The sequence below is a fragment of the Geminocystis sp. genome (assembly GCF_041753295.1).
Taxonomy (GTDB): Bacteria; Cyanobacteriota; Cyanobacteriia; order Cyanobacteriales; family Cyanobacteriaceae; genus Geminocystis.
Genome location: NZ_JBGSUU010000104.1, coordinates 57672 through 102751 on the forward strand (window position 1 = coordinate 57672; position 45080 = coordinate 102751).

The 45080-nt window shown below is 31.5% G+C and carries 36 protein-coding genes (1 of these 36 only partly in view); 17 read left to right on the forward strand and 19 right to left on the reverse strand.

What is annotated here, in order from left to right; all coding sequences use genetic code 11:
* Positions 1 to 2559, forward strand: the end of a protein-coding gene (locus tag ACEW8E_RS11865) for a choice-of-anchor I family protein (RefSeq protein ID WP_373480555.1). 4200 nt of this gene lie to the left of the window's left edge; only the last 2559 of its 6759 coding nucleotides appear in the window; its start codon lies beyond the left edge, outside the window; it ends in the stop codon at positions 2557 to 2559.
* Positions 2560 to 2573: 14 nt separating this feature from the next.
* On the opposite strand, the gene ACEW8E_RS11870 is transcribed toward ACEW8E_RS11865, so the two are convergent.
* The gene (locus tag ACEW8E_RS11870) at positions 2574 to 4991 is read right to left on the reverse strand and encodes a glycosyltransferase (protein WP_373480556.1); all 2418 of its coding nucleotides are present in this window, start codon (positions 4989 to 4991) and stop codon (positions 2574 to 2576) included.
* Positions 4992 to 5172: 181 nt separating this feature from the next.
* Here ACEW8E_RS11870 and ACEW8E_RS11875 point away from each other — a divergent pair, with 181 nt between their 5' ends.
* Together ACEW8E_RS11875 and ACEW8E_RS11880 are read left to right on the forward strand one after the other, a co-directional pair.
* Entirely contained in the window at positions 5173 to 6840 is a 1668-nt protein-coding gene (locus tag ACEW8E_RS11875) for a glycoside hydrolase family 3 N-terminal domain-containing protein (protein ID WP_373480557.1), read from the forward strand.
* Between the two features lie 149 nt (positions 6841 to 6989).
* Complete coding sequence (locus tag ACEW8E_RS11880; RefSeq protein ID WP_373480558.1) at positions 6990 to 7223, forward strand: DUF4327 family protein; 234 nt, start codon at positions 6990 to 6992, stop codon at positions 7221 to 7223.
* Between the two features lie 50 nt (positions 7224 to 7273).
* On the opposite strand, the gene cobD is transcribed toward ACEW8E_RS11880, so the two are convergent.
* Together cobD and ACEW8E_RS11890 are read right to left on the reverse strand one after the other, a co-directional pair.
* Entirely contained in the window at positions 7274 to 8320 is a 1047-nt protein-coding gene (gene cobD / locus ACEW8E_RS11885) for a threonine-phosphate decarboxylase CobD (protein WP_373480559.1), read from the reverse strand.
* 68 nt (positions 8321 to 8388) lie between these two features.
* Positions 8389 to 8673 carry an HU family DNA-binding protein gene (locus ACEW8E_RS11890; protein WP_373480560.1) on the reverse strand — a complete coding sequence of 95 codons (285 nt, stop codon included), beginning with the start codon at positions 8671 to 8673 and terminating at the stop codon, positions 8389 to 8391.
* A gap of 384 nt (positions 8674 to 9057) precedes the next feature.
* On the opposite strand from ACEW8E_RS11890, the gene rpsB reads away from it, so the two are divergent.
* The 4 genes from rpsB to pth all read left to right on the forward strand — a co-directional run bounded on the left by rpsB (position 9058) and on the right by pth (position 12330).
* On the forward strand, positions 9058 to 9858 hold the full coding sequence (rpsB, locus tag ACEW8E_RS11895) for a 30S ribosomal protein S2 (protein WP_373480561.1): 801 nt from the start codon (positions 9058 to 9060) through the stop codon (positions 9856 to 9858).
* Positions 9859 to 9995: 137 nt separating this feature from the next.
* Positions 9996 to 10655, forward strand: coding sequence for a translation elongation factor Ts (gene tsf / locus ACEW8E_RS11900; protein ID WP_373480562.1), 660 nt, complete (start codon positions 9996 to 9998; stop codon positions 10653 to 10655).
* 121 nt (positions 10656 to 10776) lie between these two features.
* Positions 10777 to 11670: a hypothetical protein gene (locus ACEW8E_RS11905; protein ID WP_373480563.1), complete on the forward strand. Its 894-nt coding sequence runs from the start codon at positions 10777 to 10779 to the stop codon at positions 11668 to 11670.
* A 30-nt stretch (positions 11671 to 11700) separates the two neighbouring features.
* Positions 11701 to 12330 (forward strand): aminoacyl-tRNA hydrolase, encoded by a 630-nt coding sequence (gene pth, locus ACEW8E_RS11910; protein WP_373480564.1) that lies wholly within the window; start codon positions 11701 to 11703, stop codon positions 12328 to 12330.
* A 113-nt stretch (positions 12331 to 12443) separates the two neighbouring features.
* Here the strand turns inward: pth and ACEW8E_RS11915 are convergent, their stop codons facing one another.
* Positions 12444 to 12995 (reverse strand): thioredoxin family protein, encoded by a 552-nt coding sequence (locus ACEW8E_RS11915; RefSeq protein ID WP_373480565.1) that lies wholly within the window; start codon positions 12993 to 12995, stop codon positions 12444 to 12446.
* Positions 12996 to 13263: 268 nt separating this feature from the next.
* On the opposite strand from ACEW8E_RS11915, the gene ACEW8E_RS11920 reads away from it, so the two are divergent.
* Positions 13264 to 13668 carry an NIL domain-containing protein gene (locus ACEW8E_RS11920; protein ID WP_373480566.1) on the forward strand — a complete coding sequence of 135 codons (405 nt, stop codon included), beginning with the start codon at positions 13264 to 13266 and terminating at the stop codon, positions 13666 to 13668.
* A 291-nt stretch (positions 13669 to 13959) separates the two neighbouring features.
* Positions 13960 to 14733 (forward strand): pentapeptide repeat-containing protein, encoded by a 774-nt coding sequence (locus tag ACEW8E_RS11925; RefSeq protein WP_373480567.1) that lies wholly within the window; start codon positions 13960 to 13962, stop codon positions 14731 to 14733.
* Between the two features lie 3 nt (positions 14734 to 14736).
* On the opposite strand, the gene ACEW8E_RS11930 is transcribed toward ACEW8E_RS11925, so the two are convergent.
* The 6 genes from ACEW8E_RS11930 to ACEW8E_RS11955 all read right to left on the reverse strand — a co-directional run bounded on the left by ACEW8E_RS11930 (position 14737) and on the right by ACEW8E_RS11955 (position 20208).
* Positions 14737 to 16578: a peptidoglycan D,D-transpeptidase FtsI family protein gene (locus ACEW8E_RS11930; protein WP_373480568.1), complete on the reverse strand. Its 1842-nt coding sequence runs from the start codon at positions 16576 to 16578 to the stop codon at positions 14737 to 14739.
* A gap of 6 nt (positions 16579 to 16584) precedes the next feature.
* The gene (locus tag ACEW8E_RS11935; protein ID WP_373480569.1) at positions 16585 to 17115 is read right to left on the reverse strand and encodes a hypothetical protein; all 531 of its coding nucleotides are present in this window, start codon (positions 17113 to 17115) and stop codon (positions 16585 to 16587) included.
* A gap of 66 nt (positions 17116 to 17181) precedes the next feature.
* Entirely contained in the window at positions 17182 to 17754 is a 573-nt protein-coding gene (hemJ, locus tag ACEW8E_RS11940; protein ID WP_373480570.1) for a protoporphyrinogen oxidase HemJ, read from the reverse strand.
* A 228-nt stretch (positions 17755 to 17982) separates the two neighbouring features.
* The gene (locus tag ACEW8E_RS11945) at positions 17983 to 18666 is read right to left on the reverse strand and encodes a precorrin-8X methylmutase (RefSeq protein WP_373480571.1); all 684 of its coding nucleotides are present in this window, start codon (positions 18664 to 18666) and stop codon (positions 17983 to 17985) included.
* 140 nt (positions 18667 to 18806) lie between these two features.
* Positions 18807 to 19580, reverse strand: a complete 774-nt coding sequence (locus tag ACEW8E_RS11950) for a DUF1868 domain-containing protein (RefSeq protein ID WP_373480572.1) — start codon at positions 19578 to 19580, stop codon at positions 18807 to 18809.
* A 127-nt stretch (positions 19581 to 19707) separates the two neighbouring features.
* Positions 19708 to 20208 carry a cupin domain-containing protein gene (locus ACEW8E_RS11955; RefSeq protein WP_373480573.1) on the reverse strand — a complete coding sequence of 167 codons (501 nt, stop codon included), beginning with the start codon at positions 20206 to 20208 and terminating at the stop codon, positions 19708 to 19710.
* A gap of 209 nt (positions 20209 to 20417) precedes the next feature.
* Here ACEW8E_RS11955 and holA point away from each other — a divergent pair, with 209 nt between their 5' ends.
* The 4 genes from holA to ACEW8E_RS11975 all read left to right on the forward strand — a co-directional run bounded on the left by holA (position 20418) and on the right by ACEW8E_RS11975 (position 25910).
* Positions 20418 to 21392: a DNA polymerase III subunit delta gene (holA, locus tag ACEW8E_RS11960; protein ID WP_373480574.1), complete on the forward strand. Its 975-nt coding sequence runs from the start codon at positions 20418 to 20420 to the stop codon at positions 21390 to 21392.
* Entirely contained in the window at positions 21385 to 22488 is a 1104-nt protein-coding gene (locus ACEW8E_RS11965) for a metallophosphoesterase (protein WP_373480575.1), read from the forward strand. The genes holA and ACEW8E_RS11965 overlap by 8 nt, the downstream gene beginning before the upstream one ends.
* Before the next feature lie 196 nt (positions 22489 to 22684).
* Entirely contained in the window at positions 22685 to 24259 is a 1575-nt protein-coding gene (locus tag ACEW8E_RS11970) for a calcium-binding protein (RefSeq protein ID WP_373480576.1), read from the forward strand.
* Between the two features lie 133 nt (positions 24260 to 24392).
* A complete protein-coding gene (locus ACEW8E_RS11975) occupies positions 24393 to 25910 on the forward strand; it encodes a phosphomannomutase/phosphoglucomutase (RefSeq protein WP_373480577.1) in 1518 nt (505 codons plus the stop codon).
* A 58-nt stretch (positions 25911 to 25968) separates the two neighbouring features.
* Here the strand turns inward: ACEW8E_RS11975 and ACEW8E_RS11980 are convergent, their stop codons facing one another.
* The 4 genes from ACEW8E_RS11980 to ACEW8E_RS11995 form a co-directional block, all read right to left on the reverse strand.
* The gene (locus ACEW8E_RS11980) at positions 25969 to 28080 is read right to left on the reverse strand and encodes an EAL domain-containing protein (protein WP_373480578.1); all 2112 of its coding nucleotides are present in this window, start codon (positions 28078 to 28080) and stop codon (positions 25969 to 25971) included.
* 8 nt (positions 28081 to 28088) lie between these two features.
* On the reverse strand, positions 28089 to 30692 hold the full coding sequence (locus ACEW8E_RS11985; RefSeq protein WP_373480579.1) for an EAL domain-containing protein: 2604 nt from the start codon (positions 30690 to 30692) through the stop codon (positions 28089 to 28091).
* Between the two features lie 49 nt (positions 30693 to 30741).
* A complete protein-coding gene (locus ACEW8E_RS11990) occupies positions 30742 to 33210 on the reverse strand; it encodes an EAL domain-containing protein (protein ID WP_373480580.1) in 2469 nt (822 codons plus the stop codon).
* A gap of 242 nt (positions 33211 to 33452) precedes the next feature.
* Positions 33453 to 34439, reverse strand: a complete 987-nt coding sequence (locus tag ACEW8E_RS11995) for a fructosamine kinase family protein (protein ID WP_373480581.1) — start codon at positions 34437 to 34439, stop codon at positions 33453 to 33455.
* Between the two features lie 129 nt (positions 34440 to 34568).
* On the opposite strand from ACEW8E_RS11995, the gene ACEW8E_RS12000 reads away from it, so the two are divergent.
* A complete protein-coding gene (locus tag ACEW8E_RS12000) occupies positions 34569 to 35693 on the forward strand; it encodes a succinylglutamate desuccinylase/aspartoacylase family protein (protein WP_373480582.1) in 1125 nt (374 codons plus the stop codon).
* The gene (era, locus tag ACEW8E_RS12005; protein WP_373480583.1) at positions 35686 to 36618 is read left to right on the forward strand and encodes a GTPase Era; all 933 of its coding nucleotides are present in this window, start codon (positions 35686 to 35688) and stop codon (positions 36616 to 36618) included. Before ACEW8E_RS12000 ends, era begins: the two co-directional genes overlap by 8 nt.
* 493 nt (positions 36619 to 37111) lie before the next feature.
* Here era and ACEW8E_RS12010 read toward each other — a convergent pair whose 3' ends face one another.
* Together ACEW8E_RS12010 and ACEW8E_RS12015 are read right to left on the reverse strand one after the other, a co-directional pair.
* Positions 37112 to 37753 (reverse strand): LON peptidase substrate-binding domain-containing protein, encoded by a 642-nt coding sequence (locus tag ACEW8E_RS12010; protein ID WP_373480584.1) that lies wholly within the window; start codon positions 37751 to 37753, stop codon positions 37112 to 37114.
* Between the two features lie 53 nt (positions 37754 to 37806).
* Entirely contained in the window at positions 37807 to 38946 is a 1140-nt protein-coding gene (locus ACEW8E_RS12015) for a quinone-dependent dihydroorotate dehydrogenase (protein ID WP_373480585.1), read from the reverse strand.
* Positions 38947 to 39345: 399 nt separating this feature from the next.
* Here ACEW8E_RS12015 and ACEW8E_RS12020 point away from each other — a divergent pair, with 399 nt between their 5' ends.
* The gene (locus ACEW8E_RS12020; RefSeq protein WP_373480586.1) at positions 39346 to 39627 is read left to right on the forward strand and encodes a hypothetical protein; all 282 of its coding nucleotides are present in this window, start codon (positions 39346 to 39348) and stop codon (positions 39625 to 39627) included.
* Between the two features lie 473 nt (positions 39628 to 40100).
* Here the strand turns inward: ACEW8E_RS12020 and menB are convergent, their stop codons facing one another.
* A complete protein-coding gene (menB, locus tag ACEW8E_RS12025; RefSeq protein ID WP_373480587.1) occupies positions 40101 to 40934 on the reverse strand; it encodes a 1,4-dihydroxy-2-naphthoyl-CoA synthase in 834 nt (277 codons plus the stop codon).
* Between the two features lie 229 nt (positions 40935 to 41163).
* On the opposite strand from menB, the gene cobA reads away from it, so the two are divergent.
* A complete protein-coding gene (gene cobA / locus ACEW8E_RS12030) occupies positions 41164 to 41934 on the forward strand; it encodes a uroporphyrinogen-III C-methyltransferase (protein ID WP_373480588.1) in 771 nt (256 codons plus the stop codon).
* A 32-nt stretch (positions 41935 to 41966) separates the two neighbouring features.
* Here the strand turns inward: cobA and ACEW8E_RS12035 are convergent, their stop codons facing one another.
* Together ACEW8E_RS12035 and ACEW8E_RS12040 are read right to left on the reverse strand one after the other, a co-directional pair.
* Positions 41967 to 42845 carry a hypothetical protein gene (locus ACEW8E_RS12035; protein WP_373480589.1) on the reverse strand — a complete coding sequence of 293 codons (879 nt, stop codon included), beginning with the start codon at positions 42843 to 42845 and terminating at the stop codon, positions 41967 to 41969.
* 344 nt (positions 42846 to 43189) lie between these two features.
* The coding region (locus ACEW8E_RS12040; protein ID WP_373480590.1) for a beta strand repeat-containing protein at positions 43190 to 45080 on the reverse strand (1891 nt) is incomplete at its 5' end.

Here is a 45080-nt window from a genome sequence, read left to right on the forward strand (position 1 = left end):
GATGTTTCTAATTTATTTGATGAAACCCCCGGAACATTATTCTTATTTGATGTTCAAGCTCACTCTCTTCGTGATGGAGTCATTACAACGGAAGGATTAGTCGAAGGTGGACAATTAGCATTTCTCGAAAATACCAATAAAAACTTTACCTTACAACTACTTCACGCATCGGATCAAGAAGCTGGTATTCCAGCCTTACAAGATGCCATCGGTTTTTCTGCGGTAATGAATGCCTTAGATGCACAATATATCAATACCTTAAAATTAACCTCTGGTGATTTATTCATTGCAGGACCTTTCTTTAATGCTAGTCTTGATATTTACGGACAACAAGGCATTGCAGATATATTAATTCAAAATGAATTAGGTTGGGATGCTGCTGCCGTTGGTAATCATGAATTTGATGCAGGACCTAGTACGTTTTATAATATATTAGCTCCCAATACAGAAATTCAAGGAGTAGGCATTGATCCTAATACGGGTTATCAAGGTGCATTATTCCCTTATTTAGCTACTAACTTAGATTATTCCACTGATAGCTCTAACTTAAAAAATTTAGTAGTAGAATCTGGAAAAGCACCCTTACCAAACAGCTTAACTCAAAGTACTGTTATCGATGTCAACGGCGAACAAATCGGGGTAATTGGTGCAGTTGTACCTTACTTACCACAAATTGCCAATATCGGTGGTATCACCATGTTAACCAATCCCACCAGTCGAGAGATTGAAGTTAACGCCCAACTTTTAGCAGATAATATTCAACCTTTTGTGGATGAGTTAGTTAGTCAAGGTATCAATAAAATTGTCTTGATGACTCACTTACAGCAGTTTGAAATTGAACAGGCTTTAGCAACTAAACTCACTGATGTTGATATTATCATGGGTGGTGGTTCTCATCGTGTCATGGCAAATACAGATGATCCTCTCCGTCAAGATGAAACCCAAACTCCTCCCGAATTATTGCAACCCTATCCTCAAGTATTTCAAGATGCTGAAGGTAATGACGTTTATTTGATTAATACCGCTCCTAATTATCGTTATTTAGGACAGTTAATCGTAGAATTTGATCCCGATGGTCAAATCATTGAAATTGGCGATGATAGCGGTACTTTTGCTACGGATATTGCTGGTGTTGATCGACTTTATGAAGAAAATATTACTACTTTTGAGCAAGTAAAAGCCGTTGCTGATGCTGAGTTAGTGGAAATTGTTGACAACGTAGGAAACTTTATTAATTCTTCAGACGGTAATATTTTTGGTAATACAGAAGTTTATCTTAACGGATTGCGTAGCAGTGTTAGAACCGAAGAAACCAACTTAGGTAACTTAACCGCCGATGCTAACCTTTGGTATGCTCAACAATACGGTTTAGAAATCGATATTTCCGTGAAAAATGGTGGCGGTATCAGAGATCAAATTGGGGTATCTTTCATTGATGGTGGCACAAACGAGTTAATTCAATTACCTCCCCAAGCTAATCCAGCAGTAGGCAAAGAAGAAGGAGATATTTCTGAATTAGATGTAGCCAACTCCTTACGTTTCGACAATAAACTATCTGTTGCTGATATTTCTGCTCAAGGCATCAAAGATTTAGCAGAGCATTTTGTGGCACAATGGGCGCAAGGTGTCACCCCCGGACAATTCGGTCAAATTGGTGGTTTTAGCTTTAGTTTTGATCCTGATAATACAGCTATTTCATTCACCCGTGATGATGATGGATTGGCAACAGGTGTTGAAGTGGCTGGAGAAAGAATCCAAAACCTAGTTTTAAACCGTGAAGATGGTACAAAAGAAGTAATATTCTCTAATGGGGAATTTAAAGTTAATCCTGATACTAGCTATAAAATGGTGATTCTGGACTTTTTAGCTGGTGGAGGTGACGGTTATCCTTCTTTCTATTTTGAAAATGTTGTCAAACTCGCAGACTTAGATAATCCTAATTTACCTGATAATGCTCAAGGTTTAGCAGTGGCTGGTGAGCAAGATGCTCTAGGGGAGTATTTAGCAGCATTTTATCCTGATGCTAATCAAGGGTTTAATGAAGGGGATACACCTATTTCTGAAGACACCCGTATTCAAAATCTCAATTTCCGCAATGATACCACTTTAGAAGGAACTGATCCTCTTTTAAACGATCAAATTTATCGCTTCCGTACAGGAAATGGTACTTATCTTTATGTAGGGGAAGAAGAAAGACAAAGTGTTTTACAAGGTAACTTCGGATTTGTGGAAGAAGGAGCAGCTTTTAAAGTGTCTTTTGAAGCAGATGACGAGTTAATCCCTATTTATCGTTTCCGTAATCAAGATGTTAGTGGTGCTTACTTATATGTTGGTGAACAAGAACGTCAAAGCCTATTAACAGAAAATAACTTTGGTTTTGTACAAGAAGGATTAGCTTTTTATACCTATGGTGCAGATGCTCAAAAAGGAGAAGATATTTACCGTTTCTCTACGGTATCGGGCGGTTACATTTTTGTCGGACAAGAAGAACGTCAAAGTATCCAACAAAATTTCTCTAGCTTTACTCAAGAGGGAATTGCTTTTGAAGTAGTTGTATAATTAATAATTAACAATTAACAATTAACAATTAATCCTAATTTTTCTAAACGTTTAATATATCTTTGTCCTGCACTTATGGGAGAATAATCGGTAGCTATTTTATTTTGTCCTGCTAAGGCAATTTGCTTTGTGTGAGAAGAATCTTCTACCATTTTTTGCATAATCCAAGCAGCATGATCTAAGTCTGGTTTTGCCCATTTTTGCCCTTGAGAAAAAGGATATTCATCGGATTTTAAAGAAACTAATTTATAATCTACGGGAAAACCTGTTTGCTGATTAATAAAATCACAATTACCAGAATAATTAGTCGCAATTACTGGTTTACCTAATAACATTGCTTCTGCTAAAGTATAGCCAAAACCTTCAGAACAATGTAGGGATACATAACAATCACAACAATTCATTAAAGCTATAACTTCACTATGACTCAAATATTCATTAATAATAATAATATCTTCTTCTCCGTCAATTATTTCTAACAATTTTTGATAGTTTTTATTATTAGGATCATAACCTCTACTTTTAATTACTAAAGCCGTAGAAATATCTGATTTTTGATGACGAAAAGCCCTTCTATATGCAGTGATAACTGCTTCAGGATTTTTACGACTTGAAAAGGAACTAAAATCAAAGTTAAAATGAAATAGAAATCGATCTTTTGGTAGATTAAAATATTCACGATTTACAGCTTTAAAATTTTCTAAAAATACTGCTGGTTGCATATGTATAATAGGAAGAGAAAGTTTACTTTGTAAAGCAATTTGTACAAATTTAGATTCTGCCCAAACTTCATCAATATCATCATAATTACTTACCCATTCTTGAGGAAATCTACTTAATTCCCACCCAGGAATATTAATAATAAAATCGGGTTTATTACTATAGTTTTTTACTAGGTTTTTTACTATTCTTAATTGATCAGCATTGACTTTATAAATATGTATAGGAGAATTAATTTTTGCAACTAATAAATCTTCTATTTGATTATCATTTTGACGACTCTCGATATTATCAATATGATAACCTTCAACATTTATATTAGCTGTTTGTAAACTCTTTATAACCATTCTGCCTCCTTGTCCAACACCAGTTTCAGTTTTTAAATAACCGATAACATTAATAGGAAAATTAGAGTTATTTTGTAAAAAAGAAAGAGATTTATAATGACTAAGTTTATGAGAAATATTATCTAAAATAGGCTCTAAAAAATAATATTCAAATTGATTCTCTTCTGCTGTTTCCAGAAACCAAAAAGTATATCTCTTTCTATCTTCATTATGATTAAAAATATTAAAACTTGTTTGTAAATCTAAACGATTTTTCCAGAAAAAAACCATCAAATTAGTTAAAGGAAAGTCAGATGAATTTTGATGAAAATTATAATTAAATTGATTCAAATAATCAGAGAAAGAAATAAAAGGATTTTCATACCAAATGTTATTTAATTTTCGATATATTTGCCTAATAATAGTAGGAATAAAAACATTATTAGTAAACTTATTATAAATATATTTAGGTATTATATTGTTAGAAAAACTATAATATTTAAGTTTAGAGATATAATCATCTATTAGTTCTTGTAAATCTTGTGATAAATTACTATTAAAAGCATTACTATGTTTTGATAATCTTTGATTATTATTAATATCTATACCGCTAAAATGAAAAAATACTAAAGGTTTTCCATCAACAAGCCAACTTTGATCTTTTTTTTCTAATTTTCTTTGTAATAAATTCCAATAAGCAACGTTAACATTGGTATCTTTTAAAATTTTTACATTATCATAAAATGCTGGTAATAAATCAACAAATTTTTGATCAACAAAGATACCATTATGTTGTTCATTTAGACAATAAAAACGTAGTTTTCTTCCCCACCAATGTAGAAAATTAATAACTTGATTACTATTATTTACAGCAATAAATCCTAAGTTATAAATACCTGATTGCATTACGCCAATATCTCCCGGATAAGCGTCTTCTTCCGATGGTTGTGTAATGTGAGGAGTTATGACAAAATCTGAGCCATTATCCAAAGCAAAAAATACTGATTCAAGAGGAGCAAATAATTCAATATCAGGATCTAAATAAACAACTTGTTCAAAATTATATTCTTCAAGTAATAACTGCATTATAAAAGGTTTTAGTGCAGTATTAAACTCCATAATATCATAACGAAAAGCAAAATCATAAAAATGAGGAATATTTAATTTTTCAGCTTCTATTATTGTTATATTATCTATATCAAGAGGAAATAGAGAATCTTGCTTATCTCCTAAACATAAAAATAGTTCTGATTCAGGATGATATTTTTGAAGTGTATTAAATAATATTCTTACATAAGGAAAATAATTATTAGAGCAAATACTTACTATTGCTCTCCTTTTTTTAGGGAATGATTTTTTAATGGATATAATATAATTATTACTCATTTTAAATTGATAATAATAATGAATTAAAGCTAATTTTACTTTATGATTATTGGAGTCTAAAATTTAATCAATAACAAGTTTATTTAGCTTCATTTTTAGACTAAAATAAAATTATAAAATATTATACTATAGTTTTCATAGCATAATCTTTATTAACTAATAAATTCAAGAGAATCAATTAATGGATAAGGCAATGGTTTCTTCCCATTTATCATTAAGAAAAAAAATTGGACAATTGATAGTTGTACGCACAACAGGTTATATTTTTGATCATCAAATTCGTTACCCTACATGGGAAGCTACCCAATCTCAACTCAAAATTTGGTTAGCAGAATTAAATCTAGGAGGAGTTATCTTATTAGGTGGTAGTTGTGGGGAAATAGCTTATCGCACTAAACAGTTACAATCATGGGCAAAAACTCCTCTTTTCGTTGCTGCTGATATTGAAGAAGGTGTAGGACAAAGATTTACAGGTGCATCTTGGTTTCCCCCTCCCATGGCACTATCAAAAATTGCCGAGTTTAACCTTATGGATGCAAAAAAATACGCCGAAAAAATGGGTAACATTACCGCTAGAGAAGCCTTAGCCATAGGAATTAATTGGATTTTAGCACCGATAACTGACGTTAATAATAATCCTGATAACCCTGTCATTAATGTTAGATCTTTTGGCGACAATCCTCAAGTAGTGGGAGATTTAGCGGAGGCTTTTATTGATGGTTGTAAACCTTATCCTATTTTAACCACAGCAAAACATTTTCCTGGCCATGGTGACACTTCTACGGATTCTCATTTAGATTTACCAAAAATTAATCATAATTTACACCGCTTACAAGAAATTGAATTGTTACCTTTTCAACAGGCGATTAATAAAGGTGTTGATAGTATCATGACGGCACATATGTTAGTAGAGGCTTTAGATTGTGTTAATCCCGCCACTTTATCTTATTCAGTCTTGACGGAATTATTACGAAAAAAAATGGGTTTTCAAGGATTAATTGTTACCGATGCTTTAATTATGGGAGGAGTCTCAAAATATGCTTCTCAAGAAGAAATTGTCGTTAAAGCTATTCAAGCAGGTGCAGATATTTTATTAATGCCAGAAAATCCCCTCACGGCGGTTAATGCCATCGAAAAAGCTATTGATGATGGTATTTTATCGGAGGAAAGAATTGATGAAAGTTTAGCAAGGATTTATCAAGCTAAAGCTAAGTTATTTTCTGCTTCCTTTAACTCTGAGGAAAATTTCGTCTCTATGACTCCGAATTTGGAAGGTAAAAAAATAATTTCTTTCCCAAAGGATGATAATCAACCAATGGATGTTATTTCTACTTCAGAGGCGATCGCTACAGTAAATGAAATTTTAGAACAAAGTATGAGTCAAGATGGTAAATTACCCCTTCAAGCCACCGATCAAGCCATAAATTTAGTAGTAGTCCATGATTTATTGAACTGTGATTTTCTTGATCGTCAAACTCCGTCGGTTACTATTCCTGAAAGTTACGGTTATCAAACTCAACTTTTTGATCATCGTAATTTATCCTTAGCACAATATAAAGATCAACCTATTTTATTACAGGCTTTTATTCGAGGCAATCCTTTTTTGGGTAATGGAGGTTTAACAGATTCAGGGAAGGCTTTTTATGAAGAACTATTAACAACTAATTATATTAAAGGTATTATCATTTACGGTAGTCCTTATATTTTAGATTGGTTTTTACAACGTCTTAACCCTGATATTCCTTGGTTATTTAGCTATGGTCAAATGAAAGAAGCTCAAAATTTAGCTTGTGGTCAATTATTTGGAGTGTCAACAGACCTTAACATTGAAAAAGATAATTTTTTGTAACGAAATTAACAGAAACTCTTGAAATAAAAGGGGTTTTCCTGAGAAAAGGAAGAAAAAAGTATCTAAATATACATTAACAAAGTCTTTACGATGTCAATGAGTTAGACTATATTAAAGATTAACCAAACTAAGTTTATGGGGAAAAGCAGATGAAAACGTTAGAAAAAACTGCGAACGATTATTCCATTAATATGATTAAAGACGAAGTACGCCATTTAGTCGAAAAAGGAACGGTAAGTCGTCACCAACCTATCTATATTTTATGTCAATATATTCCTGCCCGAGAGTGGGTTTGTGTTGAATGTGAATTGGAAAAATGTGATTATCTTCTCAGAGATCAAATTGGTGATTTAATGTCCTCTGAAAATTGGGATAATGATTAATACTCAATCATAATTTCCTAATTGATCATTTTTATTTGTGATTCATGTTATCAAATATTGTCATAAATTTTTCTTAGTCCATTAACCAATCGCTCATTTTGTTCGTCTTTTTTGACGGCAACACGAAAATACCTTTCTCCTAATTCGGGGAAACTCATGCAATCACGAATAAAAATCTGTTCCTGTTTTAGTAATTCTAACTGTAATCGTAAACCTGAAATTCTGGTTTCTACTAATATAAAGTTAGCACTACTAGGAAGGGGGTGCAGTCCTTCAATTTCTGTTAAACTCTTTTTTAATTTTTCTCGGCTCGGTTTCAACCATTGCCATGTTTTTTCTTGAAAAGCAGTATCTTGTAATGCTACCGCTCCAGCTAAAGCGGCTAAAATATTTACACTCCAAGGATCTCGCCACTTCCTCCAACGATTAATTCTCTCAGGATTTGTGATGCCGTAACCTATTCTTAATCCGGGTAAACTATAAAATTTAGTTAGCGAGCGCAAAATTATTAAATTATCATAACTTTCTACCACATCAATTAAACTTTCTTGATCTTGTGGTAATAAAAAGTCCATAAAGGCTTCATCAATAATCACCAATGGAAACTCATGTAAATAAGGAAAAAGAGTATTTTTACTCCATAACTTTCCTGTAGGATTATGAGGGTTATTAATTAATAACGCAAAATTTTTGTATTGATTCAAGCCCTTTTCTAAATCTTCTAAAGAATAAAACTCCCAAGGAATATTAAAGGTTTTTAACCCTCGTTTATAATCAGAAAAACAAGGAGAAGGCAGTAAAACACCATCTAAGTTATAGGCTTCCCAAGCTATCCATGTTAATAATTCCGCCGCCCCATTACTCGGTAAAATCCAATCTATTTCAAGATGATGATATTTACCGATGGCTTGACGAAATTGCGGATAATCAGGATTAGGATAGTTACATAATTGAGTAATACCTTCATTAATAGCAACAATAGCACTTTCAGGAGGACCTAGAGGGTTAATACTAGCGGAAAAATCCAACACAGCCGAAATAGGACAGTTACCAATACTGACAGCCCAATCTAAATTTCCTCCGTGAGTTGGTTGCATCTTAATTAGTAATTAGATAAATATTTTCTTACTTATTACTTGATTCATGAAACTATTTTTTTACAAAACTAAGATTTAGGAGGTGCTACTCTCTCTTTAAAAAGTTTACCCGCCGAAAAAGCTGGAACTTTAGTCGCCGGAATTTCCATTTTTTCTCCTGTTTTAGGATTGCGTCCTTCTCTGGCTTTTCTTTCACGGCCTTCAAAAGAACCAAAACCCACTAAAGTTACTTTTTCTCCAGCCGAAACTGCGTCCATAATAGACTCAACAACCGCACTGATAATACTATCTGCTTGTTTTTTCGTTACGTCTGCCTTAGCCGCTACTGCATCTACTAATTCGCCTTTGTTCATAAATTTATCTCCAATTGATTAAACATGATGGTCATAAAAATTGAGTTAATGATATTAATTAGCTGAAATTACCATCAACTCAGTGTTTTACTGTTTTTAACACTAGATCTGATATTACATGATTAAACGCTGAAATGATTAAATTTTATAGTTTTTCTCGAATTTTTTACAATTTTCTGGATTTTTGTAAAGAATTGTAACAAATTGCTCTTTTAAAATTACATGATCAACCATAAAAATCTTCTTAAACTAGAAAAAAAAGCATTATTATGATATACTAGTAAAGTTGTCTAAATTCGCACATCTGAGATGTCGGGTGTTTCTAAAAAGAAGAAATAGAACTAACTCAGATGGAGGATAAACCCGAAAATAAGGAGAAAACAAATGTCAGTAGTTAGCTTAAAAGAGCTATTAGATTCTGGTGTTCACTTTGGACATCAAACTCGTCGTTGGAATCCCAAAATGGCCCCTTATATCTACACCGCTAGAAATGGGGTACATATCATTGACTTAGTACAAACGGCACAGTTAATGGAAGAAGCCTATACCTATATCAAAAAAGCAGCCGAAAGCGGTAAAAAAGTATTGTTTGTCGGTACTAAACGTCAAGCAGCTGGAATTATTGCTCAAGAAGCTACTCGTTGTGGTGCATTTTACATCAATCAACGTTGGTTAGGCGGAATGCTTACAAACTGGGAAACTATCAAATCCAGAGTAGCACGTCTTAAAGATTTAGAAGAATTAGAAGAAACTGGTGCTTTAGATAGAAGACCAAAAAAAGAAGCATCTGTTTTACGTCGTGAGTTAAATAAATTACAAAAATATCTCGGCGGTATTAAAGATATGCGTCGTGTACCTGATGTTGTCGTAATTATTGACATTCGCAGAGAACATAATGCCATCAAAGAGTGTCAAAAACTCAATTTACCTGTGGTATCCATGTTAGATACTAACTGTAACCCTGAATTAGTAGATTTACCTATCCCCGCTAACGATGATGCTATTCGCTCCATTAAATTAATTATTGGTAAATTAGCCGATGCTATTTATGAAGGACGTTATGGTAAAGCGGTTGCTGAAGGAAAATTCGATGAATTTGAAGAATCTTTAGCCACTGGTGAGGTTAATTATGACGATGAATACGAAGATGAAGATAACGACGAAGATACTGGAGAAGAAGAGTAAATAGTTAGTAATTAAGATTGAAAATTATTTCCTCTTTCCCCTTAATACTTGTTGAGTAATATCAAAAAAACTCTCAGGTATTAAGGTCAATTCGTGTAATGATTATTATTGATAATTTAAACTAAAATATAAGTATTATGGCTGAAGTTACTGCTAAATTAGTAAAAGAACTTAGAGATAAAACAAATGCGGGGATGATGGATTGTAAAAAAGCCCTCGTGGAAAATGATGGTGATATAGCCAAAGCTAGTGAATGGTTACGTCAAAAAGGTATTACTTCAGCAGAGAAAAAAGCTGGTAGAGTTGCCGCCGAAGGTATCGTAGAAAGTTATATTCATACTGGTGGTAGAATCGGTGTTTTAGTTGAAGTTAACTGCGAAACTGATTTCGTTGCTCGTCGTGAAGATTTCCAATCTTTAGCGAAAAATATTGCGATGCAAATTGCAGCTTGTCCTAATGTAGAATATGTCAAAATTGCTGATATTCCTGAAGACATCGTTGCCAAAGAAAAAGAAATTGAAATGGGTAGAGATGATTTAGGTAATAAACCTGAAAATATTAAAGAAAAAATCGTTGAAGGTAGAATCCAAAAACGTTTAGGAGAAATGTGTTTACTCAGTCAACCTTATATCAGAGAGCAAGGTATTACTGTTGAAGAATTAATCACTCAACAAATTTCTAAAATTGGCGAAAATATCCAAGTACGCCGTTTTAACCGCTTTGTTTTAGGAGAAGGTATTGAAAAAGAAGTAACTAATTTTGCTGAAGAAGTTGCCGCCCAAGCAGGGTTGAAATAATTATTAATTATCAAGAAAACAGGGAATTAAGAACTTTTCTAGTTTCCTCGTTTTCTCCCATTATTTTGTTGTCTTGCTTTATTAAAAGTTAAATTATTGTCCTCTTTCGTTATATATAATAATGAGTAAGTCAATTAAAAAATTACGAGATGATTTGATAATTTTAAATACTAAAATTCAAGATTTAGCTACTAATTTACAAGGTTTTTATCAGAAGTATTTTGAAAATTTAACTCCTATTGTTAATAATCAACTAATTCTAGCTACTTATCAAATATGTACTCAGAAATATCCTGATTCTTTCTTGAGTTTAAGTTATCAACAAAGAATTAATTTACAAACAAAAATTAAAAAGTTAGATCAAATTTTTATTACAGATTTACTTAATAATTTACATTTAATAGAAGTACCAAATAATATAATAATTAAAGATTTTTATAAAAATATAATTAATTTTTTTTCTTCTTTACAAGGTATAGAAAATGAAGAAATTTTAAGGGAAGATTCAATAAAAGAAATATCTTCTTTGAAGGATGAAAATAAAAGTAATGAAGAAGATTTATTAATTTCTAATGATTTAAGTCCTGAAAATTTAATTAAATTTCAATTAAACATTGAAGAGTCTATAGAAGATAGTCTAACTAAAATTTCTCATCGCACTAATAAATATTTACAAGAAGCTGGTATTTTACCAAATAATATACCAAATAAAATTTTAGAAATGGCTTTAGAAGCAGAAGAAAATACTTCTATTTTTAGCGGTGCACCTAATTTATTAAGTCTTTTAATCGAAAAAGAAGATAAATCAGAAAGTCTCGATATTACTCCTATTGTGGCTATTTGTTTACGATTAATTGATATTGAATTTAATAATTCAACTTTAAATTTAATTAGACAAAAAATCACAGATGTGATGAAAAATTTAGAATCTTTAGATAGTGAATTTCAGAAAAAAAACCAACAATATTCCATCTTACAGGCAGAATTTGCTTGGCGAAGTAGTTGGATAGATTAATTAGTAATCAAATAATTTATTTCATAAACAATGAGTGAAAAAAAATTAGTTATTCCTGACGTTATTATTGGTTTAGGAAATCCCGAAAAGAAATATGAAAAAACTAGGCATAATATCGGTTTTGAAATAGTTGATTATTTAGCCGATAAATGGGGTTTTATTTGGCAAAAAAATAATAAATTTAATGCTTTATTTTGTGAAGGAATTGCCCCTAATCGTCGTAAAATTAGATTAGTTAAACCTTTAACTTATATGAATCTTTCTGGTCAATCTGTAAGGGCGGTGTTAGATTGGTATAAATTAAATGCAGATTCCATTTTAGTGATTTATGATGACATGGATTTACCCTTTGGCAGAATCAGATTAAGGTTATCAGGTTCGGCAGGTGGCCATAACGGAATGAAATCCATTATCTCTCATGTTGGCAGTCAAGATTTTTCTCGTTTTCGCATTGGTATCGGAAAATCTGGCGGTAAAAAAGAAACTATTAGTCATGTTTTGGGTAAATTTTCTAAAACCGAGGGGAAAGTTATGGATGAATTAATGGTTTTAACTTATGATACTATTCATGTTTGTTTACGAGATGGTGTTGAAAAAGCCATGAGTCTTTATAACCAAAAATTTATCAGTTTTGAAGAATTTAACCCAGAAATAAAATAGTTTTTATATCTTTTTGATTTTGCCTAAATAATATGTAATTAAATTTAATATTTAACTATATTTTTATTGTTCAAAGTTAATATATTTGAGCCAAAGTAATCATAAAATTAGATTTAGCTATGATCTCTAGGATTATCGTTATTTCCTTCGATAATTTCATTATTAGATTTTAAAGAAGAAATATTCCCATTCAAATTAACATAAGGTAAAGATTTTTCGGCAATTAATGCTTGTAAATTTTCTTTAAATATATTGTAAGGTTGTTCTCCAATACTGGAGGCGATCGCCGTTCCTTGATTATCTAAGAATACAAAATGAGGTATGCCATCAACATTGTAATTTAAAACCTCTGGCAACCATTTAGTATTATCAACATTGAGCATGACAAAATTAACATCTTTTTGGTACTCTTGTTTTAAAATAGCCAAATCACTAGCCATAGCTTGACAACTGGTACACCAATTAGCATAAAATTCTACTAGGGATGGTTTTCCATTATTAACAGCCAATTCTAAAGGTATAGCTTGTTTAGCTTGAGATTCCAAAGATTCAGAATTAACCGTAGTTTGGGAACTTAAAACTAAAACGATACCAAAAATTATGGCAATTAAAGCAATAATAAGATTACGGATTTGATTAACTGAATTAATGTTATTTTCAGACATAAAAATTAATGAATAAATTGGAGTTAATTATCAATTATAACAGTAGACCTCTTGCAAAATAAAAAGTAAAATCTATTTTAGGATGGAAAACGTTAATTTCTTAACTCATTACTCATTACTTATCACTCATTACTCCACTTCTGCAAGAAGTCTAGTAACTATTATCTCGTTTCTTAAATCAACAAAATTATCGTAAATAAAAATAAGTATTTATCAACTTTTTCTTTAATTATCTTCTTTCTTAAATCAACAAAAATTTTAAAAAATTATGAAAAAAAGAGTAAATTTAACATTCCCTCGCAGTGTAGTGCAAATGCCTGTTACTTACCGATTAGCAAAAGATTTTAACATTGCAGCGAATATTATCAGAGGACAAGTTGCACCAAATCAGGTAGGTAAATTAGTCTTAGAGTTATCAGGAGACATCGATCAATTAGATGCCGCTATTGACTGGATGAAAGCTAATAACATCAACGTTTCTCTTACCACTGGAGAAATTATTATTGACGAGGAAACCTGTGTACATTGTGGCTTATGTACAGGAGTATGCCCCACAGAATCTTTATCCTTAAATCAAAATACTTATAAATTACAATTTCGTCAACAAACTTGCGTAGTGTGTGAACAATGTATTCCAACTTGTCCCGTACAAGCTATTACTACCAATCTTTAACTCACATTTAAGGTAAGGCAAAGGGAAAAAAAATTAAAATTGACTTAAACTATACTAAAATTGATTGTTTTATTTTCAATTCATTAATTAACTAATCACCGGAGTTTGAGGAGATTAAACCTGAAACCTGCTACCTGATGCCGAATACCTAATAACTCATACTTTTTCAGTAAAGCCTAATGGATCATAATCTAAGATTATTTATTGTGATTTTTCATACAAAAACATAAAATATATGTTAAATTGTTAAGTAATGTTAACAAATAAATAAAGCAAGTCAATTTAAAAATTATGGCAAATCAAGATCATCTGTTATTAGTAGAAGATATTGATGTGTGGAATCAATGGCGTATCAGACATCCTGAAATAATACCTGATTTGAGCGGTGCTGATTTAAGTAACCGAAATTTAGCTAATCTTAACTTAGCTGACGGAAATTTTAAAAACGTTAATCTTAGCCATAGTAATTTAATTGAAGTAAACTTGACTAAAGCCAATTTACAAGAAGCAAATTTAAAGGATGCTAATATTAGACGAGCAAATTGTTACAAAGCCTCTTTTTTTAAAGCGAATCTTGAAAATGCCTATTTAGCAGAAACAGATTTAAGTATGGCAAACTTAGATACCGCTAATCTGTGTAATGTTAATTTAATGGAATCTTATTTAATTAAAGCTAATTTGAGAAACGCCAATTTGAGTAACGCAAATCTTACAGGTGCAACGTTAACTTCTGCTAAACTTATTGGAACTAATTTTACTCAAGCAAATTTAACTGAAGTTGATTTAAGTGACGTAGATGCTAGTTTTGCTCAATTTTCAGGAGCTAATTTAACAGGAATTTGTATTGATGATTGGATTATTAATGATAGTACCAAACTTGATTCTGTTATATGTAATTATTATTATCCCACTCCTAATCAAAAAAAATTAGTTTTACAAAATTCCATCAATGTTAATCTACATCAAGAATTAGCTCTATTTTCTTCTCCACTAGAAATATCACAGGTGACGATACCAGTTTATTACAATGGATTTACTTCATCTTTTAATGTCATCACGGCTTGACAATTATTTGTTCTTATCTTTTTTCAAACCGATAGGATAAGCAGGAGGTATTCCTTTGATACGAATTATAGAATTCATTACTTCTTTGACAACAGGTGCAGCAACCGTTGAACCAAATGTATTACCTCCTTGAGGTTCATCAACTACTGCAAAAACGACATACTGAGGATCATTGGTGGGTAAAATAGCCACAAAACTTGTAAATTTGGCGTTGACAAGGTATCTACCTTTTCCATCATCTTTTTGAGATGTACCAGTTTTACCACCAATGTGATAGCCGTCAATTTGGGCTGCTTCTCCTGTGCCATTAGCAACCACTGAATCCATCATTTTTACTACACTACGAGCAGAACTTTCCGAGAAAATTTGTTTACTAGGTAATTTTGGTACAGATTTTAACTCTCCCTCCGCATTTACTAAACCTTCTACCACATGAGGGGTGACTAATTTTCCTCCGTTAGCTAAAGCAGCGTGTAATTGCACTAATTTTAACGGCGTTAATGAAAGTCCTTGTCCGAAAGCCGAAACAGCCGGTTCAATATCTCTAGCGGTAAAGATTTCTTTCGGTTTAAGATAACCTGTCGCTTCAAAGGGCAAATCTACTCCCATTAATTTATTGAGTCCTAATTCTTGCAGTCTTTCGTAATACTTGGCACGATTTATTTTTTTCATAATATAAATCATTCCTGTATTGCTAGAAACTTCCAACGCTTTAGTGATACTAACCCAACCTTTTCCCGTTTTAGAAGCATTAGCAATAGGCCAACCATCTATATTAATACTTGGCGCATCTAATACTAAAGAATCTGGGGTTATCACTCCTTCATCCAAAGCGATGGCTACATTAAGAGGTTTAAAGGTAGAACCGGGCTCATAAGTATCCGTAACTGACCAATTTTTATATAATGAGAAATCGTAAAGAGAATATTTATTGGGGTTATACGTAGGTTCACAAGCTAAAGCGATAATTGCACCATTATGAACATCCATAACGATGACTGTCCCTCTTTTTCCATTAAATTTTTTAAGTTGATTTTTGAGGGCTTCTCGTACTGCTCTTTGTAATCTTAAGTCTAAAGTTAATTTTAATTGCAGATCATCTAATTTCACAATACCATCAGGTAAAGAACCCGGAATAATTGCACCTTGTCCATCTTTTTGAACCGTTAACATCGATTTCATCGGTAAAGAGGAAACATCTCGTTCTAAAAGTTTTTCTTGACTATATTCTATTCCTGCTTGTCCTGAATGTTCTGTATCCACATAGCCCATAATATCAGCTAAAAGTTCACCTTGAGGATAAAAACGGGCATAGCGACGATTAAAATCAAAACCATTTAAGCTAAGTTCTTTAATTTTATTACCTTGATCTTCGGTAATATTTTTTCCTAATAAAATTCCTGAATTGCGACTATTTAAAAGTTTTAAAATCTCATTTTTATCTCTATCTTTGAGAATATCAGACAACATTTGTGCCACTTCTTCTTTTGTCTTGACAAACTGATTCGGATGGATATAAATCTCATAAACAACTTTATCAAGAGCTATCACATTTCCTCTACTATCAACAATAGAGCGACGAGGAATATAAGGACGAAAATTATAAGTTTGTTGCTGTTTAGCTTTTTTTGTTAACTCATCCCCTTGTTTAATCTGTAATTGGTATAAACGCCAAAGTAAACCCGTTGCTCCCAACATTAGCACCAACCAAATAATAATTAACCTTACCAAAAAATTAAAATTAAGAGAGGTAAACTTAGGATTTTCATTTTTTAGTTGATTAAACCAATTTTTGGAAGAAGCAGGTTTATTTATTTTTTGAGAATTGAGTTTAAAGACGTTCATCTTTGATTAATATGCGATGGGGGAAATTTTATCTATCTGTTTTGGTTCGGGAATATTAGAGGATTTTAAGACAATCGATTTAGGAGTTATATTCGGTAAAAAAATCGGCGGTTTAGTGGGATCTGGATTTACCAAACCCGAACCAGATTTACTAGCGGACTCCGCTAATTGATTTTTAATTATTTCATCCGTAAAACTAAATTGTCTTTCTTGTTTTTGTAAATCTTGTAATTGATGATATTTTTCTGTCCATTGTTTTGGTGCATATACCGTCATTCCATACATAACTAAAGCTATTCCCACGCTAACATAACATAAAAGTGACGAAGTATTTCCCATCAACATCATACTTTTTAGCCAGAAAGGTTTATTTTGATTTATCTGACTGACGACTAAAGTAGAAGATGATAAGTTTCCCTTTTTCAAAGAATGAGGTTTATTTTTTAATTCTTTGTTGTCTGGGTGACGCAGAAAAGATCTATTTTTGATAACCCGAAGGTTACTTTGTTTAGAAGGGAGATTATTTTGAACTAACATAGAGATAATCTGAGATAGAGACTAACTAATATTAGCAAACATAGCAAAAATAGCTAGTTTTTTCTTTTAATTATTAACTAGATTTTCTTGATTAAGTTTTGCTTCATTTTCCCGCCGTTTTTTTGCGTAAAGTTGAATAGTAACCGCCATCACAATAACTAAAGCAACAATTAACCATGTGGTTATATCTAAAGGTAAATTATTTTTAAAGATAGCTAATAAAACAATAACTAATAGTAAAATAGTGGGAGCTTCATTTAAAGCACGGAATTTTTGTCCACTCCATGTATTTTCACCCTTTTCCAATTGTTTAATAATTTTACCACACCAAAAATGATAAATTAACAATAAACCTACAAATAGAAATTTGATATGTAACCAACCAGATTTTAACACTTCAGGTTCAGTAGTGATTAATCCAATAGCCATAGATACCGTTACAATCATTCCGGGAGTGGTAATGATATTGTAAAGGCGTTTTTCCATGATTTCATATTGCTGTTTTAAAATAGTTTGAGCTGGTTCAGGTTTCTCTTGTGCTTCGGCATGGTAAACAAAAAGTCTGACTAGATAAAATAAACCTGCAAACCAAACCACAATACCGATAAGATGAAATGCTTTATACCAATAGTAAGCCATAATTTTGATAAAATTTCTTGTAATAGTTATTATTAACTTTATTTGCTCAAAAGTTACACCATTTTATTTTAGTCGCCAAGAGGCTATTGACAATTTGCAATTAATAAATTTTATAATTATTCTTAATTAGATGCAAAAGAGGTAAACTCAACTAATTGTTCTTGAAAAAAGTAGATTTCACTTAGTCATAAAATAGTATTTAAACCCATAAAAAAATCACTATATCTTTTATATCTTCTTCCTTATCGTCTTTTTAGATTCATTGTTGCCTCCTCCCCCTCCGTCAATATTGCTATTGTCTGTCTCATAATCCTTAGACATAACCAGTAAAGCGTTAATAATTGCCGCTGCTACCGTTGAACCGCCTTTATGACCTATAATTTGTATTTGAGGAATATCTAACTTAGCTAAATATGCCTTAGATTCTAACACTGAAACGAATCCCACTGGTGCACCAATTACGAAAGAGGGGTTTATTTTTTGTGACTCCCATTGTTTACATAAAGCAATTAAAGCCGTTGGTGCATTACCGATGACATAAATTCCTTGAGGATATTTTTCGCAACATTGTAATAAACCTGTTTCTGTCAAAGTTTGTCCTTTTTTTGCTTGTTTTGCTTGTTTTACCGCTACAATGATCTCGTTTTCATAGGTTTTTGCTACCATATTGCGGATACCTTCTTTTACCATACTGACATCGGTTATTATGGGAGTTTTTGCTTTTAAAGCGGCAATGGCAATATCTATGACATTATCACTACATAGAAGAAGGTTTAAAAAATCAAAGTCGGCGGTAGTGTGAATAATGCGACGAGCGATATTATATTCTGAGGCAGTAAGATGATGACTCCCGATAATATCATCAATAATGGTAAAACTTTTTTCAATAATGGGATTTGTCAGATTTTTCAAGAGTTAAATAATAGTTTAATAAAGTAAAATAATTAAATATAATAGTTATTTATTTGATAAGTAGTACAGTTTATAATCATCATTCAAAATTAAGAGTTTTAATCGCTAATTGTTAATTCCTAATCATTAATAACTTATGGTTAATTAACTTTAACAGTTGCCCATTCTGGTTGACGAGTATAATTAATCATATTGGTAAATTTTCTAATTTCAAACTCTTTTAATTTAAAAATTGGTGTGGAATCATCTATTAATAAATAGTTAATTTCTTTGATTATAGATTCTATTTTCTCTGAATTAATATTATCATCTATTTGATTAAAATAACCTAAAGTTACATGGGCTGCAAAATCATAATGTTGCTCAATACCCAGATTAATTATTTCTTCATTTTGATAGATTAATTGACGTAATTTAATAATAAGCTCATAACTAGACTCAGTGGGTACAAGACATACAGCTATTGCTCTAGGGAAAATAGATAAGCCAATAATTTCTAATTCTAAGGATTGATTTTCAGGGATTAAAGATTGATATTCTTTAAAAATTTTAGCTATTTCAGAAATTAGTATATCATCAAAATTAGGATTTTCTTTCACTGCATTAAGATAACTTTTATCCCAAATTAAATCAGCTAAGGTTAAGTGGAAACTTTCTGAAGGTAAACCGAGGAAAAAATCTTCTCCTAGTTTTTCGGTTAATTGTGATGAAATAAGTTGTAAATTTTGATAAAATTCTTGATTATAATCATCTTCTGCATAGGGAGGAGTGATAACACTAAATCCCGGAAATTCTACGGGTTTTCCATGGATAAATTTAGGAGATGACTGAATATTTTTTAACTGCTGTTTATAATTAGTCGGGATAGTCATTTGTACAACTTTGTTAACATAACTTTGATAATTTCCCTGCATATTTTTTATTCCTTTTCTATTAGTGATATTAAATTTATGTTAGTTTATTTTTAATGATTTTATCTTTTCATTATTTCTTTTCAATTATAAATTAATCATGTTTTTCCTGTCAATTAAATACATTTAGTTATTTATGAGTTAATTTTGTAATAATATCAATATGATGAGGATATAATGTGATTAATTCTTCTGAGTTTCCCAAAGTAAAATCTTCAAAATTAAACCCAGGTGAGACAGTGCAACCAATTAAACTATAAGATTGAGGTTGACTAACATAAGAAGCAAACCAGCAACCCTGCGGAATAACTAATTGTAAAACTTCATCATTATCTGGATTATTACCAACTTTAAATTCATGACATTCTCCTTGATTATCTATAATATAAACTAATAAAGTTGAACCACTATAAAAATGGAAAATTTCATCACTTTTAAGTTTATGAAAAGCAGAAAATTCTTCCCCTAATAATAGATAATAAATAGCAGTACTAACATTTCTTGAATCATTATATCTTATTAATAATTTATCTTGATTAATAATGTCTTTACTTCGATAAGTTTCTCGATAATATCCTCCTTCAGGATGTTTTTGTAAATTTAATTTTTTAATCCAATATTCTCCATTCATAAACGCTCAATTTTATTTAATAAGTATTAAAACATTTAGGGATTGTATATTTTAAAATTAATCAAAATAACTAATCATCTTTTTTGCATAAGTGCATAAGTAGATAAAGTAAACATACAATTAATCTTATCTACTTACTTATATCACTGTGTGCCATTGACATAAAATAATCCATTAACCATAATAGATAACCTAACTTCTATATAACTATGCCAATTTATTTATATTGGGGTGAAGATGATTTTGCCATGAATCAGGCAATTTCACTCCTTAAACAAGATAACCTAGATTCTAACTGGATTTCGTTCAATTTTGACAAACTAGCCGGAGATAAGGAAGATTCTATTGTCTCGGCTTTAATGCAGGGGATGACTCCTCCTTTTGGCAACGGCGATCGCCTTGTATGGTTATTTGAGACAAATATCTGTCAAAATTGTTCAGAAGAATTATTGACTCAATTACAAGGCACAATTCCCCAAATTCCAGAAACAACTCATTTACTGTTAACTAGCACAAAAAAACCAGATGGTAGAATAAAAAGTACAAAATTAATTAATAAATATGCAAAAGTAATTGAGTTTAGCTTAATTTCTCCTTGGCAAACAGAAATTTTAATAAAAAAAGTAGAAGAAACCGCAGCTCAGAAGCAGATAAAATTAACCCAAAATGCTATCAAAATTTTAGCAAATTGTGTCGGAAATGATAGCCGATTATTATCCCAAGAATTAGACAAATTATCGATTTATCAAGGAGAAAATAAGTTACCAATTGAGGAAGAAACAGTTAAAAAATTAGTAAATGTTAGTACTCAAAATAGTTTACAATTAGCTCAAGTAATTCTGAATAGAAATATACCTTATGCCTTGGAATTGGTTAATGATTTAATTACCTTAAATGAATCTCCATTAAGAATAGTAGCCACCTTAGTGGGGCAATTTCGCACTTGGGCGATAGTAAAAAGTATGATCGAATCAGGAGAAAAAGATGAGAAAAAAATTGCAGAATCAGCAGATATAAGTAATCCAAAAAGAATCTATTTTTTAAGACAAGAAATCAAAAATATATCAGGAAAACAACTATTATCAAGTTTACCTATTTTACTAGAATTAGAAGCAAGTTTAAAATTAGGGGCAGAGCCTTTAAATACCTTAGAAACAAAAGTGATAGAATTGTGTAATGTTTAAAACAAATAAAAGTAAAAAACAAAAATTATTAATAGTAACTATTTTAGCCTTAGTTACCATTATTTTAACTAGCTATTACCCTAAAAATATAATAAATAAAAAAGTAATAGCAAAAACTAAATTTTCTCCCGAAATACAGGAAATAATTGACAAATATAACCCGATACAACCTCCACGAGGTGATGTAAGATTATTAGTAATTAGTGACTTAAATAGTGCCTATGGTTCAACAGAATACGAAAAAGAGGTACACTTAGCTTTGAAAATGATTCCTTTTTGGCAACCTGATCTAATATTATCTAGTGGAGATATGATAGCAGGGCAAAAATCCACCTTAACTCCCTCACAAATTCAAGGAATGTGGAAGGCTTTTGATAGTCAAATCGCCCAACCGATAAGAGATTTAAAGATTCCTTTCGGCTTTACTATAGGTAATCATGACGCATCAGGTGCTATTAGTAACAATAAATTTACTTTTCAACAAGAGAGAGATTTAGCGGTAGAATATTGGCAAAATCCTAGTCATAATTCCAACCTTAACTTTATAGATAGCAATTTATTCCCTTTTTACTATACCTTTGAACAACAGGGAATTTTTTTCTTAGTATGGGATGGTTCAACCAGTAATATTCCTGATGATAAACTGGCATGGGTAGAAAAAAGCCTATCTTCAAAAACTGCTCAAGAGGCTAAAATGAGAATGATTATCGGACATTTACCCTTCTACGCCGTGGCTAAAGGTAGAGATAAAGTTGGTGAAGTGTTAAATAATTCTGAAAAATTAATAACATTACTCAAAAAATATAACGTACATACTTATATTAGTGGACATCAACACGCCTATTATCCCGCCCACAAAGAAGATTTACAATTATTACATACAGGTGCTTTAGGTTCAGGTCCTCGTCAACTATTAAATACTAATACTACACCGAGAAAAACTATAACGGTGATTGACGTTAATTTTAATGAAGATAACTTGACAAATTATACTACTTATGATATGCTAAAGTTAGACTTAATTGATAATAAAGAATTACCAAGATTTATCAAAGGACATAACGGTATAATTTATCGTCGAGATATTCCGAAGTAATGGCGAAGATATAATGAGTTGAGTTATATTTGCTGAGTTTCAAGTTTTTATTAATAGCAATTATCGTTACTTTTAAACTAATTCGACTCTACAGAATTGATTTTAATATTTTTATTCTTTGATTATCTTCCCTACTTCTTTACTTTCTTTGGATAAAGTGAAGATAAATAAACAAATTTAAAGTGAAATAAAGATTATGAGTATAAATATTACTGGTTTAATAGATGGTTTTGTTGCTGATGATTTACAAAATAATGCTAGAAATAGTTTTTTCTATCGTAATGACGACAATGATGACTTAAGGGGTGATAACGGTGATGATTCCGTTAATGGCGGTAACGATAATGATGATTTATTCGGCGACGAAAGTAATGACGACTTAAGGGGTGATAATGGCGATGATTCCGTTAATGGCGGTAACGGTAATGATGATTTATTTGGTAACGAAGGTGATGACGATTTAAGAGGTGATAACGGTGATGATTCCGTTAATGGTGGTAATGGTAATGATGATTTATTTGGTAACGAAGGTGATGACGATTTAAGAGGTGATAACGGTGATGATTCCCTTGATGGTGGTAATGGAAGTGATCATTTATTCGGCAACGAAGGTAATGATAGTTTAAGTGGTAGCACTGGTAATGATACTTTAAACGGTAATAACGGTAACGATGACTTAAATGGTGATAACGGTAACGATTCCCTTGATGGTGGTAGCGGAAGTGATGATTTATTCGGCAACGAAGGTAACGATAGTTTAAGCGGTAGTGTTGGGAATGACACTTTAACAGGTAATAACGGTAACGATGACTTAAATGGTGATAACGGTAACGATTCCCTTGATGGTGGTAGCGGAAGTGATGATTTATTCGGCAACGAAGGTAACGATAGTTTAAGCGGTAGCACTGGTAATGATAGTTTAAACGGTCATAATGGTAACGATACTTTAAACGGTGGTAACGATAATGACTCCCTTGATGGTGGTAACGGTAATGATTCTCTTAATGGTGGTAATGGAAGTGATCATTTATTCGGAAATGAAGGTAATGATAGTCTAAGCGGTAGCATTGGTAATGATACTTTAAACGGTAATAACGGTAACGATGATTTAAGAGGAGATAATGGTAACGATACCATTAATGGTGGTAACGGTAATGATCACTTATTCGGAAATGAAGGTAATGATCACTTAAGTGGTAGCGTTGGTAACGACATTTTAACGGGGGATAATGGTAATGATGACTTGAGAGGTGAAAACGGTAACGATACTTTAAATGGTGGTATTGGCAATGATAATTTATTCGGTGGGGATAATAATGACGACTTAAGAGGTGGTAACGGTAACGATACCATTAATGGTGGTAATAACAATGATATTCTTACTGGTGGGAATAATAATGATATTCTTACTGGTGGTAGTGGTTCAGACATCCTCACGGGTGATAGTGGTAATGATACCCTCAATTTAGGTCGCAATGATCGTATGAGTGATATTGTTCGCTATAGTTTAGGAAGTGGTGTTGACACTATTAACGAATTTGTTAAAGGAAGCGATAAATTAAGTTTCACAAATATCTCATTTATCGATGTTAAAGTATCTGGTTTTAATACAGAATTACGATTAGGAAATGGTATTTCTGGTGACGGAGATTTCGGTACAGGAAACCTTTTAGTTACTATAAAAGATACTACAGGATTTTCTAGCGCTGAATTAAGTGTTAATGGTAGCAGTTTAGATGTTGCAAATACGGCTCAATTTTTCTTTGCTTAAGTTATTTTGAAAAATCCTCCTAATGATTATATTTAGGTGGTAAATATTCATCCTTGCACTTTTTTTGATTAACTGAAGAAAAACTGATTGATAATGAAAGTGACAATATTTTATTTACCCAAACTTATCAATCATGACAGAAATTAACTGGCAAAAACTGCAAAATGGCTCTGATATTCGAGGTGTTGCTTTAACGGGAGTAGCAGGAGAAGAAGTTAACCTCACTCCTGAAGTTGTCGCCATTATTGGCAAGGCTTTTTCTTTATGGTTAAGTCAACAAAAACATAAACCCACTTCTAAGTTAACTATTTCTATAGGTAGGGATAGTCGTTTATCGGGTGAAACTTTAATGAATGCTTCTCTCAATGCGATCGCCAGTTTAGGGGTAAAGGTGTATGATTTTGCCATGGCTTCCACTCCTGCTATGTTTATGAGTACGATTACAGAAGGTTATAAGTGTGCCGGTGCAATTATGTTAACCGCTAGTCATCTGCCTTTTAATCGTAACGGCTTGAAGTTTTTTACCGATAAAGGAGGTTTAGAAAAACAAGATATTACCGAAATTCTTGCCATAGCACAAAAAGGAGAGTTTCCGAAAATTGAAGAAAAAGGTAACATCGAAAAACGTGATTTTATGTCGGTTTATGCTAACCAATTTGTCACCAAAATTCGAGAATCTGTTAACCATCCTGATAATTATGAAACTCCCTTACAAGGCTTGAAAATTATTTTAGATGCAGGAAATGGTGCTGGTGGTTTTTATGCTACAAAAGTTTTGTTACCTTTAGGTGCAGATATACAAGGCAGTCAATTTTTAAATCCTGATGGTAATTTTCCCAATCATATTCCTAACCCTGAAAATAAAGAAGCTATGATGTCCATTTCTGGGGCGGTGATTAATCATCAAGCAGATTTTGGTATTATATTTGATACTGATGTAGATCGCAGTGCCGCCGTTGATAGTCAAGGAAAAGAATTAAATCGTAATAAATTAATAGCCTTAATTAGTGCCATAATTTTAAAAGAACATCCACAAAGTACTATTGTTACTGATTCTATTACTTCCGATGGTTTAACTCAATTTATCGAAGAAGAATTAAAGGGAAAACATCATCGTTTTAAAAGAGGTTATAAAAATGTAATTAATGAGGCTTTACGGTTAAATCAAGAGGGTGTAGAATCATGGTTAGCCATCGAAACTTCGGGACACGCTGCGTTAAAAGAAAATTATTTTCTCGATGATGGTGCATATTTAGTTACTAAATTATTAATCGAATTGGCTAAATTAAACCTAGAAAATAAAAATTTAATTGACTTAATTAATAGACTAAAAGAACCCGTAGAAAGTGAAGAATTTAGGTTAATAATTACCGCAGAAAATTTTAAAGAATATGGAACTCAAATTATCGAAAAATTAACAGCATTTAGTGCTAGTCAAACTGACTGGAATATTGTGCCTAATAATTATGAAGGTATTAGGATTTCTTGTGAAAATGAATCAGAAAAAGGGTGGTTTTTATTACGTTTATCTCTTCATGATCCAGTTTTACCCTTAAATATAGAAACAAATATTGAAGGTGGAGTAAATAAAATAGCTAGTCGTTTATGGACATTTTTTGATCAATTTGAAGAATTAAATTATCATCAATAAACAAACTTTTAGTAGAGGCGTAGTCTGCTACGTCTTTATCATTATAAATTCTAAATTCCTAATTTATTAATTTGTTTAAAAAAGCTAATAAATCTTCTTCTCTAAATGGTTTACTTATTAACCAACCTTGAATAAAATCACATTTAAGTTGTTTCAATAATTTTTTTTGATTATCTGTTTCTACTCCCTCAGCTACTACTTTCATTTTATAGCCTTTAGCTAAAGTAATTACTGCGGAAACTAGGGCTTGATCTTGTTCATTAATTGCTAAATCAGTGATAAAAGATTGATCTATTTTAACAACATTAAAAGGGAATTTTTTTAAGTAACTAAGAGAAGAATAACCCGTACCAAAATCATCTAAAGAAAATTTTACTCCTAGTTGTGATAATTCATTAATAATAATTTCAGTTTTATCTACATTTTGCATTAAAATAGTTTCGGTAATTTCTAGTTCTAAATATTCAGGATTAAATTGTGTTTTATGTAAAATATTTTTGACTTGTTGAATGAAATTATCTTGTTGAAATTGTTTAACAGAAACATTAACAGCTATCACCATTTTAGGATAACCTAAATCTTGCCATTTTTTCCCTTGCAAACAAGCAGTTTCTAAAACCCATTCACCAATAGGAATAATTAAACCTGTCTCTTCCGCTAAAGGAATAAATTTTGATGGAGAAACCACTCCTAAATCTGGATGTTGCCAACGTAATAAAACTTCTAAAGCACTAATTTTATTAGTATTTAAGTCTAATTGTGGCTGAAAATTTAAGAATAATTCTTGATTATCTAAAGCGTTATATAACCTATTTTCTAACTCAAATAATAACATCTGTTCACCGCTTAATTGAGTTGTATAAAACTGACAATTATTTTTACCCATTTGTTTAGCTCGAAATAAGGCTATATCGGCATTTTTAATTAAAGTTTTTTCTTCTAAACCATCTTTAGGATAAATAGAAACGCCAATACTACAAGTAACGTAAATAGTATATTTTTTTATGATAAAAGGTTCTTTTAAACTATTAATAATCTTTTGTGCAATTTGATTTATTCTGGGTAAATTATCCTTTAAAGGCACAATGACAGTAAATTCATCTCCTCCCCACCGTGCGAGAAAACAATCTTCTGGAAGGTTAGAAACTAGACGATAAGAGAAATTTTCTAATAGTTTATCTCCTGTTGTATGATTTAAAGTTTCGTTGATATTTTTAAAGCGATCTATATCAATAAAAAAAATAGCAAGTTGCTCATTATTTGTTTTAACATTATTAAGATATTGTTCTAATTTCCAATAAAAAAATTCTCGATTAGGAATACCTGTTAAAGAATCATGAAAAGCCTGATATTTTAGTTTTTTTTCTGAAATTTTACGTTTAGTAATATCAAAAATATAGCTCCTAATAAAGTTTTGTTTTGATAAATAATGTATATATTGGTCAAAATATTTATCTTTAATTTTTATTTCTCTAATAATCAATTCTCCGTTAATCTGATTAGTATTACGAGTTAAACCAGCAATTAAAGGGTTAGTAATATTATCTTCATTAAATAATTCACTAAAACATAAATTTGCAGCAGGATTACTATAAATTATTTTGCCATTAAGATCAAATTCTATAATGGGATTTGGAGACAATTCAGGAAAAGAAGCTAACCTTTTAATATCTTTTTGACTAAGATTTTGATTGAGATTTTCTTCCGAAAGAATTAAAGTATTTTGTAATTGTTCTCTTGTTAATTCAGAAGATAAAGCTATATTATTTTGCTGAATTTTTGAGTTTAAATCACAAAAAGGGAAATATTCTGATAACGCATTTTCTTGTTTATAAATAGCTTTTATTTCACTGCTACCAAACATAATAATATCACCATCTTCTAGTTGATGATAAATAGTTTTTTTTTCGTTAACGACAATACCATTTTGACTTCTTTGTCCTTTTAAATCACCATCAATTAAAATATATGAACTGTTATCTTTTCCTATCTCTTTTCTGATTAAAGTGGCATGATTTCTCGATACAGCTTCGGAATATAATTTAATATTACTATCAGAATGACGACCTATAGAATAAACACTTTCGGTTAAAGAAATTACTATTTGTTCGCTACAATTTTCAGGAGATAGGAATAAAAAATGATTTTTTTTTTGATTGGGATTAGGCATAAATATATTTACTCTAAATCATAATTAGAACGTGCTAAAAATGTAGTTATTTCCTCGACATTGACAGGTACACTTAACCAATTACCTTGTATTTCTTTGCATCCTAATTGTAATAATTTTTCAACTTGTGCTTTTGTTTCTACTCCCTCAGCTACTACCCTCAAATTAAAACTTTCTGCAATGGCAATCATTGCCGTAATCATAGCTTTATCTTGATTATTATTGATAAAATTTTGTATAATAGGAAGATCAATTTTTAAAGTGGAAAACTGAAATTGTTTTAAATAACCTAAAGCCGAACTACCACTACCAAAATCATCTAAAGCCACTCTTACTCCTAATAGTGTTAATTCTGTCAATGTTTTTGCCGCTAATTCTATATCTCCACCGATGGTTTTTTCTGTAATTTCTAACTCTAATAAATTGGGATCTATTTGAATTTTATATAAAATATTTTTAATCATTCCCGCAAAATTAGGTTGATGAAATTGCTGATTAGATATGTTAATACAAATTGGTTGATTTGTTAAATTCAAATTATCTCTTTGCCACAATTGTCTTTGAAGACAAGCGGTTTCAATTACCCATTCTCCGATAGGTACAATTAAACCTGTTTCTTCTGCTAAAGGAATAAATTGATCTGGAGTAACTCTACCTAAATCAGGATGATCCCATCTAATTAACGCTTCTAACCCTGTTATAGTATAGTTTTCCGTGTCAATTTGTGGCTGATAATATAATGAAAACTCATTTCTATGCAAAGCGTGGGCTAATAATTTTTCAATTCTCAGTAATCTTTCAATTTCTACCTGTATTTTAGGATCAAAGAATTTATAATTATTACTTCCTGCTTCTTTACTCTTAAATAATGCAGTTTGTCCTTGATTAAGTAAAATCTCTGCTGTTACATTTGTCGCTTCTTGAGATTTAATGGCGATACCCATACCACTTTTTATATGTATTTTTTTATTTTCGAGAAAAAATGGCGGTTTTAAAGATTCTAACATCCGATTACAAACTCTTCCGACATCTTTAATACTTCTAACTTGAGGTAAAAGACAAATAAACTGTGATAATTCCCAGTGTGCTACGGTATCCCCCGAACGTAAAGACGCTCTTAAACGTTTCCCGAAACCATCTAAAATATTCGATTTCAGGCTATAGGAAAGGTTTTCTTGATTTTCTTCCAAAATTTCTAATTCAAGGAAAATTATGCACAATAAACCCGTATAACGACGACTATTAGCAATGGCAGTATTAAACTGTTCCATAAATAATTGCCGATTCGGTAAACCTGTTTCTAAATCATATAATCCCTGTTCTTGAATAAACGTCTCTTGATGAATATTTTTTGTAGCAGGACGCACTGCAAAAGAAAGTATGGTTTGATCTCCGTAGCTAACCCAAGTAATATTAGATTCTAGTTCAACTAATAATTTATTTTTACTTTGATAATTAAATTGTTTCAAAAAGTTTTTTTCTTTTTTGGAGGCTAAAATTAAGTCAATCTGTTCATCTAAAGTGGCGGTATTAAGATCAATTAAATCATATAATTTTAAAGAATAAACTTCCTCTAAACCATAACCAAGTAAATCAGCTAAAGCATTGTTTGCTTCTAAAATCTTTTTGTTATTAGCATCTACTAAAAAAATTCCTTCTTTGGTTTGACTAATAAACGCTTTATATCTTTGCTCACTTTCTTTTAATTGAGTTTCTAAAACCTTTCTTTTCGTAAAATCAAAAACATAACTTCTAATTAATTTTTTGTCCGATAAATAATGAATATATTGTTCAAAAACTTGATCTTTTATGGTAACTTCTCTTACAAATAATTTATTATTTTTACCATGATTTTCAATATTTTTAATTAAACCTAATAAAAGAGGATGATTTTCCGTTATCGGACTATTTTTTAATTCAGGAAATTTAGTCACTGCCGAAGGATTTAGATAAGTAATTTTCCCTTCCCAATCCATTTCAATGATCGGATTTGGACTTAATTCAGGAAAAGAAGCTAATTTTGTAATCTCAGAATCACCGTTAGAGTTTCTGACACTGAAAGTATCGCTATCTCCTGATTCCATATTAGGTTCAGAAATCACTAATGTCTGTTTCATCTCACGATGTTGAGTCGCATTTTGACTTTGAGTCTGTATTTTATTATTACTACGAATAGTACTTTCAGATTCCACCGATTGCTGAAAATCTCCCGATTGTAATAAAGCTAAATCAGATATATTATTTAACACATAATAACTACCTTGAATTTCTAAACCAAAGCGAATTATATCTTCGTGTTTTAACTCTTGAACTAAACATCTTTTATCATTAATAAATATCCCATTTGTGCTACGATTACCTTGTAAATCACCGTCTAAAAGCCAATAAGAAAAAGCCCTATTTTTCATATCCGTTCGACGTAATAAAGTGGCATGAAAACGGGATACTTTTTTTGAGATTAAAGGAATTTTATTACGAGGATCTCTTCCTATGGAATAATTTGCTTCCTCTAAAATAATAGTTTGTCTTGAATTTTCATCTTCTAATACTAAAACATGAGTTGTAGTTTGTAAATCTTTATTTAAACTTGTTTTTATATAGTCGCTATTCATAGGATTTTAAAATAATAATAATGTAACTTCGATAATTAATTGTTAATAGTTAATTCATGATAGAATACTCCGATTTATGAAGAAAATTAGTTGCTTCTTTAAAAGGTAAAGGGCGACTAAATAAATTACCCTGAATTTCCAGACAACCTAAATCTCTAAGTAATTCCATTTGTTCTAATTTTTCTATACCTACAGCTACCAATCGACTACCATAACCTTGACAAAAAACTGCCATTCCTTGAATGAGCGCTTTGTATTTAATATTTTCTTCTAATTGATTAACCACGCTAGGACTAATTTTTATTGTATCAAAAGACACTTTTTGTAAATGAACTAAAGCGGAATTTCCTGCACCAAAATTGTCAAAACATAAACGAACTTTTAAAGCAGATAATTGAGCTAAAATTTCGTAAGCTGATTCTGCATTTTGGAGAAAGCAATTTTCAGTAATTTCTAATTCTAATAATTCTGGTGGTAGTTCACTTTGGTCTAAAATTTTCTCGATCATTTCCACAAAATTAGGTTGAGAAAACTGTCTTGCAGAAATATTAACCCCTATAGGAAGTGGCGAAATATTTTCCTTTTTCCATGTATTTATATTTAAAGTAGCGGTTTGTAATATCCATAATCCTAAAGGTAACATAAAATCAGTTTCTTCGGTTAATCGTAAAAAATGACGAGGAGTCACTTTACCTAATTCTGGATGATCCCACCGTAATAATGCTTCTAAACCCGTTAATTTTCCTGTCAAAGTATCTATTTGTGGTTGATAACATAAGAAGAATTGTTGTTCTTTAATGGCACTACCAATTAAATTTTCTAACTTTAATAAACTAGCAGTTTTCGGACTAATAGAAAATCCTGTTACACCATAATTATTATTTACTGTTTTAGTTTGTTCTAAAGTTGTTAAACTATTTTTAATAAACAGTGAAAGTTCGTCACCATCAATGGGATAAATAGATAAACTTATATTCAAATTTAGTTTTATATTGATAGAAGATTCTTGTAAAAATTGCTCTAATGTTGAAGACATTTTTTTCGCTATTTTAGCTGGATCTCTTGGCCCTTTTATGCGGGGAAATAAAACTATAAATTTATTATCATCCCATCTCGCAATTAAATCTCCTACCCTTAAACAAGATTGTAATGTTTGCGCAAAGTTTCTAATTAATCTGTCTGCTAATTCAACACTATTATTCTGTTTATATTCATTAAAATTATTGATTTGTGCTACTATTACTCCCATTAAATATTGATAACGTTCCGCATTGGCGATCGCCACAGCTAATTGTTCATTAAATAACTTTTGATTAGGTAAACAAGTAAGAGAATCATGAAAAACAGGATAAGTAGCTAAACCAGTATTTTGGGAAGGTTGAATATTTCTTACCACAAAACAAAAAATATCCTTATTTTGATAGTTAATAAAACTAACACTAGATTCCAAATTAATGAGACTACCATCTTTACAACGATATAAATATTGTCCGACAAAATCTTGTTTAGTTTCTAAAACATTAGTTAAATCTTGATTAAAACCCGTTAAATCACTAGCAATAATATTATAAAGAGTTAAGTTAGTAATTTCTTCGCTAGAATAACCTAAAAGTTTGATATAGGCATCATTAGCTTCAATAATCCGCCTATTGCTGGTATAAGCTAAGAAAATTCCTTCCGAAGTTTGACGCACAATAGCACGATAACGAGCTTCACTTTCCCTTAATTGTCCTTCTGCTTGTTTCCTTTTAGTAAAATCAAAAATATAACATCTAATTAACTTCTTTTCAGAAAGATAATGAACATATTGCTCAAAAACTTCTGCACCAATTTTAACTTCTCGTAAAAATAAATTACCCTGACGATTATTATATTCTGTTAACAACCCAGAGAGAATAGGATGATCTAATTTGTCATCATAAATAGTGTCAAACTTAATACTAGCCGCAGGATTAACATAAGTAATATTACCATCCCAATCTAACTCAATAATGGGATTCGGACTTAATTCAGGAAAAGAAGCAAGACGAATTAACTCTTGTTGATCTTCTGTATTACTAGACTCTTCTTGTTTACCAATCATAGTTTCGCTAGATTGATTAGTCAGAGTAACACGAGAAGGATTAATTTTATCTAAACCGTCGGGATTAAATAAATCAATACCTGAATCTGTGGGAATAATATAATAATTAGCTTTAGCTTCATTAGCAAAACGGATGGTATCACCATGTTTTAACTCATGGGAAATGCTAGAATGTCCATTAATTAAAATACCGTTAGTACTTTTTTTCCCTTGTAAATCTCCATCCATAATGCGATAAGAAAAACCATTATTATCATCATCATTGATTTTACGAATTAAAGTAGCATGAGTACGAGAAACTTGATAATCATAAAGGATAATAGGATTATGTGAATCTCTACCTAAAGTGTAGTTACTTTCCTCCAGAGAGACGATTCTTCTACCTTTACGATCTTCTATGACTAAAATGTGACGAAATTCCTGTACTTCACTCATGTAATTTTACCCACAATAATTAATATAACGCAATAAATATTAATATTTCTTAATCATTTATTATTCTGCCTTATCACCTTAATCCATTATAAATTAGTTGGGAAAGGATAGTAACTTCAATGAAGAATTAACAATTTTTGATTAACTGTCAGTCTTCAGCTTTTAGCTTTGAGTTATAGCAAGATTTGCCGATTTCTTTTTTTTATTATTGACTAATAATTCACGATGACAATTATTTATCATCAAGAGAAAGATTTAATAATTCTTTGGGCTTGAGATTCATAACCACCACCAAACAAATTAAAATGGTTGAGAATATGATATAAATTGTAGATATTTTTTCTCTGATTATAACCATCATTTAACGCCCATTGTTGATTATAACCATCATAAAAACCATCAGGAAAACCGCCGAATAATTCTGTCATGGCAATATCTACTTCTCGATCACCATAGTAACACGCAGGATCAAAAATTGTCCCCTCCCCCTTATCTGTAAATCCTGCATTGCCAGACCATAAATCACCATGTACTAAAGAAGGTGACGGATTATGATTAGCTAAATTTTGTCTAACTTTTTCGATAATTTCTTCAGAGTTAGAAAAGTTACCCCCTCGTTGATTAGCTAACTTCAGTTGATAACCAATTCTTTTATCTGCAAAAAAATCTCCCCAATTATTGCACCAATCATTAATTTGTGGCGTTGAACCGATAGTATTATTAATATGCCAACCAAAATAACCATATTTGTTACCATAACTAGAAGATGTTAACCCTTCTAAATATCTTCCTTTGGAGACTTTTTCTTCCTCCTTACTCAAGAAAGATGGTTTTAAATCCTCAATTTTAGAGACTTTTTCCTCCTCCTTATTAAATTTAAACTGATGTAATAAGGCTAATTTTTGCCCCATTTTTAACCATGATTGATTATTACCACGCCCTAAATTCAAGTATTCTAAAACAAGATAACTATTATTTTTGGTAACACCATAGCAAATAGGTTTTGGTACAATAACAGTATTAGTTTGATAAATTTCTTCTAAACCCACAGCTTCAGCTTTAAACATTTCCATCTGTGAAGGATTATTTAACTTTACAAAATAGCTTTTATCCTTACCAATAAGTTGATAAGCCTGATTAATACAACCACCGCCAACGGATTTATAATTTATTAACTCAAATTTTGAATTTATATTATTGTTAATAGCATTAAGAATTTCTAACCACATACTATAATCTTTGTTATCGTTTATTTTTATCTTATATTAAGTTTGGATAATCATCGATAATTTTAAAATTTTTATTGATCAGATTATTGCATAAAATTAAAATAATTCTATTTTATTAACTAAATATTTATGAATCCTATTACTAAATTAATTAATCTCCAAACTTTAGCTAGTGGTGATATTTTGCAGTTAAAAACTTATCATTTTAAAGGTAAAACAGGCACAAAAAAAGTTTATATTCAAAGTAATTTACATGGAGGAGAAATTGTCGGAAATGCTGTTATTTATGAATTAATTAAATTCTTTAGTCAGTTAAATGAGGATACTCTTCACGGCGAAATTTTCTTAGTGCCAATGTGCAATCCTACTGCCGTTAATCAACGTAATTTATTCTTTTCGACAGGCAGATTTAGCCCTTACGATGGACTTAATTGGAATCGTATTTTTTGGGATTATAGTCATGAAAAGGTTAATATTAATAAGTTTGTTAAAGATAATCTTAATTTAACTAAGGAAGAAATACAGCAAAATTTTTTAAATCAAATATTAATTAAATTTAATAATAAACTAAAATCTATTAATCAAAATAGAGGTATTTCTTTTTCTGAACATTATCGCAATATTTTACATTCTCTTTCTTTAGATGCTAATTATATCATTGACCTTCATAGTTCTAGTGTAAAAGCTATTGATTATATTTATTGTTTTGATTCTCGTCAAAAAAATGCTGATTATTTTCTCTTTGATTATGGTATATTAATGAATAAATATGATGGTAATGCTTTCGATGAAGCCTTTTTAAATCCTTGGTTAATTTTAGAGAAAAAATTTATTCAACAAGGAAGAAATATTACTTTTGATGTGGAATCATGGACATTAGAATTAGGCTCTGGTATGACAGTTAATCAAGCATCTGTTAATAAAGGTATCAAAGGAATTATTAATTATCTATCTGCAAAAAAAATGCTTAATTTAGATGTAATAATACCACAAAAAACGACTCAGTTTGTTAATAAAAATAACCTCAAACACTATTATGCACCTCAAGGAGGAATTATTCGTCATCGATTATCCGAAGGCACAAAAGTTACTTATGAAGACGTACTCTATCAACTTTTATCATTTCCTAAAAATGGCGATCTCCCCATTATAATGGAGATTAAATCTGTAGATGAAGGCATTATTTATGATGTCTCTATTAACGATACTGTTAATCAAGGCGAGTATATTTTAGGTATTTTTCCCCATGTCTAACCCCTTTTTGCCTGTTATTCCTGTTGCTTCTCCCGAATTTAAGTCTGGTTTTATTGCTATTATCGGGCGCCCAAATGTGGGTAAATCCACCCTTATGAATCGATTAGTAGGGGAGAAAATCGCTATTACATCTCCCGTGCCACAAACTACCCGTAATCGTTTACGAGGCATTTTAACCACCGCCGATGCACAAATTATTTTCGTTGACACCCCCGGCATTCATAAGCCACACCATGAATTAGGTAGAGTTTTAGTACAAAATGCCGTATCTGCTATCAATAATGTGGATGTCGTCTTATTTGTAGTAGATGCCTCTTTTGTTGTAGGAGGTGGAGATAGATATATTACTGAATTATTACAAAATAGTAAAACACCGATAATTTTAGGCTTAAATAAAACAGATTTACAGGGAGAAAAAAAAGATAAATTAAGAGACAGTTATCAAGAAATCTGTCAAGAAAATTGGCAAATGGTGGAGTTTTCTGCACTAACAGGGGAAGGATTAGAAAATTTACAAGAAAAATTAATCACAAAATTAGATTTTGGTCCTTATTATTATCCTCCTGATTTAGTTACAGATCAACCGGAAAGATTTATTATCGGCGAATTAATTCGAGAACAAATATTATTATTAACTAAGGAAGAAATACCCCATTCCGTTGCCGTCACGGTGGAAAAAATGGAAGAAAGTCAAAAAATTACTAAAATTTATGCCGCTATTAGTGTCGAAAGAAATTCTCAAAAATCTATTATGATTGGACAAAAAGGAAGTATGTTAAAAGAAATTGGTACAGCTTCTCGTCAACAAATGCAAAAATTATTAAGCGGTAAAGTCTATTTAGAATTATTCGTTAAAGTTGAACCAAAATGGCGACAATCTCGCTTAAGATTAGCTGAATTTGGTTATCAAGTAGATAAAAATTAATTAATTAGGCTTTGGGGAATAGGTTTCAGGTTTCAGGTTTTATGCAGAAGATATAAATACAAAAAATATTGGCAAAAAGTCTTACATTTTTGAGTAAAAATTACCACAACTATCCCCGTTTGATGTAAGAAATCTTAAAAAAATGACCCTTCGGAATTTTACAACCCCTCTCTCCTAATTAAGCGGTGAAAAAAAATTTCATTTTTTGCCTTGACTTTTCCTTTTTTCTTCGCAGTAATATATAGTATATATGATAATGGAAATCTGCGTCTTGATACCTAAAAAAGTCAATATTCCGACTATATAAATAATATCATAAAAGTCAACCATTGACAAGAGCTTTTCTGATTTTTTTTCGTTTTTTTTATGGTGACATCGCAAAAAAAGGATTAGCTTAATAATGAGTTGTTCAACAAATCAGTCAGAAAATATTTTAAAATTAAGGGTGAAGGTATTAAAAACTTGATTGATTAATCGGGATTTCTCCTATTTACTAATTTTTAAAAGCGTCTTTTAAAGCAGTACGAGCGGCTAAATTACCTCTTGTGGTTTCTAAAATGTCAGCTTCTCTTTGTAAACGTTCGCCAGTATCTTGTATTTCTAATAATGCTTGTTGTTCTATTGCTACTCCATAAAGATTACTTGCAACCCAATAAGATAATTCTAAGGGTAAAGTAGGTAAATTTTCGGGTAATTCAATTTTTTGATCTGTTAATTTTCCTGACAACTTAACAACATCGTGAAGTAATGTAGTCACTTCTTTAGCTTTACCTCGTAAATTTGTATCGGTGGAATAATCTTCAAACCATTCAACCAAAGCGACTCGATAAGGTTTTTCTCTGGTATATTCTAAAACTCGAAATCTTTGTTGTCCTAAGGTTAACACTTTCATACGATCATCAGGCAATTTTTCAAAATGGATAATTTCTGCACAACAACCAATATTAGCAATTTCTCCATTATTGGGATCGATCATCAGTACGCCAAAACGACGATCATATTCTAAAATTGTATTGATCATCATCCGATAACGAAATTCAAAAATATGTAAGGGTAAAGGGCGCCCCGGAAATAAAACAACTTCGGGAAGTGGAAATAAAGGTAATTCTCTAACTGCGATGGAAGAAGATGCCATGATTTTTACTTTAATTATGCTATTTTTTCTAATTTAGCTGATTTTTGCTTCAATTAACAGTTGTTATGCTCAATTCCCACTGCTTGTTGAATATGATTTAACCCTTTTTCTGCTAATTTTTTCGTTAAGCCTTGTAATATTTCTTTCACAACCCAAGGGCCTTCATAAACCCAACCGCTATAAAATTGTAATAAACTCGCCCCTGCAGTAATTTTTTCCCATGCTGATTCTGTATCACAAATACCTCCTACCCCAATAATCGGTAATTTACCGTTAGTTTCTTGGTAAATAAATTTAATTACTTCTGTTGCTCGATTTCTTAAGGGTTTTCCGCTAATTCCTCCCATTTCTTCTGTAATTAATTTTCCTGTTTCTGGTAAAATCTCCGTTTTTAAACCTTCTTTTTTGATGGTGGTATTTGTTGCTACTATTCCTGACAAATTATATTGCTCTGATACCCTTAAAATTGTGCTTATTTCTTCCCATTCTAAGTCTGGGGCAATTTTAATCAAAATCGGTTTTTCTCCTTTGTTTTCACCTTGTAAAGCCTCTAAAATTAACTCTAATTGTTCTCCCCCTTGAAGAGATCGCAATCCGGGAGTATTAGGAGAACTTACATTAACCACGAAGTAGTCAGCGTGAGGAAATAAAAGGCGAAAACTGCCTAAATAATCATCAGAGGCTTGATTTAAGTCCGTAATTTTAGATTTACATAAGTTAATTCCCATGGGGATACTTCTTGATTTTTTTTGCCAAGTTTGTTGTAGTCGTTGTGCAATAACTTCTGCACCTTGATTATTTGCGCCCATACGATTAAGAATAGCTTTATCTTTCGGTAAACGAAACATTCGAGGTAAAGGATTGCCATTTTGACAATGAAGGGTAATTGCCCCTAATTCGGCAAAACCAAAGCCAAAACTATGCCAAATTCCTGCACCTTGAGCATTTTTATCAAATCCGGGTGCTAAACCTAAAGGATTGTCAAATTTTAAATTCCATAGAGATTGAGACAAAGAGGGATGGTGATAACTGAAAGATTTTTCTATGTCTTGAATTATACATTTAGCCCAAAAATTATCCCCTTGAGAATATAATTGCTCTAGTAATTTTAAGGTTGTGATATGGGCAGATTCAGGATTACTTTTTAAGGAAGCGAAAAAAGCGGGATAAAGGGGTTTTAAAATATTAAGCATTATTAACAATAATTGTTACATTTAAGAGATTTAATTGATATTAACAAGATTATTTTTAGAATAAGTTAAATTATTGTACTCAAATAACTTTATTTTCTGTTCAGTGATGATTAACAATATAATTTAGTTTTCAATACATTTAAAACCAGTTTCTCTTGATCCCCAATGTATTAAGAAACACATTTTTTAAAATATTAAGCAAAAGTTTATGTAAGTTAACTAAAGTTTAACTCAATATTTAGTTCTGTTAAGCAATAGTTAAAACAATATAAAAGAAAAATTAGTTAAAAAGAGGGCTTTTTACTAGATATGAATAGGTTTTAGCCTTAAAAGCCTTGATCCCAGATAGTTAATAATAGATCAAAGATAAAAAAGTTAGATCAATGAGATGGTAGAAAAATGAAACCTAATAATTCTTGTGCTTCGGCTTGTCGTTATTGTAAATCCTATCAACCAGAAGGAAGAAGAGGCGGAATGTGTTCACAATTAGGTGTTTTAGTTAAAGCACATTGGGCTTCTTGTAGTTTTGCGACTCCTGCTTTTCATAGTGAATGGCAAAATTTGCCCGAAATTGTTATTTTAGAAAAATCTTTTTCTCTGACTTGTGCTCTTCCTTCAGTGAATTTACCTTCAGAATTTAACACTATAACCGTTAATAAAGAGGCAGTATCGTCAGATTAAATAAGTGTAATGACTTATCCACAATTTATCATTATGACTAATAACTAGAATCAATATTTTAATGATATTTAGTTATAGAGTAAAGGTATTTTTTGTTTAATCATTCATTTTCTTGACTCCGCTAAATAACATCAGCAACCCTCCTAGTAAAATAATTAAGGCAAGAATACCAAGAATCGAATCTAACTTATCTGTGTCCATCAACTTACCCTCCTATCACATACACTATTTAATCATAATTAAACCATCTCGTTAAGCTAAATTTCCCCTAATTTTTATCTTTTCAAATTAATCAAAAATCTCACAAATTCTGATCTTGGTTAACCTGAGTTCGAGATTAAAAACCTCTTAGAATAAAGGCTTTAGAAATTAGAAATTAGAAATTAGAAATTAGGAATTAATTACTCATTACTAATTACTCATTACTCCTATCTCCTCCCCTTATCTAAAATTTTATGGTTCACTCAGGTTTGTTAGGGTAGCCAAGGATATTGACGAAAATCTGGCGATCGCTTTTCCAAAAATGCCTGTTTTCCTTCTGTACCTTCTTCTGTGAGATAATATAACAAAGTAGCATTACCAGCTAGTTCTTGTATTCCTGCTTGACCATCACAATCAGCATTGAAAGCGGATTTCAAACAACGAATAGCCGTAGGACTTTTTTCAAGGATTTCTTGAGCCCATTTTATGCCTTCGGTTTCTAAGTCTTCCACAGGTACAACAATATTAACTAACCCCATTTCTAAGGCTTCTTCTGCATTATATTGACGACATAAAAACCAAATTTCACGGGCTTTTTTTTGCCCTACGACACGGGCGAGATAACTAGCCCCAAAACCACCATCAAAACTGCCTACTTTTGGGCCAGTTTGCCCGAAAATAGCGTTATCTGCTGCAATACTCAAATCACAAATTAAGTGCAATACATGACCACCACCGATAGCATATCCTGCTACTAAAGCAATCACAACTTTAGGAATAGTGCGAATTAGTCTTTGTAAGTCTAAAACATTTAAACGAGGTACGCCATCATTACCAACGTATCCTGCTTTACTTCTGACACTTTGATCACCACCAGAGCAAAAAGCGTATTTACCGTCACTGTGAGGTCCTGCACCTGTAAGTAAAATTACTCCAATACGTTGATCTTCTCTCGCATCACAAAAAGCTGAGTAAAGTTCAAATACAGTTTGCGGACGAAAAGCATTACGTTTATGAGGGCGATTAATAACTATTTTTGCGATTCCATCATATTTAAAATACAATATATCTTCGTAAGTTCCAACGGTTTCCCAATTAACGCTCATGGATAGTTTTATAAATTTTGGCAATCGTTGCTTATTATACTCAGATTTTGCTACTTTAAAAAGAATGATAAACTTTCAGCTTTGACGGTATAGTAAAGTTTCCAGATTTATTTTTTAATCTTTAATTGTTTCTCAATGATTTAAAGATTTCTATGGTAATAAATGTAGTTAACTTTACTTAATATATTTGAGAAAAAAGTTAGAGTGTAAATTGATTTCAGGTTATTAAATGATCATAAACGAGTCTCAAAAAGTTGGTAAAGTTTACTTAGTGGGTGCAGGACCTGGAGATCCCGGATTAATGACAATTAAGGGTAAAACTCTTCTTGAATTAGCAGATGTGGTTATCTATGATGCCTTAGTAAGTGCAGAAATTTTAGGGATGATTAGCCCTTATGCTGAAAAAATTGACGCAGGTAAACGTAGAGGAAATCACTCATTATTACAATCAGATACGACACAATTATTGATTGAAAAGGCAAAACAACACGCTATCGTTGTACGTTTGAAAGGAGGAGATCCTTTCGTTTTTGGACGGGGTGGAGAAGAAATGGCAGATTTAATCGCCGAGGGAATTGCGGTGGAAGTTGTACCGGGTATTACTGCTGGTATTGCTGCTCCTGCCTATGCAAATATTCCTGTTACTCATCGGGGTTATAGTTCATCGGTTACTTTTGTCACTGGTCATGAATCAGCTGGAAAATATCGCCCTGAAGTTAATTGGAAGGCGATCGCCCTTGGTTCAGAAACCATCGTTATTTATATGGGGATTCATAATTTAAGCTATATTATCCCCGAATTGATTAAGGCTGGTTTAGATGAAAAAACCGAAATAGCCTTAATTCGCTGGGGTACAAGACCAGAACAAGAAGAATTATATGGTACTTTAAAGGATATTCTTGATCAAGTAGAAAAAACTGGTTTTACTGCTCCAGCTATCGCTATTATTGGGAAAGTAGTGGGTTTTCGCCAAAGTTTAACAATCATGAAAAACCTGTAGGGGTGAAAGGATTTCACCCTTCTAATGGTTAATTATCTTACAGAATAGTAAAGTTCTGCTCCAATACCACCATATTGTTTTAATTTTTCTGCACCTTCGCCATATACAAATTCAATTTGTGCGCCAGATAAAATAACCTGAACAATGAGAGCGTCAAATTCTTCGGTATCCATAGGATAAGGAAGTACTAAAGTTTTTACTCTAGCTTCACTTAGAGCTCTTTCTACTCCTTGTTTTTCAATTACCGCAGTACCATTTTTATTGAAATGATAGATTAAGTTTTCTACCACCATCACATCATGATCTTGTTCATAGGCATAGGCTATGGGGCGAACAATTTCCGCAATTTCGTTATCAGGAAGTTTGAAGTCCATTGCTTCAATGGCCACAACTAAATCTCTAACGGCTGGATTAAGGGCATTTTTAATTTTTGCTGCTTGTTTTAAATTACCGCCAAAAACAATGCGAGAATCTTCTAAATGATCAATAAAATATTCATTAATTTCTGTAGCCATTTCTCTGATGAAACGGAGTTCAAATTCTCTGTCACGGCGATCGCTAGCGAGGGTTTGAGATTTACGTCCGAATCGACGAGATAACTCGTGTTCTGTTTCTATTTTGACTTCATTAGTAGATCTGCTTAAAAATACTTCTACGATTCTCCCTTGATCACCAGAAAAAAGGATGGCAGAATATTCTTTATACTGATCAAGAGCAAATAAAAGATGCTTGATTTGTGGTAATCCATAATAAATAGCGGTTTTCATGGTTACGGGTAAATCAACCCCGATTATATCTTTAAAATCAGTAAAAACAACAACGGATCTTCCCGTGGGTTTTTCAGTTTCTAAATAATCCATTACCATACGTTCAGTATCAGACCAAATTTTCTGATTATCCCAACGCTTCATTTCTTCAGGATCTAATTGTGACTCAATTCTTTTTAATTCATTTTTTAATTCGATGTGCCATGCCGGTTGTTCTTTTCTATTATTAGGGTTAGTGGAATCAATATCTACATAAACACTTAAGATAGGATTATTTTAATAATCATGAGTACTAACAAATTCTGTAAAAGTTTCTAATATTTGATTTATACCTGTTTTCATGCTTTTTTAATATCTTGATTGAGTACTTTAAGTCGTAATTCTATTATTGATCATTATTGTCAATTATTCTTTTTTGTTAATTTTTATGATGGTTAGTAGGGTGGGCAATGCCCACAAACTTACAAAATTATTTCATTACTGCATTATTACACCACGACAATATCAGCATTCGTCAAGGCTAAACCAGTATTTAAAGTGGCAAATTGTACCGCCGCCGTTGCACCATTACCATCAGAGTCAAAGAATAATCCACCATTACTAGAATTGTAGAAGAAACGTTGTTCGGAAGTAGTAGCCGATGAGCCAATGGTAAACTGATTAGTAGTTAATGCACCTACGGAGAAATCACCACCAAAACCACTGAGACTAACTAAAATTGTGTCATTAATAACGTTAAAATCAGTAATACGATCTACTTTTTCAGAAGTTGAGTTAAAACGGAAGAAATCATTGCCAATATTTCCTGTTAAAGTATCATTACCACTACCACCGATAAGAGTATCATTTCCAATACCACCGATAAGAGTATCATTTCCAATACCACCGTTTAGGATATTATTACCACTATTACCAGTAATACGATTCTTAAAGGAGTTACCTATACCGTTAATATTACCAGTACTTGTTAAAGTAAGGTTTTCGAGATTTACACCTAATGTATAACTAACAGTACTATTTACTAAGTCTGTACCAGCGTTTAAGGCTTCTGTTACCAAATTCCCTAAATTATCAATGATATAAGTATCATTACCGTTATCCCCTATTAGAGTATCATTACCACCACCACCGTTAAGGGTATTATTACCAATGTTACCTGTAATTAGGTTATTAAGGGTATTACCAGTACCATTAATGTTAGTTATACCTGTTAAGGTGAGGTTTTCGAGATTTGCTCCCAATGTATAAGTAATAATACTTTTAACTAAATCTGTACCAGCGTTTAAGGCTTCGGTTATTTTATCCCCAAGGTTATCAACGATATAAGTATCATTGCCATTACCACCATTAAGGGTATCTGCACCAACTTCACCGTTAAGGGTATTATTACCACTGTTGCCAGTAATGCTATTATTAAGGGTGTTACCAGTACCATTAATAGCAGTTGTACCTGTTAAGGTGAGGTTTTCGAGATTTGCTCCCAATGTATAAGTAATAATACTATTAACTAAATCTGTACCAGCATTTAAGGCTTCCACAATGCGATCGCTGGTGTTATCAACACCGTAAATATCGTTACCCGCACCCCCTACTAAACTATCAGCACCAGTACCTCCTGTTAGAGTATCATTACCGTTACCACCGTTTAAGGTATCATTACCACTATTACCGTTAAGGCTATTATTGCCACTATTACCAGTCATTAAGTTATTAAGAGTATTACCTATACCGTTAATGTTACCAGTACCCGTTAAGGTGAGGTTTTCTACATTGAAACTTAAATTATAAGTAACAGAACTATTAACCGAATCATTACCTTGATTATTATTTTCTGTGATGCGATCTCCACTATTATCGACTATATAAGTATCGTTACCATTACCACCCATCAGATTATCTGCACCAACACCACCATTAAGAGTATTATTTCCACTGTTACCTGTAATTAAGTTATTAAGAGTATTACCTATACCGTTAATAGTACCACTACCTGTTAAAGTTAGGTTTTCAACGTTATCAGTTAAGGTATAACTAATACTACTATTTACTAAGTCTGTACCTTGATTTAAGGCTTCTATGATGACATCCCCTAGGTTATCAACGGTATAAGTATCATTACCGCCTCCACCATTAAGGGTATCATTACCGCCTCCACCATTAAGGGTATCGTTTCCATCACCAGTTTTAATATTATCATTGGCAATAGTACCAGTAATTTGGAAAGTTTCTATATTTGAAAAGAACACTTGATCTGCGTTAAAACCATCCAAAGAAGCACGATAAAAACCGTTAAAACCACCGCTACCATTACTATCTATATTACCTATTATACCTGAATCTGTCCCCGTATAAGTATTACTAGAATAGTCGATAATTAAT

Excerpts from the sequence above, each read along its gene's own strand:
- ACEW8E_RS11955 (WP_373480573.1), bottom strand. The coding sequence starts at position 20,208 with ATGAATGGAGAATATTGGATTAAAAAATTAAATTTACAAAAACATCCT.
- ACEW8E_RS11875 (WP_373480557.1), top strand. The coding sequence starts at position 5,173 with ATGGATAAGGCAATGGTTTCTTCCCATTTATCATTAAGAAAAAAAATT.
- cobA (WP_373480588.1), top strand. The coding sequence starts at position 41,164 with ATGATCATAAACGAGTCTCAAAAAGTTGGTAAAGTTTACTTAGTGGGT.
- rpsB (WP_373480561.1), top strand. The coding sequence starts at position 9,058 with ATGTCAGTAGTTAGCTTAAAAGAGCTATTAGATTCTGGTGTTCACTTT.
- holA (WP_373480574.1), top strand. The coding sequence starts at position 20,418 with ATGCCAATTTATTTATATTGGGGTGAAGATGATTTTGCCATGAATCAG.
- hemJ (WP_373480570.1), bottom strand. The coding sequence starts at position 17,754 with ATGGCTTACTATTGGTATAAAGCATTTCATCTTATCGGTATTGTGGTT.
- cobD (WP_373480559.1), bottom strand. The coding sequence starts at position 8,320 with ATGCAACCAACTCACGGAGGAAATTTAGATTGGGCTGTCAGTATTGGT.
- ACEW8E_RS12000 (WP_373480582.1), top strand. The coding sequence starts at position 34,569 with ATGAATCCTATTACTAAATTAATTAATCTCCAAACTTTAGCTAGTGGT.
- ACEW8E_RS11890 (WP_373480560.1), bottom strand. The coding sequence starts at position 8,673 with ATGAACAAAGGCGAATTAGTAGATGCAGTAGCGGCTAAGGCAGACGTA.
- ACEW8E_RS11975 (WP_373480577.1), top strand. The coding sequence starts at position 24,393 with ATGACAGAAATTAACTGGCAAAAACTGCAAAATGGCTCTGATATTCGA.
- tsf (WP_373480562.1), top strand. The coding sequence starts at position 9,996 with ATGGCTGAAGTTACTGCTAAATTAGTAAAAGAACTTAGAGATAAAACA.
- ACEW8E_RS11880 (WP_373480558.1), top strand. The coding sequence starts at position 6,990 with ATGAAAACGTTAGAAAAAACTGCGAACGATTATTCCATTAATATGATT.
- ACEW8E_RS12035 (WP_373480589.1), bottom strand. The coding sequence starts at position 42,845 with ATGAAGCGTTGGGATAATCAGAAAATTTGGTCTGATACTGAACGTATG.
- ACEW8E_RS11985 (WP_373480579.1), bottom strand. The coding sequence starts at position 30,692 with ATGAATAGCGACTATATAAAAACAAGTTTAAATAAAGATTTACAAACT.
- ACEW8E_RS11870 (WP_373480556.1), bottom strand. The coding sequence starts at position 4,991 with ATGAGTAATAATTATATTATATCCATTAAAAAATCATTCCCTAAAAAA.
- ACEW8E_RS11965 (WP_373480575.1), top strand. The coding sequence starts at position 21,385 with ATGTTTAAAACAAATAAAAGTAAAAAACAAAAATTATTAATAGTAACT.
- ACEW8E_RS11970 (WP_373480576.1), top strand. The coding sequence starts at position 22,685 with ATGAGTATAAATATTACTGGTTTAATAGATGGTTTTGTTGCTGATGAT.
- era (WP_373480583.1), top strand. The coding sequence starts at position 35,686 with ATGTCTAACCCCTTTTTGCCTGTTATTCCTGTTGCTTCTCCCGAATTT.
- ACEW8E_RS11980 (WP_373480578.1), bottom strand. The coding sequence starts at position 28,080 with ATGCCTAATCCCAATCAAAAAAAAAATCATTTTTTATTCCTATCTCCT.
- menB (WP_373480587.1), bottom strand. The coding sequence starts at position 40,934 with ATGAGCGTTAATTGGGAAACCGTTGGAACTTACGAAGATATATTGTAT.
- ACEW8E_RS11920 (WP_373480566.1), top strand. The coding sequence starts at position 13,264 with ATGAAAAAAAGAGTAAATTTAACATTCCCTCGCAGTGTAGTGCAAATG.
- ACEW8E_RS11930 (WP_373480568.1), bottom strand. The coding sequence starts at position 16,578 with ATGAACGTCTTTAAACTCAATTCTCAAAAAATAAATAAACCTGCTTCT.
- ACEW8E_RS12020 (WP_373480586.1), top strand. The coding sequence starts at position 39,346 with ATGAAACCTAATAATTCTTGTGCTTCGGCTTGTCGTTATTGTAAATCC.
- ACEW8E_RS12015 (WP_373480585.1), bottom strand. The coding sequence starts at position 38,946 with ATGCTTAATATTTTAAAACCCCTTTATCCCGCTTTTTTCGCTTCCTTA.
- pth (WP_373480564.1), top strand. The coding sequence starts at position 11,701 with ATGAGTGAAAAAAAATTAGTTATTCCTGACGTTATTATTGGTTTAGGA.
- ACEW8E_RS11990 (WP_373480580.1), bottom strand. The coding sequence starts at position 33,210 with ATGAGTGAAGTACAGGAATTTCGTCACATTTTAGTCATAGAAGATCGT.
- ACEW8E_RS11935 (WP_373480569.1), bottom strand. The coding sequence starts at position 17,115 with ATGTTAGTTCAAAATAATCTCCCTTCTAAACAAAGTAACCTTCGGGTT.
- ACEW8E_RS11995 (WP_373480581.1), bottom strand. The coding sequence starts at position 34,439 with ATGTGGTTAGAAATTCTTAATGCTATTAACAATAATATAAATTCAAAA.
- ACEW8E_RS11905 (WP_373480563.1), top strand. The coding sequence starts at position 10,777 with ATGAGTAAGTCAATTAAAAAATTACGAGATGATTTGATAATTTTAAAT.
- ACEW8E_RS11915 (WP_373480565.1), bottom strand. The coding sequence starts at position 12,995 with ATGTCTGAAAATAACATTAATTCAGTTAATCAAATCCGTAATCTTATT.
- ACEW8E_RS11925 (WP_373480567.1), top strand. The coding sequence starts at position 13,960 with ATGGCAAATCAAGATCATCTGTTATTAGTAGAAGATATTGATGTGTGG.
- ACEW8E_RS11950 (WP_373480572.1), bottom strand. The coding sequence starts at position 19,580 with ATGCAGGGAAATTATCAAAGTTATGTTAACAAAGTTGTACAAATGACT.
- ACEW8E_RS12010 (WP_373480584.1), bottom strand. The coding sequence starts at position 37,753 with ATGGCATCTTCTTCCATCGCAGTTAGAGAATTACCTTTATTTCCACTT.